The sequence below is a fragment of the Limnohabitans sp. genome, from assembly GCF_036804465.1.
Classification (GTDB): domain Bacteria; phylum Pseudomonadota; class Gammaproteobacteria; order Burkholderiales; family Burkholderiaceae_C; genus Limnohabitans.
Genome location: NZ_DAIRSK010000011.1, coordinates 1 through 54,174 on the forward strand (window position 1 = coordinate 1; position 54,174 = coordinate 54,174).

Annotated in this window: 58 protein-coding genes and 1 tRNA gene (1 of these 59 only partly in view); 42 read left to right on the forward strand and 17 right to left on the reverse strand. The window is 57.4% G+C overall.

Annotated features, from left to right (window positions below; all coding sequences use genetic code 11):
* The coding region (locus tag V7Q41_RS07250) for a DNA methyltransferase (RefSeq protein WP_333844822.1) at positions 1 to 2,760 on the reverse strand (2,760 nt) is incomplete at its 3' end.
* 86 nt (positions 2,761 to 2,846) lie between these two features.
* Between V7Q41_RS07250 and V7Q41_RS07255 the strand changes: the two genes are divergently transcribed.
* Positions 2,847 to 3,968 (forward strand): alpha/beta fold hydrolase, encoded by a 1,122-nt coding sequence (locus tag V7Q41_RS07255; protein ID WP_333844824.1) that lies wholly within the window; start codon positions 2,847 to 2,849, stop codon positions 3,966 to 3,968.
* Here V7Q41_RS07255 and V7Q41_RS07260 read toward each other — a convergent pair.
* Together V7Q41_RS07260 and V7Q41_RS07265 are read right to left on the reverse strand one after the other, a co-directional pair.
* Positions 3,934 to 5,070, reverse strand: a complete 1,137-nt coding sequence (locus V7Q41_RS07260; RefSeq protein ID WP_333844827.1) for a class I SAM-dependent methyltransferase — start codon at positions 5,068 to 5,070, stop codon at positions 3,934 to 3,936. The genes V7Q41_RS07255 and V7Q41_RS07260 overlap by 35 nt on opposite strands.
* A 38-nt stretch (positions 5,071 to 5,108) precedes the next feature.
* Positions 5,109 to 5,876 carry a hypothetical protein gene (locus V7Q41_RS07265; RefSeq protein ID WP_333844829.1) on the reverse strand — a complete coding sequence of 256 codons (768 nt, stop codon included), beginning with the start codon at positions 5,874 to 5,876 and terminating at the stop codon, positions 5,109 to 5,111.
* 59 nt (positions 5,877 to 5,935) lie between these two features.
* On the opposite strand from V7Q41_RS07265, the gene V7Q41_RS07270 reads away from it, so the two are divergent.
* Genes V7Q41_RS07270 through V7Q41_RS07290 form a run of 5 tightly spaced genes read left to right on the forward strand, consistent with a single transcriptional unit; the run spans position 5,936 to position 9,907 of the window.
* Positions 5,936 to 6,673: an endonuclease/exonuclease/phosphatase family protein gene (locus V7Q41_RS07270; RefSeq protein WP_333844830.1), complete on the forward strand. Its 738-nt coding sequence runs from the start codon at positions 5,936 to 5,938 to the stop codon at positions 6,671 to 6,673.
* A complete protein-coding gene (gene clsB / locus V7Q41_RS07275; protein ID WP_333844833.1) occupies positions 6,670 to 7,851 on the forward strand; it encodes a cardiolipin synthase ClsB in 1,182 nt (393 codons plus the stop codon). Before V7Q41_RS07270 ends, clsB begins: the two co-directional genes overlap by 4 nt.
* A gap of 42 nt (positions 7,852 to 7,893) precedes the next feature.
* Entirely contained in the window at positions 7,894 to 8,592 is a 699-nt protein-coding gene (gene folE, locus V7Q41_RS07280) for a GTP cyclohydrolase I (protein ID WP_333844835.1), read from the forward strand.
* 4 nt (positions 8,593 to 8,596) lie between these two features.
* Positions 8,597 to 9,022 carry a BLUF domain-containing protein gene (locus V7Q41_RS07285; RefSeq protein ID WP_333844837.1) on the forward strand — a complete coding sequence of 142 codons (426 nt, stop codon included), beginning with the start codon at positions 8,597 to 8,599 and terminating at the stop codon, positions 9,020 to 9,022.
* A gap of 27 nt (positions 9,023 to 9,049) precedes the next feature.
* Positions 9,050 to 9,907, forward strand: coding sequence for a DUF429 domain-containing protein (locus V7Q41_RS07290; RefSeq protein WP_333844840.1), 858 nt, complete (start codon positions 9,050 to 9,052; stop codon positions 9,905 to 9,907).
* Here the strand turns inward: V7Q41_RS07290 and V7Q41_RS07295 are convergent.
* Positions 9,904 to 11,556: a SulP family inorganic anion transporter gene (locus V7Q41_RS07295; protein ID WP_333844843.1), complete on the reverse strand. Its 1,653-nt coding sequence runs from the start codon at positions 11,554 to 11,556 to the stop codon at positions 9,904 to 9,906. The two genes, V7Q41_RS07290 and V7Q41_RS07295, sit on opposite strands and share 4 nt — an antisense overlap.
* 50 nt (positions 11,557 to 11,606) lie before the next feature.
* Between V7Q41_RS07295 and V7Q41_RS07300 the strand changes: the two genes are divergently transcribed.
* A complete protein-coding gene (locus V7Q41_RS07300; RefSeq protein ID WP_333844845.1) occupies positions 11,607 to 12,143 on the forward strand; it encodes a thermonuclease family protein in 537 nt (178 codons plus the stop codon).
* A gap of 37 nt (positions 12,144 to 12,180) precedes the next feature.
* Here the strand turns inward: V7Q41_RS07300 and V7Q41_RS07305 are convergent, their stop codons facing one another.
* From V7Q41_RS07305 to gpmA, 3 genes are all read right to left on the reverse strand, one after another.
* Positions 12,181 to 12,933 carry a HesA/MoeB/ThiF family protein gene (locus V7Q41_RS07305; RefSeq protein WP_333844848.1) on the reverse strand — a complete coding sequence of 251 codons (753 nt, stop codon included), beginning with the start codon at positions 12,931 to 12,933 and terminating at the stop codon, positions 12,181 to 12,183.
* Between the two features lie 18 nt (positions 12,934 to 12,951).
* Positions 12,952 to 14,415, reverse strand: coding sequence for a S41 family peptidase (locus V7Q41_RS07310; RefSeq protein ID WP_333844850.1), 1,464 nt, complete (start codon positions 14,413 to 14,415; stop codon positions 12,952 to 12,954).
* Positions 14,416 to 14,493: 78 nt separating this feature from the next.
* On the reverse strand, positions 14,494 to 15,237 hold the full coding sequence (gpmA, locus tag V7Q41_RS07315; protein ID WP_333844851.1) for a 2,3-diphosphoglycerate-dependent phosphoglycerate mutase: 744 nt from the start codon (positions 15,235 to 15,237) through the stop codon (positions 14,494 to 14,496).
* A 105-nt stretch (positions 15,238 to 15,342) separates the two neighbouring features.
* Here gpmA and V7Q41_RS07320 point away from each other — a divergent pair, with 105 nt between their 5' ends.
* From V7Q41_RS07320 to V7Q41_RS07340, 5 genes are all read left to right on the forward strand, one after another.
* Positions 15,343 to 15,750, forward strand: coding sequence for a rhodanese-like domain-containing protein (locus tag V7Q41_RS07320; RefSeq protein WP_333844853.1), 408 nt, complete (start codon positions 15,343 to 15,345; stop codon positions 15,748 to 15,750).
* A 19-nt stretch (positions 15,751 to 15,769) separates the two neighbouring features.
* Entirely contained in the window at positions 15,770 to 16,027 is a 258-nt protein-coding gene (gene grxC, locus V7Q41_RS07325) for a glutaredoxin 3 (RefSeq protein WP_333844855.1), read from the forward strand.
* An 81-nt stretch (positions 16,028 to 16,108) separates the two neighbouring features.
* Complete coding sequence (secB, locus tag V7Q41_RS07330; protein ID WP_333844858.1) at positions 16,109 to 16,558, forward strand: protein-export chaperone SecB; 450 nt, start codon at positions 16,109 to 16,111, stop codon at positions 16,556 to 16,558.
* 22 nt (positions 16,559 to 16,580) lie between these two features.
* Complete coding sequence (locus V7Q41_RS07335; RefSeq protein ID WP_333844860.1) at positions 16,581 to 17,609, forward strand: NAD(P)H-dependent glycerol-3-phosphate dehydrogenase; 1,029 nt, start codon at positions 16,581 to 16,583, stop codon at positions 17,607 to 17,609.
* A complete protein-coding gene (locus V7Q41_RS07340) occupies positions 17,599 to 18,381 on the forward strand; it encodes a hypothetical protein (RefSeq protein ID WP_333844863.1) in 783 nt (260 codons plus the stop codon). Before V7Q41_RS07335 ends, V7Q41_RS07340 begins: the two co-directional genes overlap by 11 nt.
* Before the next feature lie 71 nt (positions 18,382 to 18,452).
* Here V7Q41_RS07340 and panC read toward each other — a convergent pair whose 3' ends face one another.
* The 6 genes from panC to metG all read right to left on the reverse strand — a co-directional run bounded on the left by panC (position 18,453) and on the right by metG (position 25,173).
* Complete coding sequence (gene panC / locus V7Q41_RS07345) at positions 18,453 to 19,331, reverse strand: pantoate--beta-alanine ligase (RefSeq protein WP_333844865.1); 879 nt, start codon at positions 19,329 to 19,331, stop codon at positions 18,453 to 18,455.
* A gap of 28 nt (positions 19,332 to 19,359) precedes the next feature.
* Positions 19,360 to 20,232 carry a 3-methyl-2-oxobutanoate hydroxymethyltransferase gene (gene panB, locus V7Q41_RS07350; protein WP_333844867.1) on the reverse strand — a complete coding sequence of 291 codons (873 nt, stop codon included), beginning with the start codon at positions 20,230 to 20,232 and terminating at the stop codon, positions 19,360 to 19,362.
* A gap of 61 nt (positions 20,233 to 20,293) precedes the next feature.
* Positions 20,294 to 21,124, reverse strand: a complete 831-nt coding sequence (locus V7Q41_RS07355) for a segregation and condensation protein A (RefSeq protein WP_333844871.1) — start codon at positions 21,122 to 21,124, stop codon at positions 20,294 to 20,296.
* On the reverse strand, positions 21,117 to 21,320 hold the full coding sequence (locus V7Q41_RS07360; protein ID WP_333844874.1) for a DUF3460 family protein: 204 nt from the start codon (positions 21,318 to 21,320) through the stop codon (positions 21,117 to 21,119). The genes V7Q41_RS07355 and V7Q41_RS07360 overlap by 8 nt, the downstream gene beginning before the upstream one ends.
* Positions 21,321 to 21,359: 39 nt before the next feature.
* Positions 21,360 to 23,030, reverse strand: coding sequence for a SulP family inorganic anion transporter (locus tag V7Q41_RS07365; protein WP_333844877.1), 1,671 nt, complete (start codon positions 23,028 to 23,030; stop codon positions 21,360 to 21,362).
* A 34-nt stretch (positions 23,031 to 23,064) separates the two neighbouring features.
* On the reverse strand, positions 23,065 to 25,173 hold the full coding sequence (gene metG, locus V7Q41_RS07370; protein ID WP_333844879.1) for a methionine--tRNA ligase: 2,109 nt from the start codon (positions 25,171 to 25,173) through the stop codon (positions 23,065 to 23,067).
* 56 nt (positions 25,174 to 25,229) lie between these two features.
* On the opposite strand from metG, the gene V7Q41_RS07375 reads away from it, so the two are divergent.
* From V7Q41_RS07375 to V7Q41_RS07440, 14 genes are all read left to right on the forward strand, one after another.
* The gene (locus tag V7Q41_RS07375; protein WP_333844882.1) at positions 25,230 to 25,508 is read left to right on the forward strand and encodes a cupin domain-containing protein; all 279 of its coding nucleotides are present in this window, start codon (positions 25,230 to 25,232) and stop codon (positions 25,506 to 25,508) included.
* Between the two features lie 86 nt (positions 25,509 to 25,594).
* The gene (gene apbC, locus V7Q41_RS07380; RefSeq protein ID WP_333844885.1) at positions 25,595 to 26,686 is read left to right on the forward strand and encodes an iron-sulfur cluster carrier protein ApbC; all 1,092 of its coding nucleotides are present in this window, start codon (positions 25,595 to 25,597) and stop codon (positions 26,684 to 26,686) included.
* 7 nt (positions 26,687 to 26,693) lie between these two features.
* Complete coding sequence (locus V7Q41_RS07385; protein WP_333844888.1) at positions 26,694 to 27,284, forward strand: DUF3305 domain-containing protein; 591 nt, start codon at positions 26,694 to 26,696, stop codon at positions 27,282 to 27,284.
* Complete coding sequence (locus tag V7Q41_RS07390) at positions 27,274 to 27,939, forward strand: DUF3306 domain-containing protein (RefSeq protein WP_333844891.1); 666 nt, start codon at positions 27,274 to 27,276, stop codon at positions 27,937 to 27,939. Before V7Q41_RS07385 ends, V7Q41_RS07390 begins: the two co-directional genes overlap by 11 nt.
* Positions 27,866 to 29,965 carry a 4Fe-4S binding protein gene (locus V7Q41_RS07395; protein ID WP_333844894.1) on the forward strand — a complete coding sequence of 700 codons (2,100 nt, stop codon included), beginning with the start codon at positions 27,866 to 27,868 and terminating at the stop codon, positions 29,963 to 29,965. The genes V7Q41_RS07390 and V7Q41_RS07395 overlap by 74 nt, the downstream gene beginning before the upstream one ends.
* A gap of 8 nt (positions 29,966 to 29,973) precedes the next feature.
* Positions 29,974 to 30,591, forward strand: coding sequence for a TorD/DmsD family molecular chaperone (locus V7Q41_RS07400; RefSeq protein ID WP_333844897.1), 618 nt, complete (start codon positions 29,974 to 29,976; stop codon positions 30,589 to 30,591).
* Between the two features lie 182 nt (positions 30,592 to 30,773).
* Positions 30,774 to 31,004 (forward strand): formate dehydrogenase, encoded by a 231-nt coding sequence (locus V7Q41_RS07405; RefSeq protein ID WP_333844900.1) that lies wholly within the window; start codon positions 30,774 to 30,776, stop codon positions 31,002 to 31,004.
* An 11-nt stretch (positions 31,005 to 31,015) separates the two neighbouring features.
* Entirely contained in the window at positions 31,016 to 33,979 is a 2,964-nt protein-coding gene (locus tag V7Q41_RS07410) for a formate dehydrogenase subunit alpha (protein WP_333844904.1), read from the forward strand.
* Between the two features lie 10 nt (positions 33,980 to 33,989).
* Positions 33,990 to 34,622, forward strand: coding sequence for a formate dehydrogenase FDH3 subunit beta (gene fdh3B, locus V7Q41_RS07415; RefSeq protein WP_333844906.1), 633 nt, complete (start codon positions 33,990 to 33,992; stop codon positions 34,620 to 34,622).
* Positions 34,619 to 34,840, forward strand: coding sequence for a hypothetical protein (locus V7Q41_RS07420; protein WP_333844908.1), 222 nt, complete (start codon positions 34,619 to 34,621; stop codon positions 34,838 to 34,840). Before fdh3B ends, V7Q41_RS07420 begins: the two co-directional genes overlap by 4 nt.
* A gap of 11 nt (positions 34,841 to 34,851) precedes the next feature.
* A complete protein-coding gene (locus V7Q41_RS07425) occupies positions 34,852 to 35,988 on the forward strand; it encodes a formate dehydrogenase subunit gamma (RefSeq protein ID WP_333844910.1) in 1,137 nt (378 codons plus the stop codon).
* 24 nt (positions 35,989 to 36,012) lie between these two features.
* Complete coding sequence (locus V7Q41_RS07430; RefSeq protein ID WP_333844913.1) at positions 36,013 to 36,360, forward strand: hypothetical protein; 348 nt, start codon at positions 36,013 to 36,015, stop codon at positions 36,358 to 36,360.
* 72 nt (positions 36,361 to 36,432) lie between these two features.
* A complete protein-coding gene (locus V7Q41_RS07435; RefSeq protein ID WP_333844916.1) occupies positions 36,433 to 37,317 on the forward strand; it encodes a formate dehydrogenase accessory sulfurtransferase FdhD in 885 nt (294 codons plus the stop codon).
* Positions 37,314 to 39,938 carry an ABC transporter permease gene (locus V7Q41_RS07440; RefSeq protein ID WP_333844919.1) on the forward strand — a complete coding sequence of 875 codons (2,625 nt, stop codon included), beginning with the start codon at positions 37,314 to 37,316 and terminating at the stop codon, positions 39,936 to 39,938. Before V7Q41_RS07435 ends, V7Q41_RS07440 begins: the two co-directional genes overlap by 4 nt.
* A gap of 29 nt (positions 39,939 to 39,967) precedes the next feature.
* Here the strand turns inward: V7Q41_RS07440 and V7Q41_RS07445 are convergent, their stop codons facing one another.
* Together V7Q41_RS07445 and radC are read right to left on the reverse strand one after the other, a co-directional pair.
* Positions 39,968 to 40,609 (reverse strand): Smr/MutS family protein, encoded by a 642-nt coding sequence (locus tag V7Q41_RS07445; protein ID WP_442918820.1) that lies wholly within the window; start codon positions 40,607 to 40,609, stop codon positions 39,968 to 39,970.
* On the reverse strand, positions 40,606 to 41,283 hold the full coding sequence (radC, locus tag V7Q41_RS07450) for a RadC family protein (protein ID WP_333845117.1): 678 nt from the start codon (positions 41,281 to 41,283) through the stop codon (positions 40,606 to 40,608). The genes V7Q41_RS07445 and radC overlap by 4 nt, the downstream gene beginning before the upstream one ends.
* 64 nt (positions 41,284 to 41,347) lie before the next feature.
* On the opposite strand from radC, the gene V7Q41_RS07455 reads away from it, so the two are divergent.
* The 4 genes from V7Q41_RS07455 to V7Q41_RS07470 all read left to right on the forward strand — a co-directional run bounded on the left by V7Q41_RS07455 (position 41,348) and on the right by V7Q41_RS07470 (position 44,209).
* Complete coding sequence (locus tag V7Q41_RS07455; protein WP_333844921.1) at positions 41,348 to 41,806, forward strand: FKBP-type peptidyl-prolyl cis-trans isomerase; 459 nt, start codon at positions 41,348 to 41,350, stop codon at positions 41,804 to 41,806.
* Between the two features lie 5 nt (positions 41,807 to 41,811).
* On the forward strand, positions 41,812 to 42,747 hold the full coding sequence (ispH, locus tag V7Q41_RS07460; protein WP_333844924.1) for a 4-hydroxy-3-methylbut-2-enyl diphosphate reductase: 936 nt from the start codon (positions 41,812 to 41,814) through the stop codon (positions 42,745 to 42,747).
* 15 nt (positions 42,748 to 42,762) lie between these two features.
* Positions 42,763 to 44,085, forward strand: coding sequence for a serine--tRNA ligase (gene serS / locus V7Q41_RS07465; protein ID WP_333844927.1), 1,323 nt, complete (start codon positions 42,763 to 42,765; stop codon positions 44,083 to 44,085).
* A 34-nt stretch (positions 44,086 to 44,119) separates the two neighbouring features.
* Positions 44,120 to 44,209 (forward strand) — tRNA-Ser (locus tag V7Q41_RS07470).
* Positions 44,210 to 44,280: 71 nt separating this feature from the next.
* Here V7Q41_RS07470 and V7Q41_RS07475 read toward each other — a convergent pair.
* The gene (locus V7Q41_RS07475; RefSeq protein WP_333844932.1) at positions 44,281 to 44,613 is read right to left on the reverse strand and encodes a helix-turn-helix transcriptional regulator; all 333 of its coding nucleotides are present in this window, start codon (positions 44,611 to 44,613) and stop codon (positions 44,281 to 44,283) included.
* Between the two features lie 209 nt (positions 44,614 to 44,822).
* Here V7Q41_RS07475 and V7Q41_RS07480 point away from each other — a divergent pair, with 209 nt between their 5' ends.
* The 6 genes from V7Q41_RS07480 (at position 44,823) to V7Q41_RS07505 (ending at position 50,346) form a co-directional block, all read left to right on the forward strand.
* Positions 44,823 to 45,182, forward strand: a complete 360-nt coding sequence (locus V7Q41_RS07480) for a DUF2946 family protein (RefSeq protein ID WP_108420803.1) — start codon at positions 44,823 to 44,825, stop codon at positions 45,180 to 45,182.
* Between the two features lie 257 nt (positions 45,183 to 45,439).
* The gene (locus tag V7Q41_RS07485; RefSeq protein ID WP_333844939.1) at positions 45,440 to 47,431 is read left to right on the forward strand and encodes a TonB-dependent receptor; all 1,992 of its coding nucleotides are present in this window, start codon (positions 45,440 to 45,442) and stop codon (positions 47,429 to 47,431) included.
* A 16-nt stretch (positions 47,432 to 47,447) separates the two neighbouring features.
* The gene (locus V7Q41_RS07490; RefSeq protein WP_333844942.1) at positions 47,448 to 47,954 is read left to right on the forward strand and encodes a copper uptake system-associated protein; all 507 of its coding nucleotides are present in this window, start codon (positions 47,448 to 47,450) and stop codon (positions 47,952 to 47,954) included.
* Positions 47,955 to 48,287: 333 nt separating this feature from the next.
* Entirely contained in the window at positions 48,288 to 48,551 is a 264-nt protein-coding gene (locus V7Q41_RS07495; protein WP_333844945.1) for a hypothetical protein, read from the forward strand.
* A 105-nt stretch (positions 48,552 to 48,656) separates the two neighbouring features.
* Positions 48,657 to 49,901, forward strand: coding sequence for a voltage-gated chloride channel family protein (locus V7Q41_RS07500; protein WP_333844948.1), 1,245 nt, complete (start codon positions 48,657 to 48,659; stop codon positions 49,899 to 49,901).
* A 10-nt stretch (positions 49,902 to 49,911) separates the two neighbouring features.
* Positions 49,912 to 50,346, forward strand: coding sequence for a hypothetical protein (locus V7Q41_RS07505; RefSeq protein WP_333844950.1), 435 nt, complete (start codon positions 49,912 to 49,914; stop codon positions 50,344 to 50,346).
* Positions 50,347 to 50,374: 28 nt separating this feature from the next.
* Here the strand turns inward: V7Q41_RS07505 and V7Q41_RS07510 are convergent, their stop codons facing one another.
* Positions 50,375 to 50,572, reverse strand: a complete 198-nt coding sequence (locus V7Q41_RS07510) for a hypothetical protein (protein WP_333844952.1) — start codon at positions 50,570 to 50,572, stop codon at positions 50,375 to 50,377.
* 20 nt (positions 50,573 to 50,592) lie between these two features.
* Between V7Q41_RS07510 and V7Q41_RS07515 the strand changes: the two genes are divergently transcribed.
* The 6 genes in view from V7Q41_RS07515 to ccmE are tightly spaced (at most 3 nt apart) and all read left to right on the forward strand, a layout consistent with a single transcriptional unit that may run on beyond the window.
* Positions 50,593 to 51,516: a GNAT family N-acetyltransferase gene (locus V7Q41_RS07515; RefSeq protein ID WP_333844954.1), complete on the forward strand. Its 924-nt coding sequence runs from the start codon at positions 50,593 to 50,595 to the stop codon at positions 51,514 to 51,516.
* A gap of 3 nt (positions 51,517 to 51,519) precedes the next feature.
* Positions 51,520 to 52,158 (forward strand): cytochrome c biogenesis heme-transporting ATPase CcmA, encoded by a 639-nt coding sequence (ccmA, locus tag V7Q41_RS07520; protein WP_333844956.1) that lies wholly within the window; start codon positions 51,520 to 51,522, stop codon positions 52,156 to 52,158.
* Positions 52,155 to 52,826, forward strand: coding sequence for a heme exporter protein CcmB (gene ccmB / locus V7Q41_RS07525; protein WP_333844959.1), 672 nt, complete (start codon positions 52,155 to 52,157; stop codon positions 52,824 to 52,826). Before ccmA ends, ccmB begins: the two co-directional genes overlap by 4 nt.
* Positions 52,823 to 53,566 (forward strand): heme ABC transporter permease CcmC, encoded by a 744-nt coding sequence (gene ccmC / locus V7Q41_RS07530; RefSeq protein ID WP_333844962.1) that lies wholly within the window; start codon positions 52,823 to 52,825, stop codon positions 53,564 to 53,566. The genes ccmB and ccmC overlap by 4 nt, the downstream gene beginning before the upstream one ends.
* Positions 53,563 to 53,754 carry a heme exporter protein CcmD gene (ccmD, locus tag V7Q41_RS07535; protein WP_333844965.1) on the forward strand — a complete coding sequence of 64 codons (192 nt, stop codon included), beginning with the start codon at positions 53,563 to 53,565 and terminating at the stop codon, positions 53,752 to 53,754. Before ccmC ends, ccmD begins: the two co-directional genes overlap by 4 nt.
* A protein-coding gene (gene ccmE, locus V7Q41_RS07540; RefSeq protein ID WP_333844967.1) for a cytochrome c maturation protein CcmE crosses the window boundary here: on the forward strand, positions 53,754 to 54,174 show its 5' portion. It continues 47 nt past the right edge of the window; only the first 421 of its 468 coding nucleotides appear in the window; it begins with the start codon at positions 53,754 to 53,756; its stop codon lies off the right edge, out of view. The genes ccmD and ccmE overlap by 1 nt, the downstream gene beginning before the upstream one ends.

The window sequence follows — 54,174 nt, forward strand, 5'->3', positions numbered from 1 at the left end:
CTTTGCGGCTAGCGCAGGCAGCAAGCTGGTGATGCGTTGGTACAACTCAAACAAGAAGGCCACGCGTTCGGCGTCGGAGGCGTAGGACTTTTTGCCACCGCTGGGTTGGTAGGCGGCGTCTACGGCGGTGTCTAGTTTTTGGTGGGCCTTGAGCAGGGCCGGGGGCATGGTCAGTGGGTCGTAGAGGTCGGCCAGTGACGAGCTTGCAAATTGGGCTCGGGCGTCGAGCACGCATTGGGCGGCTTGTTCGATGGCGGTGTGGTGTTTGTCGCTGAGTGCTTCGCCTGCGAAGCCAGGCCAAGGGTAGTTGTTGTAGACGATGGTGTTGGAGTAGCGGAAATCACTTTTGATTCGACCGCAGGTGAACCGCATAAAGGCGTTGTGCATGGCGCTGGTCATGACGCCGAAGTGAAACAGCGTGGCGTCAGGGATCATTGAATTTGCATTTCCGCAAATGATTTCGGAATTACAGAAGCCCAAGGGGACATATTGCCGATTCTCCGAACTGTGAAGTGGAATCAGCAAGTAATTGCTAGAGGGTTGTCTGATCTTTTGAAACAGCGTTGGTGTCCCTGCATCAACTTGTGTTTGCTTATCCGAGCTCGTCATTCGCATTTCTTTGACGGCTTGTACACGTTTCATCACTTCGGGCATATGACGCAGTTCTTTTGGAGGACAATTTACCAACCACAAACACCAGCGCTGCTTGCTATTGATGAACTCCTCAGCGCCCAAGAACGGACGAATCCATTTAGCCGCTTGGGGGTCTATTGCGAGAAGTGCGTTCTTATCTGCATCGTCCATCAGCAAATGGCCCCCATCGGTAGGCTTGCTGCCATAGGTCATTTCAGGCACTTGGCAAATGGGCGTGCGGCGCTTGTTCAGCAACACATCCGGCGCATCCACCAAATACGCATTGATGCGCTTGACCGGCACCGCATGCGGCAGGCCTTTGATGTCTTCGTATTCGTAAATGGTTTTGACTGCTTGGTCTTCGGGGCCAAAGCCCACGATCACGCAATGCACAGCGGCTTTGCCGCTGGCCTCGTTGCTCCACTGGAAGGTGCGGTGCGCAAAGTGGATGTGCATGCCCAGGCGCTGCATCTCTCCCCACAGCACCGCCACTTGTTCACCTTGGGTGATGCTGTTGGTCGATACAAAGGCGGCTTGTGTGCCCGTGCTTTTCATGTATTGCGCGGCCAGCACATACCAGCCGCACACAAAGTCCAAATCGCCCGCGCCATGGATGCCGTGCATCACGGCGGCCAGGTCGGCTTTTTGTTCTTTGCTTTGGTAGGTCTTGCCCAAAAACGGCGGATTGCCCAACACATAACTACACCGCTCCGCAGGCAGCACCTCACTCCATTCCAGCCGCAGCGCATTGGCGTTTTGAATGTGCGGCGTGCTTTTAAGCGGGATGCGGGCAAAGTACAGGCCAAACTCCACGCTCACGCGCAGGTTCATTTGGTGGTCCACCAACCACAGGGCCACTTGGGCAATTTGCGCGGGGAACTCTTCGATTTCAATGCCAAAGAATTGGTCCACGTTCACGCCAATCAGGCCATGCACGTCCACCGTCATTTGGCCTTTGTGGGCGCTCAGTTCGTGGCTGGCGCGCAGCACTTTCAGTTCCAACTCGCGCAGTTCGCGGTAGCTGATAACAAGGAAGTTGCCACACCCGCAAGCTGGGTCAAAAAACGTCAGTTGCCGCAGCTTTTTGTGAAACTCAAACAGCTTGTTGCGGTTGCCTTTGACGCGCTCAAACTCGGCGTGCAGTTCGTCCAAAAACAAGGGCTTGATGAGCTTGAGGATGTTGGCCTCAGAGGTGTAGTGCGCGCCCAGGTTGCGGCGGGCCTTGTCGTCCATGATGCTTTGAAACAGGCTGCCAAAGATGGCTGGGCTGATGGCCGACCAGTCCAGCGCGCACGCATCTAACAGGGCTTCGCGCATGGCGGTGCTGAAGTCGGCCATGGGCAGGGTTTCTTCAAACAACTTGCCGTTGATGTAGGCAAACTTGCCCAGCTGTTCGTCGATGTGTTTGCTGCGTTGGCTCTCGGGCGTGTTGAGCGCTTGAAACAATTGCCCCAGGCGCGGCCCGAGGTCTGAGCCGTCGGGTGCGGTGCGTTCTTCCACAAAGTCGCGAAACGATTGCGCAGGCTGAAAGATGCCGGTGTCGTCGGCAAACAGGCAAAACAGCAGGCGCACCAGCAGCAATTCAAGGGCGTGGCCTTGGTAGCCGCTGGCTTTGAGGGCGTCGTGCAGGCGGCCCATGCGCTCGGCGGCCTTGATGTTGACGGGGTCTTCTGCCCGAATGTCTTGCACCTTGTAGCCTGCCAGCAGGCCAAACAGCTTGACGTGTTTGTGCAGGTGCCCAAGCTCAAACTCCACCGTCTCGCCCGTGGCCAAAATGCGCACCCGAAAGCGGGCAAAGTCGCACACCACCACGAGCTGCGGCAGGTCGCGCTCGGGCAGGTGGTGCAGGTAGCCCACGGCTTGGTCTATCGCTTGGTCGAGGTTTTTGCCGCGTGACTTGTGTTCTACCAACAGCACGCCGGGCCAAAACAAATCGACAAAGCCTTGCGCGCCGCCGAGCTTTTTGACATGCAGCTCAAAGGTGGCCACGCGTTTGTCGGTGATGCCAAAGATTTCAAAGAAGGCAATCCAAAAGGGTTTGGCTTCGCTGTCTTCGTTGCTGGCATCCGCCCAAGTTTTGCTAAAAAGCAATGCCCTAGATTTAATCTCGTTCCAGTTAAGACGCATAAAGTGCTCAATCAATGAGCTTGAATAGTACTAGAAAGTATTATTTTTAAAGATTAAACATCCATCAGCTAGGATGATTCGCACCTATGACCCTCTCCAAATTCCCCGCTCTCCAATTTCAGGTTCCCAAGGCCGACCGACACTTGGCCTTCAGCGCTGTGGGCGATGTGCTCAGCCCGCATGTGTTGCTGTGTTTGCCAGGGCTTTTAGAGACACGCGCCACGTTTGATTCGCTGCTGCAAGACGCCCAAGGGGTGCACGGCCTGCGCGTGGTGAGTGTGGATTTGTGCGGGCGCGGCGACTCTAGCCAACTGCCGGGTGACAAGGGCTACACCATGCAGGTGTATCTAGAGGACATGGAGCATTTCATTCGCGCCGAGTTGATGCCCGAAGGCCAGCCCGTGCCGCGCATTGAAGTGTTGGGTACCAGCATGGGGGGCATCTTGGCGATGTATTTGGCACACGATGCACGCAATTTCATCCATGGATTGACGCTCAATGACATTGGTTTGGATTTGCCTTGGATGGCGATTTACGGTTTGTATGACGGCATGAAAAAAGCGGGCCGCTTGCCCACACCCGAGGAGATGGCGGACAAGTTGCATGTCAGCATCGGCGTGGCTTTGGCGGTGCAGTCGCCCACGCACTTTGATTTGTCATACCGCAAAGACTGGAAAGGCATGAAGTTTGGCCACTTGCTGAGCGACTTCAAAGGCGCTGTGCGTTTGGTGCACGGCAGCGATTCAGGCGTGTGCACGGCCAAAGAGGTGAAAGACTTGCAGCGCGAATTTCCCGAAGCCCAAGTGCTGGAGGTGGCTGGCGCAGCGCACCCTGTGCCGTTCAATGCGGCAGTGAACAATTTTGTGTTGAAGTCCTTGGGTTTGCCTGCAGCGTTGGCCGCCAAAGTGCAGCCAACCACGGCCTTGACGCAGATGGACATCGCGCTAGACACGGGGCCTGTCTGGCAAGAGACCACCGTGGCCACCGATGCGCCTGTGGCGGTGTTGGCATCTTTGGAGGTGATGGCGCCACAGGCCCAGCCGACAGAGGCCGCCGCCGAGAAGCCAGTCGAGCCGGTTGTGCTACCAGTCGATCCCGTTGTGGTGGCGACGCCAGCGCCTCAGGGGGTGGCACAGCCTGCCCCTGTGCAGCCGACCAGCCTGTGGGCTTGGCTCAAGCAGCAGCTGCGAGGCACCACAAAGAAGTAACTTCTTTGGCACGTGCGTCGTGCAGCGGGTCGGTGTCGTCGCTTGCTTTGCCGTGCCGTGGTTTGATGTCTTGGCGGCCCGTGACTTGCAAGCCCGCTTCGCTGATCCAGCCCAGCAGCTCTTGGCGGCTGCGCAGCCCTAAGTGTTCTGCCAAGTCCGACAGGATGAGCCAGCCTTCACCTTGGGGCGCAAGGTGGGCACGCAAGCCGCCTAGAAACCCTCGCAGCATGCGGCTGCCTTCGTCGTACACCGCATGTTCGATGGGCGAGCTGGGGCGTGCTGGTACCCACGGTGGGTTGCACACAATCAGCGGGGCAAGGCCTTCGGGGAACAAATCGGTTTGCAGCAGCTCGACTTTGTCGATGCGTTGCAATCGTTTCAAGTTCTCACGTGCGCAGGCGAGGGCGCGTGGGTCTTGGTCGGTGGCCACAATGTGTTGCACCCCGCGCTTAGCTAACACGGCCGACAACACGCCTGTGCCCACGCCAATGTCAAAAGCCAGGGTTTTGTCTTTGATCGGCGCGTGGGCGACAAGGTCAACATACTCGCCGCGCACGGGCGAGAACACGCCGTAATGTGGGTGAATCCGGTTGTGGGGCGCGTCGCCCAAGGCGGTGATTTCGACCCCCTTTTTGCGCCACTCGTGCGCGCCCACCACACCCAGCAGTTCGCGCATGGACACCATGCAGGCTTGGCCATTGGCGGGGCCCCAGGCTTCGGTGCAGGCCAGCTTGAGGTCGGGTGCGCGGCGCAGGGGGATGGTGTAGTCGCCCTCCATGGGCACGATGACCATGGCCAAGATGCGGGCGCGTTGGCCCAGCGCTTGGCGGTGGGCATTGAATGCTTGCAAGGGCGCCACTTCAGGGGCTGGCTTGTTGTTTTTCTTGGGCTTGCGATCGGTGCGGCGAGCCAAGGCTTGCAGCAACTGACGTGCGTTGTGAAAGTCACCCTGCCACAACAGGCCCGTGCCCTCGCAGGCCAAGCGGTAGGCTGTGTCAGCCGACAGGGTGTCGTCAACGGCCACCACACGACGGGGGGCTACAGCGCCGCTTTCGCAGCGCCATGTGGGCAGGGTGGCTAAGAAGTCTGGGGGGGTGAGCATCCGGCATCATAGTGGGCGATGCCGCCTCAGCGCGGGGCTTAAGGTGCCGCAAATTCCCACACAACGCCAAGCTGCCAGCGCTGGCTTTGGGGTTCCATCCAAGACTTGCCGCCCATGGCGACGGAGTTGGAGTCGGCCAAAGAGGTGTAGCGCACAAAGGGCTTGAGCGCGTCGCCGTTGTTCAGTGTCACGTTCATGGCCACTTGTGCGTATTGGCCTTTGCGCTGCGTGTTGACCACGTCTTGGTATCGGGTGTTGACCTCGGACAGCATGGAGGTGTGTTGGCCATAAATGAGCCAGCCTGCATCCAGGGTCCACACATCGTCAATTTGCCAGCGCACGGGCAGCCAAAGTTGGGCAGCACTGCGTTGGTAGCCGCCATAGGTGACGCCTTGGAAGGTGGATGTACCGCGCAGGTCGTTCCACAGGGTATGCACGGCCAGGCCCGCATCTATGTTGGCGCGGTCGGTCGATTCGCCAAACAAGGGCAGCATGACTCGCCAGCGGGTTTCAAGGTTGGCGACACCACGCATGCTGCCTGAACTTTTGCTGGTGTAGATTTGTTGGCCTAGCAAGATATCGGCCTCAGCGTAGGCGTTTGGCAGCGCTGCCCATTGGCTCAGGCGTGCGTGTACACCCAGTTCAGGGCCTTTGAGTTGCATCAAGCCAGGCTCGCTGTATCGGTTGGCACCCGCGCTGATGCCCCATGTGATGTGAGGGGGCTGAACTTGTGGCTCAGGTGTTTGCGACCAACTTGGCCATGCCATGGCAGCAGCCACGAGAAAAAAGAGAAATTTGTGTTGCATGCTTTGTTTCTAGCAGATTTTCAAGACACCTCTTTGCTGAGGCACACTTATGCACGAACATGAAAACATTCAAAGTAGCCACCTACAACATCCACAAGGGCGTGCAAGGCCACGGTCCTGGGCGAAGATTAGAAATTCACAACCTGGGTCACGCGGTGGAGCAGTTTGATGCGGACGTGGTGTGCCTGCAAGAGGTGCGTGCATTCAACCGTCAGCAAGCCCGCCGTTTCAAGCGCTGGCCCGAGCAGGGGCAAGCAGACTTTTTGGCGCCCGAGGGCTACACGCCGGTGTACCGCACCAACGCCACCACCCAACATGGCGAGCATGGCAATGCACTGCTGTCTCGCTGGCCCGTGCTCGAGCATCGCCATGAAGACATGTCAGACCACCGACTTGAGCAGCGCGGTTTGCTGCATGTGACATTGCAAGTTCAAACGCAAGAGGTGCACGTGATCGTGAGCCATTTGGGTTTGTTGCCTAGCAGTCGACAGCGCCAAACCCAGCAGTTGCACGATTTCATTGCGCGTGAGGTGCCGCCCCATGCGCCGCTGCTGGTGGCTGGGGACTTCAATGACTGGGGCGGTTTGGTGACCCACATGATGGCCTCGGTGGGCTTGCACACCAACACAGGCAAAAAGTACCCCACTTTTCCTGCGCGCTTGCCTTTGGCGCAACTCGACCATGTGTATGCGCGAGGTTTGCGCCGCTTAGGCTCCCATGTGCCCCGAGGGCCGATTTGGCGACGTATGTCTGACCATCTGCCCTTGTTGGTCGAGTTTGAGTGGGATGCCCCATGAACACCCACCCCGCCGCACACGACACGCGTTTGTTGCGCAGCGGTGTGGCGCTGTTTGCCGCGCTCATCGACGCGTTTGACCAAGCCCAACATGAGGTGCTGTTAGAAACCTATATTTTTGACTTTGCAGGCGCTGGCGCTGAGGTGGCTCAGGCGCTGGTTCGCGCTGCCGAGCGCGGCGTGCGGGTGTGTGTGGTGGTCGACGGCGTGGGCACGGGTGAGCTGCCGCCTGAGTGGGCGCAACGCTTTGACCAAGCGGGCGTGCTGTGGCGCGTGTATTCGCCGCTGGTGGGCGTGGGTTTTTGGTTGCCTAGTCGCTGGAGGCGTTTGCATCGCAAGCTATGTGTGGTGGACCAATCGCTGGCGTTTTGTGGCGGCATCAACATCTTGGACGACTTCATCGACCCCAATGTAGCGGGTGGCTTGTTGCTGCCGCGCTTGGACTATGCCGTGAGCCTGCGCGGCACTTTGGTTGGGCAAGTGCATCAGGCCATGACGCAGTTGTGGTCGCGCATCGAAGCTGTGCGCGAGCTGCGCAGCCAAGACATTGCTGGTGCGCTCGAGGCTTTGCGCAGCGCCGATCAAGACTTGGCACTGCCCACACGCGCAAACATTCAATTGGTGTTGCGCGACAACGTGCGTCACCGTACCCAAATTGAGCAGGCCTATCGCAAAGCCATTGGCACAGCGCACCAAGAGGTGGTGGTGGCTTGCGCCTATTTTTTCCCGGGACTGCGTTTGCGACGCGCCTTGGTGCTGGCAGCGGGTCGAGGGGTGCGCGTGCGGTTGTTGCTGCAAGGGAAATACGAATACTTTGTGCCCTACCGTGCCTCACGCCAGCTCTACGGCCAACTGTTGGCAGCAGGTGTGGACATTTACGAATACCACGCCAGCGTGTTGCACGCCAAAGTGGCGGTGGTCGATGGGTTTTGGGCCACGGTGGGCTCGTCAAACTTAGACCCTTTCAGTTTGCTGCTGGCGCGCGAGGCCAATGTGGTGGTGCGCGACCGAGTCTTTGCCCAAGACCTGCAATCGAGCTTGAACGATGCCATGCACACTGGGGCCACACGGGTTGATCCGCACAGCTTTGCCCACCGCCCCGCATGGCAGCGCTTGATTGACTGGGGTGCTGCCTTGCTCTTGCGGTTTGGCGTGTTGTTGACTGGCAAGCCTTACTGAGGTGCGGCCATAAGGTTTTTGCATCGCTGATACCATCATCCCATGACAGCAAAAGACAACTTTGAAGGCACGCCAGTTTCTGTAAAGATTCGTGAGCGCATCACCGCTTCCCGCAAACGCTTCCATTCCAATGACAACATTGCTGAATTCATTCAGCCCGGTGAGTTAGAGGCTTTGCTTGACGAAGTCGAAGGCAAGATGCAAGGCGTGCTGGACAGTTTGGTGATTGACACCGAGCACGACCACAACACCGGCGACACGGCCCGCCGCGTGGCCAAAATGTATTTGCAAGAGGTCTTCAAAGGCCGCTATTTGCCCGCTCCGGCCATCACTGAATTTCCAAATGCCGAACACCTCAACGAGCTGATGATCGTTGGCCCCATCACCGTGCGCAGTGCGTGCAGCCACCACTTTTGCCCCGTGATCGGCAAGATTTGGATTGGCGTGCTGCCCAATGAGCGCACCAATGTGATTGGCTTGTCCAAGTACGCACGCTTGGCCGAGTGGGTCATGGGTCGGCCGCAAATTCAAGAAGAGGCGGTGGTGCAACTGGCCGACCTGATTCAATCCAAAACCCAGCCCGATGGCTTGGCCATCGTGATGGAAGCCAGTCACTTTTGCATGTCATGGCGCGGCGTGAAAGACATGGACAGCAAGATGCTCAACTCGGTCATGCGGGGTGCGTTTTTGAAAGACCCCAACTTGCGTCGCGAATTTTTGTCTCTCATTCCTAAAGGTTGATGCCATGCTCGTTCGTCTGTTGTATGTGAGCAGGTCCGTTCAACCCGAGACGGCCGAAGAAACTGAATCCATCTTGGCTAGCTCACGCGAGCACAACATCAGCAACGGCATCACAGGCGTGTTGTGTTTTGGGGGCGGCATTTACTTGCAAGCCATCGAAGGTGGCCGCAACCAAGTGAATGCGCTCTACACCCACATCGTCAAAGACCCGCGTCACAAAGACGTGGTGATACTGGCCTACCAAGAAATCTCCGAGCGCCGTTTTGGTGGCTGGACCATGGGTCATGTACGCCTAGACAAACTCAACCCGTCCATTGTGTTGAAGTACTCCGAAACCCCCGAGCTCGACCCCTACGGCGTGTCGGGCAATGTGTCGTTCGCACTTCTTGAAGAGCTGATGGCCACCGCCTCCATCGTGGGCCGCGCTTAATTGGGGTCAGATCCCAATTAATTTGGCATGACGCTCATTGGCTGCGACTTCAGCAGCAGCCCCTCCCAACGTAAACCCATCGTCGTGGCTGTCGGCCTGGCCAAAGACGGCCGTGTGCAGCTGCAAAGCTTGTTGCGATTTGGCAGTCTTGTTGCTTTTGGTGATTGGTTAAAACAGCCACAGCCGTGGGTGGGTGGTTTTGATTTGCCATTTGGCTTGCCGCGTGAGTTGGTGCAGACGCTGGGCTGGCCCACCGACTGGCTGGCCTGCATGCAGCACTTCACAGCACTCAGCCGCGCTGAGATACGCGAGACCTTCAAGGCCTTTTGCGATGCCCGCCCTGTGGGTGGCAAATTTGCCCACCGTGCCACCGACTCTCCCGCAGGCTCTAGCCCGTCGATGAAATGGGTCAACCCGCCTGTGGCTTACATGCTGCATGCGGGAGTGCCTTTGTTGATCGATGCTGGCGTCACCTTGCCCCGTTTGCATGCACCTGCCGTTTGTGTGAATGAGGCTGCGTCATCTGCTTCATCGCCCTCGTCCATGCGCATCGCTTTAGAGGCCTACCCCGGCTTGTTGGCGCGAGAGCTGATTGGCAACACCAGCTACAAAAGCGACGACAAAGCCAAACAAACTCCTGAGCGTTTGATTGCCCGCAAACAGTTGCTGCAAGTCCTTGAAGTGGGCCAAACCCGTTTGGGCCTGCGCCTCAAGCTCAGCCACGCGCAGCACGACACCTTGGTGGATGACGCCAGTGGCGACAGCCTGGACGCAGTGCTGTGCATGGTGCAAGCTGCGTGGGCGCAAAGCCAACACGAAGCAGGCGACCCGCACTATGGTCTGCCCGCATGCGACCCGTTGGAAGGCTGGATCGTGAGCGCTTAACTGTCGAGGCTTAGATGCGCAATTGCCTCTGTGTCCGTGCGATAAAGGTGCAGCCCCGCATGCGCTTGCAGACAGCCTGCACGGCGCAACACGGTTTCAACGGGTAGCTTCATGCCGCTGATGTGCAGGCTGATGCCGCGTTCGCGCAGCATGGCTTCGAGTTTGGAGAAGCTCTCTACGCCCGTGGCGTCGATGCGGTTAATAGGCATGGCAAACAGGCACAGATGGGTCACGTCCGGATGCTGGCCCAAGTGCTCCATCACGGCGCGCTCTAAGGTGCTTGCGGCCGCAAAATCTAGCTCGGCGTCCATGCGCATGGCGTAGAGGTGGGGCGCTAAGGGGGGCAGGTGCCACAGATGGCGGTCGCGCAGGCTGCCGTCGGGGTGCAGGCCCACTTCAATGATGCGTGGATGCAAACGCGTGTGCAAAAAGTGGCTCAGTCCCATGACCACACCGGCCAGCACCCCCCAATACAAACGCGGCGCCGAGAGCAGGGTGATGACAAACGTCAGCAACGCTGTGGCCGCCTCGACCCGGTTGATTTGATAAAGCTTCACAAAGGCATGCGGCTTGATGAGCCCCAGCACCGCCACCACCACGATGGCCGCCAACACTGACTGCGGCACAGGCTGCAACACGGCAGTGAAGAACAAGAGGATGACCAAAATCACCGCCACCGAAAACACAGTGGCCCATGCCGACTGAGCACCCGCGTACAGGTTGAGGGCCGAGCGGCTGAACGACGAGCTGGTAGGAAACGCGCCGCACAGACCCGAGGCCACTTTGGCCAAACCTTGGCCCACCAAGTCTTGGTCTTGGTCCCAGCGCTTGCCGCTTCGGTCGTTGTCGACTTTGGCACTCGACGCAGTTTCTAAAAAGCTCACCAGCGTGATCACCAAGGTGGGCAAAACCAATTGTTTGAATACATCCCACTCAATCATGCTGGGCACAAACAACGCAGGCAAGCCCTGCGGTAGCGCACCCACCACCGCCGTGCCAGCGGTCTCAAGCCCCAGCGCCCAGCTGACAGCCGCAGCGCCCATCACCACCACCAACACCGTGGGAAACGTGGGTCGCCAGCGCCGTGCCAACAAAAGCACCGTGAAGGTGACTAAGCCAAAGACCAGGCTGGCCCAGTCAATGCCACCGTGCGAGAGCACGTGAGACCAGCCTTGGGTCAACCCCAGCAAAGCGGGCAATTGGGACATGATGATGAGCACGCCCGCACCTTGGGTGAACGCCATCAACACCGGCGAGCTGACCAAGTTCAGCAACCAACCAAACCGCGCAAAGCCCAGCATCACCTGTAGCAAACCCGTCAGGAGCGAGAGCCATACCGTGAGGTTGACCCATTCGGCACTGCCAGGCGTGGCGATGCCGCCCAGCGAGGCCGACACCAAAATAGCCGTCAGGGCCGTTGGCCCCACCGACAAGCGCTGCGACGCGCTAAACAGCACGGCCACCAAGGCTGGCAACAACGACGCGTAAATACCCGTGACCAGCGGCATGCCTGCCAACGTGGCATAGGCCACCCCCTGCGGAATGACCATCAGTCCTACGCTTAAGCCCGCGAAGGCCTCGCTTTTGAGTAAATGTGGACTGGGCTTAGGCCAGCTCAGAAAGGGGAACCATTGCTTTGCAGATTGCATTCGACAATAGTAACGGGTGTGTTACCCCACGCAGGTGTTTAGTTTGGACAATGCAGCTTTCATTGAGGTGGCGCATGGGGCGTGTGTTTTGTCTGTGGTTGGCAGCTTGCGTGATGTGCGGGTGTACCGCTACGCCTGCGCACGCTTGGCCTGGCATCGTGACCTATGTGAGCGATGGCGACACAGTGTGGGTACAGCCGCTGCAAGGCGGCGAGGCATACAAAGTCAGGCTGCAGGGCATTGATGCGCCCGAGATTTGCCAGCCTTGGGGACCGCAGTCACGCGCCGCATTGCACGCTGCGCTGCAAGGCCAAGTGGTAGAAGTGACGGCCCGCACACACGACAGCTATGGCCGTTTGCTGGCGCTGCTTAGCCTACAAGGCAGTGATGTGGGTGCTTGGATGGTGGGGCAGGGCTTTGCATGGTCGTACAGCTACAAAAACAATGCAGGCCCCTACCAAGCCTTGCAGTGGCAAGCGCAAACGCAGCACCTCGGTTTGTTTTCAGAAGGGCGGGCCTTGCAGCCAAGGTGGTTTAGAAAGCGGTTTGGCTCGTGCCACTTGCCAACACCTGATGCGCCGCACTGAGTTGGCATGCGGCCAAAACCCGTGCTGTGAAGCTGGCTCAGTGCTTGCCGCCGCACACAGGGCAGCTCGCGTTGCGCTGCAAGCGCACTTCACTCCAAGCCATGCCGCGACCATCCAGCATTTGCAGGCGACCCGTCAGGCGCGACCCCATGCCTGTGATGAGCTTGACCGTCTCCATGGCTTGCATCGTGCCAATCACGCCCACCAGCGGAGCAAGCACGCCCATGGTGGCGCACTGCGCTTCTTCAGGCACATGGCCAGGCGGAAAGATGCAGGCGTAGCAGGGCGATTGCTCATCCCGCGCGTCATAGACCGCGAGTTGACCATCCATGCGAAGGGCTGCGCCTGAGACCAGTGGCACGGTGTGCTTCACACAAGCCGCGTTCACAGCTTGGCGGGTTTCAAAATTGTCAGAGCAGTCCACCACCACGGTGACCGTGGGCAAGAGGGCGTTGAGATGGGCGGCGTCTAGCCTGTGGGCAAGCGTTGTCACACGGACTTCAGGGTTGAGGGCCAGCATGGCTTGAGCGGCAGACTCGACCTTGAGTTGGCCCACGCGCGCGGTGGTGTGTGCTATTTGACGCTGCAAGTTGGTGAGGTCGACCTCGTCGTGGTCGGCAATCGTGATGTGGCCTACCCCGCTGGCGGCCAAGTAAAGCGCGACGGGAGAGCCCAAACCACCTGCGCCGACCACCAGCACATGGCTGTCAATCAGACGCTGCTGCCCTTCAATGCCCACATCGTCGAGCAGGATGTGGCGCGAGTAGCGCAGCAGATGGTCGTCGTTCACGGCAGCGTTACCCGTGACTTACTTGTCTTTCTTTTCAGCCAAAGGGCGTTCGCTTTGTGTCTTGCTGGCCAACACGGGCTGGCCTTTGAGGCGTTTGATGGCTTGCTCGAGTTGGAAATCTTTGTCGCTGCCAAACTCAGGGGGGCGACGCTCGCTGTTGGGCTTTTTGGACTCTTCTTCCAAACGCTTCATGGCTTCTTCGCGGGCCTTTTCTTTTTCTTTTTCCTTGGCTGCGTCTTTGGCATCTTTGCCTTGGCCGCTTTCTAAGTGTTTGTCGAGGTCGGCTTCACGCATGCGCAAAATGGCAAACGGGCTGCCTTCGGCGGTATCGTCAAGCAACACATCAGGCACGATGCCTTTGGCTTGAATGCTTCGTCCATTGGGCGTGTAGTAACGCGCAGTGGTGATCTTCAAAGCGGTATCGGGGCCTAACTGGCGCACGGTTTGTACCGAGCCTTTGCCAAAGGTTTGGCTGCCCATGATGGTGGCGCGTTTGTGGTCTTGCAAGGCACCGGCCACGATTTCGCTGGCCGAGGCGGAGCCTTCGTTCACCAACACGACCAAGGGCACGGTGCGGTAGATGCCTTTGGTGGCTTGGTGCAAGCGGGATACGGGGTCATTGCCGCTGTTGCGGCGGTAAAACTCGGGCGATGCTTTGTACACAAATTTGCTCTCAGCCAATTGCCCGTTGGTGGACACCACGGCGATGTTTTCAGGTAAGAACATGGCAGACACGGCTACGGCGGCGTCGAGCAAACCACCTGGGTCATTGCGCAGGTCTAGCACCAAGCCTTTGAGCTTGGGTTCTTGTTTGTAAATTTCTTCCAGCTTATTGGTGAAGTCATCCACCGAGCGATCTTGGAACTGGCTCAGACGAATCCAAGCGTAGCCAGACTCCATCACTTTGCCTTTGACGCTTTGGGTCTTGATTTCCTCACGCACGATGTTGACGGGGAATGTGCGGCTTTCGTCCTTGCGGAAAATGGTCAGCATCACCTTGGTGCCAGGCTCGCCACGCATGCGTTTGACCGCCTCGTTGAGCGACAGACCTTTGACCGCGGTGTCATCAATCCTTGTGATCAAGTCACCCGACTTCATGCCTGCACGAAAAGCAGGCGAGCCCTCGATGGGCGATACCACTTTGATGAGGCCTTCTTCTTGGGTGATTTCGATGCCCACGCCCACAAATCGGCCAGTGGTGCCTTCACGGAATTCCTTGAAAGACTTCTTGTCGTAGTACTGTGAGTGGGGGTCAAGGCTGGCCACCATGCCAGTGATGGCGTCGCTGATGAGTTTTTTCTCGTCCACGGGCTCGACGTAGTCGCTCTTGACCATGCTGAAAACGGCAGCCAGTTGCTGCAATTCTTCTAGCGGCAAGGGCGCCATGTTGGCGCGCGCGACGGTTTGTAGCGAAACGGTGGTCAGTGCACCGGTCAAAGCGCCGATGGCGATCCAACCTGCGATCTTGAGTTGTTGACGCATGTTGCCCTTGAATGTTGACGTGTCTCTAGAAGTACTCAATATACAACGCGTCCAGCAGCCGCGCTGTCGGTATCACCATTAAGCCTTGCCATGGGAGGCTAAAGCGGCGGCGGCTGTGGCGGCCGCTTGGGCGTCGCCCAAATAGTAGTGACGAATGGGCTTGAGGTTGTCGTCGAGCTCATACACCAGCGGAATGCCATTGGGGATGTTCAGGCCGACGATGTCTTGCTCGCTGATGCCGTCTAAATACTTGATGAGCGCACGGATCGAGTTGCCGTGAGCAGCCACCACGATGCGTTTGCCAGCCTTGATGGCTGGGGCCATGGACTCGTTCCAGAAGGGAACCACGCGGTCCACGGTATCTTTCAAGCACTCGGTCAGCGGCACTTGGGCTGGGTCGAGTTTGGCGTAGCGGGCGTCACCGCGTTCGCTACGGGGGTCGTGCGCTTGCAGCTCAGGTGGCGGGGTGTCATAGCTGCGACGCCAGATGAGCACTTGCTCGTCGCCGAACTGTTTGGCCATGTCTGCTTTGTTCAAGCCTTGCAGGTCGCCGTAATGGCGCTCGTTGAGGCGCCAGCTTTTCATCACAGGCAACCAGGTGCAATCCATCTCGTCCAAGGCGAGGTACAAGGTGCGAATGGCGCGCTTCAACACGCTGGTGTAGGCCACGTCAAACGCGTAGCCTTCGTCCTTGAGTAGCTTGCCTGCGTTTTTGGCTTGTTCCACGCCTTTAGGGGTCAGGTCAACGTCGGTCCAGCCAGTGAAGCGGTTTTCAAGGTTCCAAGTGGATTCGCCGTGGCGAATTAATACGAGCTTGTGCATGGTTTAAATCGGCAGTGTCAGTGAAAGAGTGACCATGATTTTAGAATGCTGGGCTGACGCGTTACTTTTGTTCTCCCTTTTTGCTTTTTTGGACTGGATTCTTCTGTGAAATTTATTCTCGACAACTGGATGTTGATCACCATCGCTTTGAGCACGGGCTTCTTTTTACTTTTGCCCGTGGTGCAAGGTGCTGCGGCCAGCGGCATTTCGCCCAATGAAGCGGTGCAATGCATCAACCGCGAAAAAGGTGTGGTGGTCGATGTGTGTGGCGCCGACGAGTTTGCCCAGAGCCATATCAAAGGCGCGGTGAACCTGCCTTTGGATGAGTTGGAAGCGCGATTGAGTAAAACAGTGAAAAACAAAAGCACGCCCGTCATCATGGTGTGTGCGGCTGGTGCGCGTTCTAAGCGTGCGCAAGCCATCGCGCAAAAACTGGGTTACGAAAAGGTGCATTCGCTGCACGGCGGGCTGAAAGCTTGGAAAGAAGCTAACCTTCCTATCGCTAAAGTTTAATTTCTCTGGAGAATATGCCATGCCCGACATCAAGATGTACACCACCGCTGTTTGCCCGTATTGCGTTCGTGCCAAGCAGCTGCTCAAAGCCAAAGGCGTGGCTCAGATTGAAGAAATCCGCATTGACACCGACCCTGTGGCCCGCGCTCACATGATGGAAGTCACTGGCCGTCGCACCGTGCCGCAAATCTTCATTGGTGACATGCATGTCGGTGGCTGTGACGATTTGGTGGCCTTGGATGCCAAAGGCGATTTGCTGCCTTTGTTGCAATCTTGAGCTGACATAATTCAGCCATCCCGATTGGCTGCCCGCTTCGGTACTGCCGATGCGGGCTTTTTTTTGTTTTAGGAAAAACTCATGTCAGAAGAACAAGCGAACCCCGTCTTTCAAATTCAACGTGTCTATTTGAAAGACCTGTCTTTGGAGCAACCCAACTCACCCGCCATCCTGACCAGCACCGAGCAGCCGTCGGTGGACATCCAATTGGCTGTGGCCGTTGAGCAAGTGACTGACGGTATCGTGGAAGTGACCGTGACCGCCACCGTGACCACCAAGATTCAAGACAGTGTGGTGTTTTTGGTGGAAGCCAAGCAAGCAGGCATTTTTGAAGTGCGCAACTTGCCAGAAGACCAAACAGGTCCCGTCATCGGCATTGCTTGCCCACAAATCATCTACCCCTACCTGCGCGGCAACGTGGCTGATGTGATTCAACGGGCTGGTTTTCCGCCTGTGCACTTGGCCGAAATCAACTTCCAAGCCATGTACGAGCAACAGCAGCAACAACAAGCTGCTGGTTCTGTTCAGTAAGCTTTGCCGCTAGGCCATCGATATGAAGGTCGCCGTTTTAGGTGCAGGCGCGTGGGGTACGGCCCTGGCGATCAATGCTGGTGCACACCATGCTGTGACCTTGTGGGCTCGCGATGTGCCTCAGGCCCAAGTCATGCAAGCCCAGCGCGTGAACACGCGCTACTTGCCTGAGCAGGCCTTCACCGACGGCGTACAAATGTCCTCGGCCCCTTTTGGCGCTTGGTTGGCCGAGCAAGATTTGGTGGTCATCGGCTCGCCCATGAGCGGGTTGCGCGGCATGCTGACGCAACTTGCCCCGATCTTGGGCAGCCACGTGCCTGTGGCATGGCTGTGCAAAGGCTTTGAAGCAGCGCAAGCTGACATTGTGCAAGGCGACGCCTCGCACAGCGGCATTGGTTTGATGGCCCATGAAGTGTGCGCCCAAGTGGCCCCCGCCCTGCTCGGCGGCGCTTTGAGTGGCCCCAGCTTTGCGCAAGAAGTGGCACGCGGCATGCCCACGGCCTTGGTGGCGGCCAGCAGCAGCGCTGTGGCGCGCGAGGCCATGGTGAAGGCTTTTCACAACCCCACTCTGCGCGTCTATGCCAATGAGGACATCGTGGGCGTGGAAGTGGGTGGCGCGGTCAAAAACGTGTTGGCCATCGCCACGGGTTTGTGTGATGGTTTGCAACTTGGCCTCAATGCCCGTGCCGCCCTCATCACACGCGGTTTGGCTGAAATGACGCGCTTGGGCTTAGCGCTTGGCGCAAAGGCCGAAACTTTCATGGGTCTGTCGGGCTTGGGCGACTTGGTGCTCACTGCCACGGGAGACCTCAGCCGCAACCGAAAAGTAGGCTTGGCCTTGGCCCAAGGCCTCACCCTGCAACAAGCGGTGGATTCACTTGGCCATGTGGCCGAAGGGGTGTATTGCGCCCGCACCGTGGTGCAACGCGCGCAGTATTTGGGGGTGGACATGCCCATCGCCCATGCGGTGGTGGCTTTGTTAGATGGCCAAATCACACCCGCGCAAGCGGTGGCTGTTTTGATGGGAAGAGGTGCTCGCGGTGAAAACTAAATTCTTTTTATCGGTGATCTTGCTGGTGGGCTTCGGGGGCGCGTCAGTCGCGCTTGCCAACCAAGACCGTGTCAACGCAGAGCCGAGCGCGCAGACATCAGCCGAAAAACCAATCGTGTGGAAGGCCACACTCGGCACCTACAAAGACTCGGTCACCCGAGACACCTCCACAGATGTCAACGTGCGTGGCAGCGCGGGCGACACCCGTTTTTGGGTGGGCTATTACCAAGAACCCACCGACTTCAAACAGTCGCGCTTTGGCATCGAGCAGGCCACGGGCTTGGCCAGCTATGGCAAGCTGATTTCATCGGTGCAAGTCGCCAGTGGTGGGTTTTTAGGCGGTAGCCTCACCTGGGATGGCAAGCAAGACAACGTCGATGGTTGGTCGCCCCTGCTCGGTTGGGGCCGCACCAACGCCAAGCCCTATGTCAATCTGAACTTCGACCCAAACGACTCGCTGCTGTGGGGCGGCACTTATTCGCAACGTCAAATGGGACAAATTTCGTTGTACCAAATCTTCGATGACCGCTTCAACACGGGCCAGCGCGTGACGCATCTGGTGTGGCGTGGTTCACTGCCCAATTCGGTGAGCTTGGTGGTGGATGCGTTTCATCGCTCTGGCGCCACTGAAGCGGGCGAGGCGAAGGTGAGCGGCAACGGGCTGGCCACCACCGTCGAGCTGCGTGACTATTTTGTGCGCTTTGCCTATGACCAAAAAGCCAACTACACGCAGGCCAACATCACGCGCTTGGCGGTGGGGTTTCGGTATTGAGGCCTTAGGTTGTTTGGATTTTTGGCTTATGCCCACGGCCTTGGCCGAGGAGAAACCTCAAACCTCAAACCTCAAACCTCCCAGTTGTCAATCAACCTGGTCTTGCCCAACTTAGCCGCCCCCAACACCACCAACGGTTCAGCGCTCGGGCCAGCCACAGGTGACAAGTCATGCTGGTGGCGCAAGGTGATGTAGTCAGGTTGCCAGCCACGCGCACGCAAGGCGTCCATTGCCGCAGCTTCGGCCGACGCGACATCCAGCACACCCGTCGCATGGCCCTCACGGGCCGCAGCAGCCAATCCCTTCAAAGCCATTGACAGTTGCACCGCTTCGGCGCGTTCTTCGGTGCTGAGATAACCGTTGCGTGAACTCAAAGCCAAGCCGTCTTCGGTGCGACGGGTCTCGCTACCGATGATCTCAATGGGCAAGGCCATTTGCTGCACCATGCGGCGAATCACCATGAGTTGTTGGTAGTCTTTTTTGCCAAACACGGCCAAGTTGGGTTGCACGATGTTGAAGAGTTTGTGCACCACGGTGCACACGCCCACAAAAAAGCCCGGGCGAAACGCGCCTTCCAAGATGTCGGCCAATTGCGCAGGAGGATGCACCTTGAACAGTTGGGGTTCGGGGTAGAGTTCTTTTTCAGACGGCGCAAACACCAGGTCGCAGCCGTTGGCCTTTAACAAGGCACAGTCGTTTTCTAGGGTGCGCGGGTAAGTGTCAAAGTCTTCGTTGGGGCCAAATTGCAGGCGGTTGACGAAGATGCTGGCCACCGTCATGCCGCTACCGCTGCGCTTGTCTTCAACCGCACGTTTGTCTATTGCGTGCCGTGCTGTTTGCATCAGCTCTAAGTGGCCTGGGTGCAAGCTGCCCATGGTGGGCACCAAGGCGCGATGGGCGGTGGGCTTCAAGGCGCGGCGCAGGTCCGCAAGCGTGTGAACGATGTGCATGCAAAGAAAAGGTGGACGGGTCGCTCGTTCAGGTCCAAGCGTGTTTGGCGTTGTCGGGGAAGTTGCCGTTTTTCACGGCGGAAACATAGGCGCTCATGGCTGCCAAAACGCTGTCGGCCTCGCTCATGAAGTTATGCACGAACTTGGGGTTTTTGCCCAAGTTGACACCCAACATGTCGTGCATGACCAGTACTTGGCCCGCTGTGCCGTTGCCCGCACCAATGCCAATGGTGTGGCAAGTGGGGAGCTCTTGGGTCAAGGCGGTGGATAAGGGCTCGGGCACCATTTCTAGCACCAGCATGCTGGCGCCTGCGTCTTGCAGTGCCAAGGCTTCTTGACGCAGCTGGGTGGCCGAGTCGCCGCGGCCTTGCACGCGGTAGCCGCCTAAGGCATGAACGGTTTGGGGGGTGAGGCCCAAGTGGGCGCACACTGGGATGCCGCGCTCAACCAAGAAATGCACGATGTCTGTGGTCCAACCGCCACCTTCGAGTTTGATCATGTGCGCACCTGCCTGCATCAACTGGACGGCGCTACGCAGGGCTTGTTCTTTGGATTCTTGGAAGCTGCCAAAGGGCATGTCGCCAATGATCCAAGCTGTGCCTTGCACGCGACGGATGCCGCGGGCCACGCTCTCCACGTGGTAGCGCATGGTGTCAAGCGTGACGCCCACGGTGCTGGTGAGGCCTTGGCAGACCATGCCCAGCGAGTCACCCACCAAGATGCATTCCACGCCCGCCGCATCGGCCACGGCGGCAAAGGTGGCGTCATAGGCGGTGAGCATGGTGATTTTTTCGCCTCGAGCGCGCAGCTCGTTCAACCTTGGCAGGCTGATCGGCTTGCGGGCTGCCACGGGCGAAGCAGGGGGCAAAGTGCCGTAGGGCGAGGCGTGGGTGTTGCTCATAGAGAGGTATGGCGCAAAGCCAGTCCTGTGTTGCGAAGAGATTGGAGTTTACGTGGGTCTTTTATGTGGGGCTATAGGCCAGGCGCACATAAATGGGTGCAAAAGCCTCAGCCTGCGTGATTTCAATCAGGGTTTCTTTGGCCAGCTCCAGCAGTGCGATGAAAGTCACCACCAACACAGGAGCACCTTTGTTGGCGTCAAAGAGTTTTTCAAACTCCACAAAACGTTGGCCTTGGAGGCGGCGCAGCACAATGCTCATGTGCTCGCGCACCGACAGTTCTTCGCGGCTGATTTTGTGATGTTGAACCAGTTTGGCGCGCTTCAAAATGTCGGCCCACGCCTGCTGCAACTCCACCACATGCACATCAGGAAAGCGGGGCTGAAGCGACTGCTCGATGTAGACCTGTGCGCGCAAAAAATCGCGGCCAAATTGCGGTACTTCATTGAGCTTGGCTGCGGCCAGCTTCATTTGCTCGTATTCGAGTAAGCGGCGCACCAACTCGGCGCGGGGATCTTCGGGTTCTTGGCCTTCAGCCACCTTCTTGGGTGGCAGCAACATGCGTGATTTGATTTCAATCAGCATCGCCGCCATCAGCAGGTATTCGGCGGCCAGCTCGAGGTTTCGGTTGCGAATTTCGTCCACATAGCTCAGGTACTGGCGCGTGAGCGAGGCCATGGGGATGTCGAGGATGTTGAAGTTTTGCTTGCGAATGAGGTACAGCAACAAGTCCAAGGGGCCTTGGAATGCCTCTAGGAAAACTTCGAGCGCATCGGGCGGAATGTACAAATCCTGCGGCATGGCAAACAGCGGCTCGCCATACAGACGGGCCACGGCCACGTTGTCGATCACCTCGGGCATGACCGAGGTGATGTCTGCCTCGTCGTTAGGCATTTGTTTGGTAGACGTAGGGCTTTTGCGCCACGCGCCCAGCTGCGTTGTCTTGCTGGATTTCGGTGTTCACTTGCTTGTCCCACAACAAAGCACGGCCGTCGCGCTGTTCTTTTTCGAGCGTGGGTTTGTTGGCCTTGAGCGACTCGATGAACTGAGTGACTTCGGAGGTGTAGCTGTCACGTTGAAAAATTGACATGGAGGGTTTCCTAAAGGCTGTCTTGAGATGGGGTGAATTTTAACGACCGAGGGCCAAGGCCAAACCGTGGCTCAAATCGGGCACGCGGTCGGTGTCAGGCACGGCTTGCAACAAACCGCTGCGCTTGGCCATGTCCAGTGGCTGGTGGTCCAAGCCAGACAGGATGAGGCGCACCTTCTTTTTCTTGCAGGTGCGCACCAAGGCCAGCAGCGCGTCAGCACCAGAGGAGTCGACATAGATGAGATTTTTCAAGTCCAACACCAGGGCTTGCGACGGCATCGTTTGCTCAATCGCCTCCACCAATGGGACAGCCCCAAAGAACAAAGCGCCGTAAAGACGGTGGGCATGCACAGCCGCTTCTTGGCCCAACAACTCAGGGAAGGCTTGGGCTGGCACTTGCTCGGCTCGGCTCAGGCTGGAGATGCGGTAGATGAAGGTGAGGCAAGCCGCCATCAGGCCGACTTCGACGGCCACTGTCAAGTCAAGAATCACGGTGAGCAAAAACACCGACAACAGCGTGACGCGGTAAGGCAAGCGGAACTGGCGCAAGTGCACAAACTCGCGCCATTCGCCCATGTTCCAAGCCACAAAGATCAGAATGGCCGACAGCGCCGCCAGCGGCACATCACCTGCCAGTGGCGCGGCCACCAGCATCACCAGCAGCAAGGTGGCTGCATGCACCATGCCTGAGACGGGGCTGTTGCCACCGTTTTTGACATTGGTCACGGTGCGTGCAATCGTGCCCGTGGCGGGCATGCCGCCAAAAAAGGGCGTGATGATGTTGGCAATGCCTTGGGCCATCAGCTCTTGGTTGGCATCGTGGCGGTCACCGTAGGGACCGTCTGCCATCATTTGGTCGGCAATGCGGGCGCACAAGAGCGACTCGATGGCGCCCAACAAAGCCAGCGTGGTGGCGGGGATGATCAAAAACTTGGCGGTGTCCCAGCTGAAGGCAGGCCATGCAAAAGCGGGCAGTTGGCTAGGAATGCTGCCAAAGCGCGAGGCGATGGTGTCGACCTCAAGCCCCACCGTGTTGGCGGCGACAGTGGCCCCCACCAGCACCACGATGGAGCCAGGGATGGTGGCAAAGCTTTTGGTGCTGGGCAAGCTGCCGACCAGGCGCGGCAAAGCCAGTTGCCAAAACGCCAACACCGCCACACACACCAAGCCCAAGCCCAAGGCTTCGCCGTTGTAGCTGCTGAGGTTGGCGTTGAGCGTGTGCAAGATGCCAAAGAAGTCTGCTGGCATGCTGGCGATGGGCAGGCCCAAAAAGTCTTTGAGCTGCGACACCAGGATGAGCACCGCAATGCCGTTGGTAAACCCAATCACCACCGCCACGGGAATAAAGCGAATCAGCGTGCCCAAACGCAGCAAGCCCATGACCAACAAAATCACGCCCGACATGGCGGTGGCGATGATGAGGTTGGCCAGTCCATAGCGTTCCAAAATACCGTAGACGATGACAATGAATGCCCCCGCGGGCCCGCCAATTTGCACGCGGCTGCCACCGAACGCCGAGATCAAAAAGCCCGCAATGATGGCAGTGAACAAACCCGCCTCAGGCTTGAGCCCCGACGCAATGGCAAACGCCATGGCCAGCGGCAAGGCCACCACCCCCACGGTGATGCCCGCCGCCACGTCTTGGTAAAGACGCTGACGGGTGTAGCCCTTCAGCGAATCAACAACGTTGGGGCGAAAAAAATGAAACATCAATGGGGGTCAGTTAATTGGGGTCAGAACCCAATTAATGAATCCGCATGCCAGGTTTTGCACCTGGCCAGGGGTGCAACACATAAATGCCGGGCTCGGCTTTTTCATCCGCATGGCTCGCGGCCAGCACCATGCCTTCACTCACCCCAAACTTCATCTTGCGCGGGGCCAAGTTGGCCACCATGACGGTGAGCTTGCCTTGGAGGTCTTCTGGTTTGTAAGCGCTGGCGATCCCGCTGAACACGTTGCGCGTGATGGGGCGACCTTGCGGGTCGGTGCCTTCGCCCACATCGAGCGTGAGGCGCAGCAGTTTGGTGGAGCCTTCCACCGCTTCGCAGTTGACGATTTCGGCAATGCGCAAATCCACCTTCGCAAAGTCGTCGATGCTGATGGTGGAAGCAATTTCTTCACCGCCTGGGGTGACTTTTTCTTCCACCACGGCTGGGGGCTCAAACAGAGCTTCGAGTTGTTCGGGGGTGACGCGTTGCATGAGGTGTTGGTAAGGTTGTATGTGGGTCACTGGGCCTGATGCATTCCAGCCTTGCATGGAGGTACCCGTGAAGGCTTCGACCGCTTTCGCCAATGACGGCAATACAGGTGCCAAGTAACGGCTCAGCTCAGCGAACGCGTTGATGAGCAACGAGCACACTTGGTGGAGCGCCTCGTTGTTGGTGGCGTCTTTGGCCAAGTCCCACGGTTTGTGCTGATCCACGTAAGAATTGACCTTGTCGGCCAGCAACATGATTTCACGGGCCGCCTTGCCGTATTCGCGCGCGTCATAGGCTTGCGCGATGCTGTCTTTGGCGGCGTGAATGTCGCTCAGCAACGCTGTGCCTTGTGCGCCAAAGCTGTGGGTGAGCTTGCCGTCAAAGCGCTTGGTCAAAAAGCCCGCCGCACGCGACGCGATGTTGACGAACTTGCCAATCAAATCGCTGTTGACGCGCAGCATGAAGTCTTCGGCGTTGAAGTCGATGTCTTCGTTTTTGTTGCTCAGTTTGGTGGCCAAGTAGTAGCGCAGCCATTCAGGGTTCATGCCCAAGCTCAGGTACTTGAGTGGGTCTAGGCCTGTGCCACGGCTCTTGCTCATTTTTTCACCGTTGTTGACGGTGAGAAAGCCGTGCACAAACACGTTGTTGGGTGTTTTGCGGCCACTGAAGTGCAGCATGGCGGGCCAAAACAAGGTGTGGAAGGTGACGATGTCTTTGCCGATGAAGTGGTATTGCTCCAACTGGTCGTTGGCCATGTAGGCGTCGTAGTTTTCGCCACGCTTGTCGAGCAGATTTTTGAGCGAGGCCAAGTAGCCCACAGGCGCATCGAGCCAGACATAAAAGTATTTGGCAGGCGCCCCATTGATAGCCGTATCAGGAATTTCGATGCCAAAGTAAGGCGCGTCACGCGATATATCCCAATCGCCCAAGCCTTCGCTGGTGGTGCCATCGGGGTTGGTGCGCACGCTGAACCACTCTTTGACTTTGTTGGCCACTTCGGGCTGCAACTTGCCGTCTTGCGTCCACTTCTCAAGGAAGGCCACGCAACGTGGGTCAGACAGTTTGAAGAAAAAATGCTCTGAGCTTTTCAGTTCAGGCTTGGCGCCCGACAGGGCTGAAAACGGGTTGATCAGGTCGGTGGGGGCGTAGACCGCTCCGCACACCTCGCAGTTGTCGCCGTATTGGTCAAGGGCGTGGCACTTGGGGCACTCGCCTTTGATGAAGCGGTCGGGCAAAAACATGTTCTTTTGGGCATCAAAGAACTGGTCAATCGTGCGCCGCTCAATCAGCGAGCCGCCTTGTGACTCAGGGATGTCGCGCAAGTCTCGGTAAATCTGTTGGGCCAGCGCATGGTTTTCAGGCGCGTCGGTGCTGTGCCAGTTGTCAAACTGGATGTGAAAACCGTCCAAATAAGGCTGGCGGCCAGCGGCGATGCCCGCCACAAACTGCTGCGGTGTGAGGCCCGCCTTTTCGGCGGCAATCATGATGGGTGCGCCGTGGGTGTCATCCGCGCCAACGAAATCGACGCTGTGGCCCTGCATGCGCTGGAAACGCACCCAGATGTCGGCTTGGATGTACTCCATGATGTGGCCGATATGAAAGTTGCCGTTGGCGTAGGGCAGGGCGGTGGTGACGAAGAGCTGGCGCTGAGACATTTGTGGGCAAGACCTTAGGGCGAAGGGGTCGATTTTAGTTCCTGCAAAATCTATGCATGAATCTGCCCAACTTTGACGAATTCCAACAACAGGCACTGGCTGCTGGTTTTGATGAGGTGATTGCGCGTGAATGGGCGCCCCACACCGTACTTGAGACCCATACCCACCCGTTTGGTGTGCACGCCCTGCTCACGCGCGGCGAGATGTGGCTGACCATGAACGGCCACACCCAGCACTTGGTGCCAGGCGCTGTTTTTGAGCTGGAGCCCAACGTGCCGCATGACGAGCGCTATGGGGCTGAGGGGGCTGTTTACTGGGTGGCCCGCAGAAACTAAGCTACTTTGTGGCTGGGCTTGTCCAACCAGCGGTCTAGCCCGCGCTAGACTTGCGCGCACTCCCTATTTCAAGAACAAAGATATTTATGGCCCCGAACGAACAAGCCCTGACCGCCGCCCTGCAGACGGTCGTTGACCCCAACACGGGCAAAGACTTTGTCACCACCAAAGCGCTGAAAAACCTGCAAATCAATGGCGGTGATGTGTCGTTTGATGTGGTGCTGGGCTACCCCGCCAAAAGCCAAATTGCGGGTTTTCGCAAAGATTTGATCGCTGCGGCCAAGAGCGTCGCGGGCGTGAGCAACGTGTCAGCCAACATCACCATGAACATCGTGGCGCATGCTGCGCAGCGCGGTGTGGCTTTGTTGCCGCAAGTCAAAAACATCATTGCCGTGGCCTCGGGCAAAGGCGGCGTGGGCAAAAGCACCACCGCGGCCAATTTGGCCTTGGCCTTGGCCGCCGAGGGTGCAAGCGTGGGTCTGCTGGACGCTGACATTTATGGCCCCAGTCAGCCCATGATGATGGGCATAGAAGGCCGCCCCGAGAGCAGCGACGGCCAAACCATGGACCCGATGGAGAACTACGGCGTGCAAGTCATGTCCATTGGCTTCTTGGTGGACCAAGACGAAGCCATGATTTGGCGTGGCCCCATGGCCACCCAAGCCTTGGAGCAGTTGCTGCGCCAAACCAATTGGAAAGCGCTGGACTATTTGATTGTGGACATGCCGCCTGGAACCGGTGATATTCAGCTGACGCTGAGCCAACGCGTGCCCATGACGGGTGCGGTGATCGTCACCACGCCGCAAGACATTGCGCTGCTGGACGCCAAAAAAGGCATCAAGATGTTTGAGAAGGTCGGCGTGCCCATCCTCGGTTTGGTTGAAAACATGGCGGTCCACGTCTGCACCAACTGCGGCCACATCGAGCACATTTTTGGCGCTGACGGCGGCAAAAAATTAGCCGCCAAAGACGGCATGGACTACCTAGGCGCGTTGCCACTCAATATGCAAATTCGACTGCAAGCCGACAGCGGCAAGCCCACCGTGGTGGCCGATCCCGATGGCGAAGTGGCTGGCATCTACAAAGCGGTCGCTCGTCAAGTGGCGGTCAAGATTGCGGCCAAGGCCAAAGACTTCTCCAGCAAGTTCCCGAGCATCAAAATTTCCAAAGAGACTTGAGCCCCACATGACGCAACGCCCCAGCTTGCAAGTTGCCGTGGTCATGCGCCGAGAGCGCGTGCCGGGTGACATGAGCCGTTGGCAGCCTTGGCGCTGGGTGCTGCACGATGTGACGGGGCACGACGTGCTGCTGCATGCTGAGCACTTTGGCAGCAAGCCGCGCTGCCTGCGCCAAACCGATGACGAACAAATTTGGCTCCACCCTGGCTTCACGGTGGAGTTGTTCAAAGACGATGCCGAGGGCTACTACCTCAATGCCTCGTCGCCTGCGCCGTGCTGGTTTGTTTTGTGGCGCATGGAAGAAGAGCCCAGCCTCGCAGACGACGTGATGGCGGTGCCCACCATGGTCAGCTTGAGCTACCACGATGCGGGCCGCTGGCTGGACGCTCAAGAAAACGTAGACCAAGTGCCCGCGCCCACTGAAGTGGTGGCTTGGATGAGCGCGTTCATCGACGAGCACCAGGTGGTCGAAGCCAAACGCCGCCGTCGTCCCGACAGCTTTCGAACCTTGCAAGACCGCTTTGGCAACCCTGCTTCGGTGAGTACCGAAAAAATTCGCGGTGGCGGCCCGCACAACGGAGGCGGTCATGGCCAATGACGATGACAGCCCCGCTGGCTTTCTCAGCCGCTGGTCGCGCCGCAAGGTGGACGAACGCGCGGGCCGGCCTTTGGATGAGCCCCAGCCTGCGCCGCCTATGGCGCACGGCGATTCACGGCCAACCAAGCCAGTGCCTTTGGCCAGCGCCGTCGCAACGCCTGCAGCGAGCGCCACCACCTCAGGCGCAGGAGCGCCAGTGCACCCGGGGGGTCAAACTGAAAAGCCCACACCCACACTGGCGGATGTCCAGCAACTCACGCCCGAGTCCGACTTCACGGGCTTCATGGCCCGAGGCGTCGCGCCCGACGTGAAAAACGCTGCCATGAAAAAGCTATTTGCCGACCCGCACTTCAATGTGATGGACCGGCTTGACATCTACATCGACGACTACGGCTTGCCCGACCCCCTGCCTCTGGAGATGTTGCGTCAAATGACCAGTGCCAAGACCCTGAACTTGTTTGACGATGAACCGCAAGACCTCGTCCAAACCCGCTTGGGCGACAAGGCTGCGACAGAAGACACCAAAGTCATGGCACAGTCTGTCCCTGCTGAAAACAAACCCAACCCCGAGCCCACTACGCATGACAACGCTGATTTGCGACTGCAACCAGACCCAACCCCTGGACCCGAAGGCGCTGAGCCAAAGCCTGTCTGAACCGCTCACGCTGCACACCGCCTTGTGCCGCCGTGAAGCGGGCGCTTTCATCCAGGCCGTGCAAGGCACGGACGACGTGGTGGTGGCCTGTACCCAAGAACAACGCCTGTTTGGCGATTTGGCAGTGGAGGCGCAAGCCAAAACATCGGTCATCAAATTCGTCAACATCCGCGAGACCGGCGGCTGGAGCGCGGACGCCAAAAACGCCTCTCCAAAAATAGCCGCGCTCTTAGCCGCGGCACATTTGCCCGAGCCTGAGCCTGTGCCCACCGTCACGTTCAAGAGTGCAGGGCGCTTGCTGATCCTAGGCCGCATCGACGAAGCCGAGCAAGCTGCCGCCTTGCTGGCCGACACCTTGAATGTGACCATCTTCACCCAAGGTGCAGGCGAGGCGGGCGGTGCGCAAAGCCGTCGCTATCCTGTGTTGGGTGGACAAGTGCTGCGCGTGGAAGGCTGGCTGGGCGCGTTCAAGCTGACTTGGCAAAACAACAACCCCATCGACCTCGACCTGTGCACACGCTGCAACGCCTGTGTGGCGGCTTGCCCCGAGCAAGCCATTGGGCTGGACTACCAAATTGACCTGAACAAGTGCAGCGCGCACCGAGATTGCGTGAAGGCATGCGGCGCGGTGGGGGCCATCAACTTTCAACGCTTGGCCACAGAAGAAACCGCTGAGTTTGACCTGGTGCTCGACTTGCGCGAGCACGCTGCCTTTACCCGCCACGCCCTGCCGCAAGGCTATTTCCGTGGCGCAAGCGCTGCCAATTTGTTGCGCTTGCGCGAACTGGTGGGCGAGTTTGAAAAGCCCAAATTTTTTGACTACAAACAAAAACTCTGCGCGCACAGCCGCAACGAACAAGTGGGCTGCCACGCCTGCATCGACATTTGCTCCGCCCAAGCGGTGAGCTCAGACAAGTCGCGCCAACAAATCAAGGTCAACCCCAACCTGTGCGTGGGCTGCGGTGCGTGCACCACGGTGTGCCCCACTGGTGCTTTGTCTTACGCCTATCCGCGTGCCAGCGAGCAAGGCGTCAAGCTCAAGACCTTGTTGACCACCTACCAAAAAGCGGGCGGCCAAAACGCCGTCATCTTGCTGCACAGCCAAGACGCGGGCCAAGTGTTGGTAAATGAGCTGGGCCGTGCTGCGCAACTCAACGTGGCCAAAGGTTTGCCAGCGCATGTGATTCCTGTCTCGCTGTGGCACACCGCCAGCCTGGGGCTGGAGGTGTGGCTCACAGCCTTGGCCTATGGCGCAGCCCAAGTGTTGGTGCTGCACACTGCCGAGGAAGCGCCCCAATACGCCGACGGTTTGCAAGCGCAAATGGCGCAAGCCCAAGCCATGTTGGAAGGCTTGGGCTATGCCAAGCCAGGCCACATGCCTGTGCAGCTGGTGCACGCCACACAAGCCATGGTGCTCGACACCGAGCTGCAACGCCTCACCACAGGCCAACAACGCCTGAGCAGCACTGTGCCCGCCGCCACCTTTGCCGTGATGGCTGACAAACGCAGCACCCTCAGCATGGTGATGGACCACTTGCTTGAGCACGCACCGGTTTTGAAAACCCCCTCAGCCCCTGAAGCCTTGGCACTGCCCAAAGACGGCTCGCCCTTTGGCACGGTCGAAGTCAACAAAGACAGCTGCACCTTGTGCATGAGCTGCGTCAGCGCCTGCCCCGCCAACGCGCTGCAAGACAACCAACAAGCGCCGCAGTTGCGCTTCTTTGAAAAGAACTGCGTGCAGTGCGGCTTGTGCGTCAGCACTTGCCCCGAAAATGCGCTCAGCCTGGTGCCGCGCTTGTTGCTCACGCCCCAGCGCAAAGAAGTGCGTGTGCTCAACGAAACCCAGCCTTACGGCTGCGTGCGCTGCCACAAGCCCTTTGGCACGCTCAAAGGCATCGAAGCCATGATTGGCAAGCTGGCCGGCCACTCGATGTTCCAAGGCGAGGCATTGCAGCGCCTCAAGATGTGTAGCGACTGCCGCGTGATCGACATTTACTCTGCTGGCGATGAGCAGAAAATCGTTTAACTATTTGTATGACCGAACCTCATTTGTCCTCCGCCCTTGACGAAGAAACCGCACGCGCCGAGTTGTACGGCTTGCTTTCAGAGTTGTTCTACGCGCCCGCGCGCGCCGAGCTTTTGGCTCAGTTGCGTGTGGCTGCCACCGAAGCGCCCACGGCCGGTGGTTTTTTGGAAGAGCCTTGGCGTCAGCTGGTAGGCCTGGCCCGCGAGATGGATGACCAGAGCATTCAAAACGAGCACCACGCCCTGTTTGGTGGTGTCGGCAAGCCTGAGGTGTATGTGTTTGCCTCGCATTTCTTGACCGGCTTTTTGAACGAAAAACCTTTGGCTCAGTTGCGCACCGATTTGGCGGCGCTGGGTTTGGGGCGTGACGACACCACCATGTCTGAGACCGAAGATCATGTGTCTTATGTGTTCGAGGTCATGCGTTTTTTGGTAGCAGGTGAGGATGTGGCGGTGTCTAACCTCACGCAACAAGCCAAGTTTTTTGCTGCCCATGTGCAAACTTGGTTGCCGGCCTTTTGCGACGCGCTGCAAGCCTCACCGCGTGCACGTTTTTACGCTGCTGTGGCTGAGCTGACGCGCGCGTTTGTGAGTGTGGAGGCGCAGGGCTTTGACATGCTGACTTGAGGTGTGTGATTCAGCTCATTTTTCGAGGCGCAGGTCTGACGCATGTGTGACAGATCAGATATTTTTTTTTACCAATTCGTATCAATTTTCGCGTTCTTGGCGTTTCTACGTACAAGGTCAACCCACAACTTGTATACATTATGCAAAGTCGTGCATACCCACGGCATCATGAGGAGCTCAAAATGAAAACAGAACAAACCAAAGACCAAGCCAACAGTGCAGCGACAGCGTCGCGTCGCGGCTTTTTCATGGGCGCTGCTGCCGCAGGTGCAGCCGCTGCAGCCGTCACAGCGATGCCCGGCCTCAGCATCCCAGCCGCTGAGCTCAACACACTTCCCCCCGCGCCAGAAAACGGCGGCGGCTACAGCTTGAGCGAACACGTCAAGCGTTACTACCAAACCGCCCGCGTCTGAAGGAGCACACCATGTTGTTGACCCGTAAAACTGACGCTGCTGCCCAAACGTCCAGCAGCTCTGCATTTGTTGGCCGCTTGCAACGCGGCCTGTCGCAAGCCTTGCCTACCCTTGACCGTCGTGGCTTTTTGCGTCGCTCTGGTTTGGGCATTGGCGTGGGCCTGGCTGCCACGCAACTGAGCTTGGTGAAAAAAGCCAACGCTTCTGGTGCTTTTTCCAGCGCTGGCGCAAGCAAGATTGAAGTCAAGCGCACCGTGTGTACCCACTGTTCCGTGGGCTGTGCGGTGGACGCGGTGGTTGAAAACGGCGTCTGGGTTCGCCAAGAAGCCGTGTTTGATTCGCCGATCAACCTAGGCGCCCATTGCGCCAAAGGTGCGGCTCTGCGTGAACACGGCCACGGCGAGTTCCGCCTGCGCTACCCCATGAAGCTGGTCAACGGCAAGTACGAGCGCATCAGCTGGGACACAGCCTTGGACGAAATCAGCGCCAAGCTGCTTGAGCTGCGCAAAACATCAGGTCCAGACAGCGTGTACTGGATTGGCTCTTCCAAGCACAACAACGAGCAAGCCTATTTGTTGCGCAAGTTTGTGAGCTACTTTGGTAGCAACAACTGCGACCACCAAGCCCGTATTTGTCACTCCACCACTGTGGCTGGTGTGGCCAACACCTGGGGTTATGGCGCGATGACCAACTCGTACAACGACATGCAAAACAGCAAGGTCGCCATGTACATCGGCTCCAATGCGGCTGAAGCCCACCCTGTGTCCATGTTGCACATGCTGCATGCCAAAGAAAACGGCTGCAAGATGATCGTGGTCGATCCTCGCTTCACCCGCACAGCGGCCAGGGCTGATGAGTACGTGCGGATTCGTTCTGGCTCAGACATCGCCTTCATCTTTGGTCTGTTGCACGTCATCTTCAAAAATGGCTGGGAAGACAAAAAATACCTCAACGACCGCGTGTTCGGCATGGACAAGGTCAAAGAAGAAGTCATGGCCAAGTGGACCCTCGACAAAGTCGAAGAAGTCTGCGGCGTGTCGCCTGAACAAGTGACCTCGGTCGCCAAGATGCTGCACGAGAACAACCCTGGCACTATTGTGTGGTGTATGGGCCAGACCCAGCACACCACGGGCAACGCCATCGTGCGTGCCTCTTGTATCTTGCAGTTGGCCTTGGGCAACGTGGGCAAGATGGGTGGCGGTACCAACATTTTCCGTGGCCACGACAACGTGCAAGGCGCAACCGACGTGGGCCCGAACCCCGATTCATTGCCTGGCTACTACGGCTTGGTGGAGGGCTCATGGAAACACTTCGCCAAGGCGTGGGGGGTGGAATTCGACTGGATCAAAGGCCGCTTTGCCAACCCCGGCATGATGAGCAAGCCTGGCATCACCTTGTCACGCTGGATCGACGGCGTGATGGAGAAGAACGAACTCATTGACCAAGACAGCAACTTGAAGGCCGTGTTCTATTGGGGCCATGCCCCCAACTCTCAAACCCGTGGTTTGGAGATGAAGCGCGCCATGGACAAGCTGGACTTGTTGGTGGTGGTCGACCCCTATCCATCGGCCACAGCCGCCATGGCAGCCATGCCAGGCAAAGCCGAAGACCTCAACCCTAACCGCGCGGTGTACCTGTTGCCCGCTGCCACGCAGTTTGAAACCAGTGGCTCTTGCACCGCATCGAACCGCTCGTTGCAGTGGCGCGAAAAGGTCATTGAGCCTTTGTGGGAAAGCCGCTCTGACCACATGATCATGTATCAGTTCGCGCAAAAGCTGGGCTTTGGCCCTGAGCTGGTCAAGAACTACAAGATGCAAAAAGTCAAAGGCATGGATGAACCCATGGTCGAAGACATCTTGCGTGAAATCAACAAATCGGTCTGGACCATTGGCTACACCGGCCAAAGCCCTGAGCGCCTGAAGGCCCACATGAAGAACATGCACTTGTTCGACGTGAAGACCCTCAAGTCCAAAGGTGGCAAAGACAAAGAAACCGGTTACGACTTTGGTGGTGACTACTTCGGCCTGCCTTGGCCTTGCTACGGCACACCCGAACTCAAGCACCCAGGCTCACCCAATCTGTACGACACCTCCAAGCACGTCATGGATGGCGGCGGTAACTTCCGCGCCAACTTCGGTGTGGAAAAAGACGGCAAAAACTTGTTGGCCGAAGACGGTTCGCACTCCAAAGGCGCTGACATCACCACGGGCTACCCTGAACTCGACCACGTCTTGCTGAAGAAACTCGGCTGGTGGGATGAGCTCACGGATGCTGAAAAAGCATTGGCTGAAGGCAAGAACTGGAAAACCGACAATTCGGGCGGCATGATCCGTGTGTTCATGCAAAACCATGGTTGCCATCCTTTTGGTAATGCCAAAGCGCGTGCCGTGGTGTGGAACTTCCCAGATCCGATTCCCCAGCACCGTGAGCCTTTGTATGGCACCCGTCCTGACCTGATGGAAAAGTACCCCACGCACGCTGACAGAAAAGCGTTTTGGCGTCTGCCCACCTTGTTCAAAACAGTTCAAGACAAAAACTTGGCCGACAAAGTGCACGAGAAATTCCCGCTCATCCTCACCTCAGGCCGTTTGGTCGAGTACGAAGGTGGCGGCGAAGAAACCCGTTCCAACCCTTGGTTGGCCGAGTTGCAACAAGAAGCCTATGTTGAAATCAACCCCAAGACCGCCGCTGACCGTGGCATTCGCAACGGTGAGCGCGTGTGGTTGAAGAGCCCAACGGGCGCACGTTTGAATGTGCAGGCCTTGGTGACCGAGCGCGTGGATTCAGGCACCGTTTGGATGCCTTTCCACTTCTCTGGCCGCTGGCAAGGCGAAGACATGCTCAAGTACTACCCCAAGGGCGCAGCGCCCGTGGTGCGTGGTGAAGCAGTCAACACCGCCACCACGTATGGATATGACAGCGTCACCATGATGCAAGAGTCCAAGACCACTGTTTGCGACATCGAACGCGCCTAAGGAGAATTAAATGGCACGCATGAAATTTATTTGCGACGCAGAGCGTTGTATCGAGTGCAACGGTTGCGTCACCGCTTGTAAAAATGAACACGAAGTCCCATGGGGCGTGAACCGCCGCCGTGTGGTCACGTTGAACGACGGCGTCCCTGGCGAGAGGTCTATCTCTGTGGCGTGTATGCATTGTTCTGACGCGCCTTGTATGGCGGTTTGCCCAGTGAACTGCTTCTACAAGACCGACGAAGGCGTGGTCTTGCACGACAAAGACATCTGTATTGGCTGTGGCTATTGTTCCTACGCTTGTCCATTTGGTGCGCCTCAGTTCCCAAGCCAAGGCACCTTTGGTGTGCGCGGCAAAATGGACAAATGCACCTTCTGCGCGGGTGGCCCAGAAGCCAACGGCAGCCAAGCCGAGTTTGAAAAATACGGTCGCAACCGTTTGGCCGAGGGCAAGTTGCCTGCTTGTGCCGAAATGTGTTCCACCAAAGCCTTGCTTGCTGGCGACGGCGACATGGTGGCTGATATCTTCCGCAACCGCGTGCTCAAGCGCAACAAGGGCGCTGAGGTGTGGGGCTGGGGTACGGCTTATGGCTCCAAGCAAGCGGGCCAAGCACCCGCCAAGGCTGAAGGAGTGAAAAAATCATGAAACACATCTCACTCATTGTGCTGAGCGTGGCCGCACTCACTGCTTGCGGTGAAAACGCCCAAACCCTCGGCACCAAAAACGATGCCACCGCTTACAGCGGTGCTGCCAACAGTTATGTCGAAGCAGGTTGGACCGCTGGCGACAAAACAAGCTGGGAACAACAGTTGCGTGCACGCGGCCAATATGGCCAAGACGACCACAGTCGCGCACCGAAATAAAGGGGCACATCATGTACCGCTCTTTTCAATCGGTCTTGTGTGCAGCGTTGACGGTGTTCGCACTGTCCGCTGTGGCACAAGACAAAGCGCCTGCCGCGGCCTTGGCCGTGCAAAGCGTCAACATCCAAGACGTCAAGCCTGATGCCAGCGACGCGCCTGGCTACGCCGAGCAAAACAACGCACAACGCGGCCAAGTTCAGCCTGGCAACAACGCACCCATGTGGCGCGCTGTGGGTGCTGGGGCAGACGGCTACACCAGTCTGCCTAAATCAGAGGCCCCTGAAGCCGGCGTGCTGATTCAACCCTTTGTGCAGTACCCTGGCTCACGCCTGACCACAGCTGGCGAAGCGTGGCGGCAAGTGCGCAACAACTGGATCATTCCTTACGGTGGTGCCTTGATATTGATTGCTTTGGGCGCGGTTGGCATTTTCTACTGGCGCAAGGGCATGATCATGTTGCATGGCAAGCCCACCGGTGTCGAGATTGAGCGCTTCACCCCTTTTGAGCGCTCAGCCCATTGGAGCAATGCCATCACGTTTGTGATCTTGGCTATTTCTGGCATTGTCATGGCCTTTGGCAAGTACTTCATGCAACCCATCATTGGCGACACGCTGTTTGGTTGGATCACGTATTTGCTCAAAAACGCGCACAACTTTGCGGGCCCCGTGTTTGCGGTGTCGTTGACGGTGGTGTTTTTCACTTTCCTCAAAGACAACTGGCCAAGCAAAGAAGACTGGACTTGGATCATCAAAGCCGGTGGCTTGTTTGGTGGCGCAGAAGTGCCGTCGCACCGCTTCAACGCAGGTGAAAAAGTGGTGTTCTGGGGCGGCGTCTTTGGCCTGGGCTTGGTGGTGGTGGCGTCTGGCTTTGTGCTGGACAAAATCGTTCCCTTCTTGGTGTATGAGCGCGGCACCATGCAAATTGCACACATGATCCATGCTGTGGCCACCTTGTTGATGATGGCTATGTTCATTGGCCACATCTACATGGGCACGGTCGGCATGCAAGGCGCTTACAAAGCCATGCGTACAGGCTATGTGGACGAAACTTGGGCCAAAGAACACCATGAACTGTGGCATGACGACATCAAGGCTGGCAAGATTCCTGCCCATCGCACCGAAAGTTCGGGCAACCCAGCGCGCGCCTGAGCGAGCTGACACTGGAGAACAACTATGAACAAAGCTCTGATTGCATTGATCTTGACCGCAGCCAGCGCTGCTGCGTTTGCCAAACTGCCACCGCTCAACGACGAGGCCAAAGCCAAGGCAGAAGAAGCCAAAGCCAAAACCGCGCACACAGGCAAGGTCGACGCTTATCTGCTGTGCAAGTCGCAAGACAAAGTGGCGGCCCATGTGCAAAAGACCAACAAAGCCCAAGCGGGCAAGCCCGTGGCCACCCCACCTTGTGCTGACCCAGGTAAGTTTGTTTACACACCGCCAGAAGCAGCGCCTGCTGCTGCGGCCGCTCCTGCCGCTGCACCCGCTGCACCTGCAGTGGCTGCAGCGCCGGCAAAAAAGTAATCCACACAGCCTCGCTGTCGATTGGGCCGCACTGAGAGGTGCTGGCCCTTTTTGCTGTAGCCTACTCAGCTTATGCCTTTGGTCTCTTCATCTCCCTTGCTGCCCCACCTCACCCAAGTCCACGCCGAGCTGACGCGCCAAATTGAGGTGGTCAACGAACACGGCTTGTTCGAGCAAGTGGCCATCCCTGCTGAGCGCGCACTCACTGTGTATGTCGACAAGCGCGAAATCGTCACCCTCATGACCTTGGGCGCACACCCAGAGCTGTTGGTATTGGGCTACTTGCGCAACCAGCGCTTGGTGTCCGATGTGAGCGAAGTCGAATCCATCACGCTCGATTGGGACGCTGGCGAAGACGGCGCTGGCGTAGCGGCTGTCAAAACCCGCCAAGGCATTGCTGACATAGCGGCTCGCACAGAAAAGCGCGTGGTCACCACGGGCTGCGGGCAGGGCAGCGTGTTTGGTGACTTGATGGGCGAGATTGACACCCTCGTGCTGCCCGATGCATGCATCACGCAAGCGCGTTTGTATGCGCTGCTCCATGCCATTCGCCTGCAAGAAAGCACCTACAAATCAGCGGGTTCAGTGCATGGCTGCGCCTTGTTCAGCGGCGAGCACATGCAAATCTTTGTAGAAGATGTGGGCCGCCACAACGCCATCGATACCATTGCCGGCTGGATGTGGATGAACGGCGTGGCAGCCGATGCGGATTCAATTTTTTACACCACTGGCCGCTTGACCAGCGAAATGGTGATGAAGTCTGCCCAAATGGGTGTGGCTGTGGTGGTGTCGCGCAGCGGCATCACGCAAATGGGCTATGACGTGGCCGCACGGTTGCAGTTGTGCACCATTGGCCGCGCGACCAACAAACACTTTCTTTGCTACACCGCGCGTGAGCGCTTGCAGCTCAACCCCGCCTTGGCGCAAGGCGGTGTGCACAAGGTGAGCCCAGCATGAGCCAACACGCGCCAGCAAGGTCTGAGCACGGCACGGCCAGTGGCGTCACTTGGTGGGCTTTGGCATGGCGCACGCTGTGGCGTGATGCGCGTGCGGGTGAGCTGCGCTTGTTGGTGGTGGCGGTGGCTTTGGGCGTGGCTGCACTGAGCTCGGTCAGCTTTTTGGCCGACCGTTTGAACGGCGGCTTGCAGCGTGATGCCCGTCAGCTTTTAGGCGGCGATGTGGTGGTGGTGAGCGACCACCCCACGCCCGATGACATTGCTCAGCGTGCTGCGCAGGCGGGCTTGAAGGGTGTGACCAGCTTGACATTTCCAACCATGGTGCGTGGTGTGCTCGCCGCGGGTGGAGATGGCAACAGCAAATTGGTAGCGCTCAAAGCAGTGGAAGCAGGCTACCCCCTACGAGGAGAGCTGCGTGTGGCACAAGACCTCATGCAAGCCCAAGCTTCTTTGACGCCTGAAGGCGCTCAGGCGGCTCGCAAAACCAAGCAAGTGCCCGAGCGTGGCCAAGCTTGGGTCGATGCGGGCGGCTTAGAAGCGCTGGGGTTGGATGTGGGTGATGCATTGGTCTTGGGCAACATCCGTGTGCGCATCAGCCAGGTGTTGGTGACCGAGCCCGACCGCGGTGCGGGCTTTATGAACTTTGCGCCCCGTGTGATGATCAACGCTGCCGACATCGACGCCACGGGTTTGATCCAACCCGCCAGCCGCATCAGCTACCGGCTTGCCTTGGTAGGCGAGCCTGCGGCGGTGGCTGATTTTTCTGACTGGGTTCAGACCCACAGCAAAAAGCCCGACGTGCGCGGCGTGCGTGTGGAATCGCTGGATGCAGGTCGGCCCGAGATGCGCCAAACCTTGGACCGTGCGGGCAAGTTCTTGAACTTGGTGGCTTTGCTGGCGGCTTTGCTCAGCGCTGTGGCGGTGGCACTGGCGGCACGCGCATTTGCTGCCCGCCACTTGGACGACTGTGCCATGCTGCGTGTGTTGGGCCTGAGTCAACGCCACATCACGCTGGCTTATTCCGCTGAATTTGTGTGGGTGGGCCTGTTTGCCAGCGGTTTGGGTTTGGCCTTGGGCTATGGGGTGCATTGGGTGTTCGTGGCCTTGCTCAAGGGCTTGGTTCAAACCGCTTTGCCTGCACCCAGCGTGTGGCCCTTGGTGTACGGCTTAGGCACGGGACTGACCTTGTTACTTGCGTTTGGCTTGCCGCCCGTGTTGCAACTGGCCAGCGTGCCTGCGTTGCGGGTGATGCGCCGCGATGTGGGCGAACTCAAAGCCACCACGCTGAGCGTGTGGGCCTTGGGGTTGACGGGTTTTGCGGTGTTGTTGGTCGCCGTGAGCCGTGATGTCAAGCTGGGCCTCATGGTGGTAGGTGGGTTTGCGGGGGCCGTGTTGGTCTTTGCTGGCATGGCGTGGCTGGCCGTTTGGTTGTTGCGTCGCAGCGTGGTTGAGGGCGCCGCACCCCCGTGGTTGATGTTGGCCACGCGGCAAATCAGCGCCCGACCTGTCTATGCCATGGTGCAGGTGAGCGCCTTGGCGGTGGGCTTGCTGGCTTTGGCGTTGCTGGTGCTGCTGCGCACCGACCTCATCAGCAGTTGGCGCAATGCCACGCCAGCAGACGCGCCCAACCGATTTATTTTGAATATCCAGCCCTCGCAGTCCGAACCGTTTTTGCAAAATTTGCGCGATGCGGGGGTGAACAAACTCGACTGGTATCCCATGGTGCGTGCGCGCTTGGTAGCGGTCAACGACGTCAGCGTCACGCCCGACAGTTACAACGATGAGCGCGCCAAGCGCTTGATGGACCGTGAGTTCAATGTGTCCTACAGCAACCAGTCGCCCGAACACAACCAAGTGGTGCGCGGCTCTTGGCAAGCCGAAGATCCCAAGGGTTTGAGCATCGAAGACGGTATTGCCAAAACTTTGAATCTCAAACTCGGCGACAGCCTGCGTTTTGATATCGCGGGCATGTCACGCGAAGCGCGCATCACCTCGGTCAGGCGTGTGGACTGGACATCTATGCGAGCCAACTTCTTTGTCCTGTATCCCGTCAACCAGCTGTTGACAGATGACGGCTTTGAAGTCCCCAGCACCTACATTGCCGCATTTCGTGCGCCACCGCGTGCGTCGGGGCAGAGCTTTGACAACCAACTCACGCGCCAATTTCCCAACATCACCAACGTGGACATGGGCGCTACTTTGAATCAAGTACAAAGCGTGCTCAGCCAAGTGGTCAGTGCAGTGGAGTTTTTATTCTTGTTCACCTTGGCAGCGGGTTTGGTGGTGTTGTTCGCCGCGGTGACCGCCACACGCGAGGAGCGAGCGCGTGAATACGCAGTCTTGCGTGCACTGGGTGCGTCCAACCAATTGTTGGCCCGTGTGCAGCGTACCGAGCTCGCAGGGGTGGGTGCTCTGGCTGGCTTGTTGGCCACCAGTGTGGCCATGGTCATGGGCTGGGGCTTGGCCCGCTATGCGTTTGAATTTGAGTGGACGGCCAGTCCGTGGGTGCCTTTGCTGGGCGCTGCTGTGGGTGCTTTGCTGGCCTTGGCCGCAGGCTGGTGGGGTTTGCGCGATGTGCTGCGCCGCCCTGTGGTGCAGACGCTCAGGCAAGCCAGCCAATGACGGCCACGAACGGATACACACCGAACTGCTCAAAGCTTGCTCGGCCCCAACAGAACCACCAAAGCGCCGCCGCCCCCATCTGAAGGCTTGGCTTGCACAAAAGCCAGCACCTCGTTCTTTTGCACCAACCAGCGCTGCACTTTGCTCTTGAGCACCGGCTCTTTGCCGGGTGAGCCCAAACCTTTGCCGTGTACCACGCGCACACAGCGCCAGCCCATGCGTTTGGCGTCGCGCACAAATTGGCCAAGCGCTTCGCGGGCCTCGTCGCTGCGAAAGCCGTGCAGGTCGAGCTGGCCTTGCATGGCCCATTCGCCTTTGCGCAGTTTGTGTGTCACATCTGTGCCAATGCCAGGGCGACGAAAGCTGAGTTGGTCGTCCACATCTAGCAGGGTGCTCACATCAAACTCGTCGCTCATGCTCTCGCTCAGTGCGGCTTGGTCGTCTAGGTCTTGCTGCAGAGGGCGTGCTGCCGGGCGAGGCGGGCTGATGTGCACACGGTCTTTGGCGGCGATGGGTTTGACCTTGCCAATCGCTTGGGTAAATAAATTGCGCTCTGCTTCGGCAAGGCGTGCCGCTTCTCGGCGTGCTGCTTCTGCGGCAGCAGCGGCCAGCGCCGCGTCGTTCACCTGCTTGCGGATGGCGCCTAGGTCTTGCAGTGATTTGGCTTTCACAGCAGCCCCTCTTCGGCCATTGACAAATACTTACCCTGCGCCACGATGATGTGGTCGCGCACCGTCACGTCTATCAAGGCCAGTGCTTCTTGCAGGGTACGGGTCAGCTTCATATCGGCTTGCGAAGGTTTGACGGTGCCGCCCGGGTGGTTGTGCGCCAGCACCACGCCGTCTGCCCCCAAGGCCAGGGCAGTCTTGGCCACTTCGCGGGGGTAGACCATGGTTTGCGACAGCGAGCCACGAAACATGGGCTGGTAAGACAGCAGTCGGTTGTGGGCATCAAGAAACAAAACTGCAAATACCTCGTGTTTGAGTTGCGCTAATTCAAGTTGTAAGTATTGTTTCACCGCATTGGGTGAATTCATCACAGTGGTTTCAGTTAATTGTTGGGTCAGGGCGCGTCGCGCCATCTCCAACACGGCCACCAGTTGCGAGCGTTTGGCGTCGCCGCCCATGCCTTTGAAGGTTTTGAGCTCAGCCGCGCTGGCATGAATCAGACCGGCAAAACCTTTGAAGCGGTCCAACAGCTCTTGGGCCATCACAAACACACCTTTGCCCTTGATGCCAGTGCGCAAAAACAAGGCCAGCAGCTCGGTGTCGGTCAGCGCGGACGCACCGTGCTTGAGCAGTTTTTCACGTGGGCGCATCTCGGCGGGTAGCTGGGCAATGGTCATGGGTTCGGGCATTCGGTCCATAGCGAGAGCTTTCTACAATAGAGGGTCTAACAATGAGAGTCCTATGACTGCATCCAACGCTCACCCTACCATCGGGCCCGCTTCTTTTTTGACGCTGCACTATCGGCTTTCGGGACCGCAAGGCGACGTTATCAATACCTTCAACGACAAACCCGCCACCCTTTCGCTGGGCGCGGGTGAGTTGTCGCCCGCGCTAGAGCAGCGTTTGATGGGGCTTGAAGAAGGTGCGCACACCACGTTTGAGCTGGCCGCTGGCGAGGCCTTCGGTGAGCGCAACCCCGAGATGCAGCAGTGGGTAAGCAAGAGCCTGCTCAAAGAATTTGGCGATCCCGACGAGCAATACACTGCGGGTGATGTGGTCCAGTTCCCCGCGCCCACGGGTCAAGGCTCTTTTGCTGGCGCGGTTCAAAAGGTGGACGGCGACCAAGTTTTGTTTGACTTCAACCACCCATTGGCCAACCAGCCTGTGACGTTTGAAGTCAAAGTCATTGGAATTTTATAAACACCATGAACCATAGCCTCAAAGAAATTGTGCTCGCCGAGCCGCGTGGGTTTTGCGCTGGCGTAGACCGTGCCATCGACATCGTCGACCGTGCCTTAGAGAAGTTTGGCTCGCCTGTGTATGTGCGCCACGAAATCGTGCACAACACCTATGTGGTGGAAGACCTCAAGCAACGGGGTGCCATCTTCATTGAAGACTTGGCCGATGTGCCCGAAGGCGCCACCTTGGTGTTCAGTGCTCATGGCGTGCCCAAGTCGGTGGAAGAAGAGGCCACGCGACGTGGCTTTACTGTGTTTGACGCCACTTGTCCGCTCGTGACCAAGGTGCATGTGGAAGTGGCCAAGCTACACAAGGAAGGCTTTGAGTTCATCATGATTGGCCACAAAGGTCACCCTGAGGTCGAAGGCACCATGGGTCAGTTGCTAGACGGCATCTATTTGGTAGAAGACGTGGAGGATGTGGCCAAAGTGTCGCCCAAGCAAACCCTGCGCTTGGCCGTGGTCACACAAACCACCCTCAGCGTGGATGATGCAGCCATGATTTCCGATGCAGTGGTGGCGCGTTTCCCAAACATTCGTAAGCCCAAGATGCAAGACATTTGCTACGCCACCCAAAATCGACAAGATGCGGTCAAGGTGTTGAGCAACGAGGTCGATTTGGTCATCGTGGTGGGCAGTCCCACGAGCTCCAACAGCAACCGCTTACGCGATGTGGCGCAACGCTCGGGCGCACCCAGCTACATGGTCGACAGCGCCGAGGAGCTGAAAGAAGAATGGTTTGCAGGCGTGACCCGTGTGGGCCTGACCGCCGGCGCCTCGGCTCCCGACATCTTGGTGCAGCAAGTCATTGCCCGTATGCGCGCCTTGGGCGCCTTGTCTGTGCGAACCCTCGATGGTGTGGAAGAAACCATCAAATTCCCGCTGCCCAAAGGGCTGAAGTAACAGGACTGAAATTCCATGCTCGACATCAACCAACTGCGCCGCGACCTGCCCAGCGTCATTGCCAAGCTCGAAACGCGCAAAAGCCCACAAACGTTTTTGAATGTGGCGGCTTACCAGGCGCTAGAGGCTGAGCGCAAAACCTTGCAGACCCGCACCGAAGAGTTGCAAGCCAGCCGCAACGCGCTGTCAAAGCAAATCGGCATGCTCAAAGCCAAAGGCGAGAGCGCTGACGGTGTGATGGCACAAGTGGCCGACCTCAAAACCGAACTCGACGCCTCGGCTGTGCGCTTGGATGCGCTGCAGCCAGAGCTGCAGTCCCTCTTGCTGGCCGTGCCCAATTTGCCGCACGACAGCGTGCCCGTGGGCGAAGACGAACACGGCAACGTGGTGCTGCGCAGCTGGAGCCCCACAGGCACCGAGCCTGCACCTTTGGGCTTCCAGCCCAAAGACCATGTGGACTTGGGCGAGCCTTTGGGCCTTGACTTTGAAATGGGCGTGAAGCTCTCGGGTTCGCGCTTCACGGTCATGAAGGGCCAGATTGCCCGCATGCACCGCGCACTTGCGCAGTTCATGCTGGACGTGCAAACCCAAGAACATGGCTACACCGAGTGCTACACGCCGTACATCGTGAATGCTGACAGCCTCAGAGGCACAGGCCAGTTGCCCAAGTTTGAAGAAGACTTGTTTGCCGCCAAAAAAGGCGGCCAAGAAGGCGAAGCGGCCAGCGAAAGCGCCGCGTTGTATCTGATCCCCACCAGTGAAGTGCCTTTGACCAACTTCGTGCGCGACGTGGTGTTGGCTGAAAACGAGTTGCCCATCAAGCTGACGGCCCACACCCCCTGCTTTCGGTCCGAAGCGGGTAGCGCAGGCCGTGACACACGCGGCCTGATTCGCCAGCACCAGTTTGACAAAGTCGAGATGGTGCAAATCGTGCATCCCGACACGAGCGACGAGACCTTGGAAGAAATGACAGGCCACGCCGAAGCCGTGCTGCAAAAGCTGGGCTTGCCCTACCGCGTGATGTTGCTGTGTACCGGTGACATGGGCTTTGGTGCCACCAAGACCCACGACCTTGAAGTCTGGTTGCCCGCGCAAAACACCTACCGCGAAATCAGCTCGGTGTCCAACTGCGAAGCCTTCCAAGCGCGCCGTTTGCAAGCCCGCTACAAAAACGCCCAAGGCAAAAACGAACTGGTGCACACCTTGAACGGTTCTGGCCTCGCCGTGGGCCGCACCTTGGTGGCGGTGCTGGAGAACTACCAGCAAGCCGATGGCAGTGTGCGCGTACCCGATGCGCTGCGCCCCTACATGGGCGGCATGGTCGAGTTACGCGGCTGATAGAATGGCGCCTTCGACAAACGACACCGAATCAGGAGAAGTGGCAGAGTGGTCGAATGTACTTGACTCGAAATCAAGCGTAGGGGCGACCCTACCGAGGGTTCGAATCCCTCCTTCTCCGCCAAGACTATTTCGAACTGATTCCAAGTCGTTCGAACAATTTACAACCCGTTCGGGGCCTCCTTGGGTGCGCTCCTAGAACACTTTCCGGATCAGACAGGCTTCTTCATAGGCCTCAATGTCTTTGAGCCGGTACAAAACTTTCCCCACGATTTTCAAGTACTGCGGGCCCTCGCCGACGGTGCGCCAGCGCTGAAGGCGTGCGACTGAACACACCCAACGATCGGCGAGCATCTTTTCTGTCAGTAGCTGGCGTCTAGGTTCGGCCGGGACCTCTTTAGCAAGGTGTTGGGGCTCGAACTTGGGTTCGTTGGCTGCTGATTTGGCGATGCCACTTGACAGGACGTCCAGCACGTCACCCATTTTTTCAGTCCGTGGGTTCGAAGACGAGGTGTAGCTAGTAGCCATGGGCTTGCTCCTTGATGCCTATATGCAGTGGTTTCATATAGGTTCATACCGGTTGGCTGGGTTTTTTTCTCAGCAGGGGGTGGTGCATGCCCCGCGAGGTTTTATTTCGACCATTAAAAACGGTGTGTTGTGGGCCTGTCAAAAGCAGTCGCACCTAACAATTTCGCGATTTTGACTTGGACCACGTTGACTTTTGTCATAATCATGCGATGCATACCCTGCGCAACTCAAAACTCATCGCCAAACTGGTGTTGGTGTGGTTTGCGCTGTTTTTGGGTTCTGCCATCGCCGCCACAGTCATCAAGCCAGATAGCTTGCAAATGGTCTGTACGGCGAGCGGCGGCATGAAAATGGTGGACATAACTGGGGATGACGGGGAGCTCAAAGCCTCGGCTAGCATGGACTGCCCACTGTGTGCTTCAGTAACGGCTCCGCCCCCACCGTTGACCGTTCAATTCGAAAAATTCTCCCCCTTGGCGCATGCCCTGCACCCAATTGCAGCGGCCCACATTGCGTCTGTCACTGCGCCGCCGCTTCCTTCGCGCGGACCTCCGAACTCCTCTCTTTGATCTCCAAGCGGGCATAGCACATTAGGTGCTGCCCCTTTTTAGTTGGCGACCTGCTTCTTGCAGGAACTCGCCTGCGATCTTTGAAGGAAAAATCTGTGATTAATTATTTCTCTCCTCGCGGAGCAATGCGCGGCATCGTTTTGGCTGCAGCTACAGCTTTGTTATGGGCCTGCTGGGCCATTGGCTACGTACAAGGCTTTTCTGGGGTCAGTGCCCCTGAGGTCATTTGGATATTAAATTAATTAAGAAAGAATCAAATGAAAAAATTTAACTTAACCCCCATCGCAGCTGTCACGTTGATGTTCAGTGTCAGTGCCTTTGCGCAAGTTTCAATGCAAACGCTTCCCGCAGTCATCGTTACCGCAAGCCCAATTATTGAGTCCAATAACGTAGATGGTTTTTCAGGTTTTTCGACAAAAGTTACCGATGCTCAGATCAAAGACTTGGGTGCTTTGGATCTGGCTGCAGCTTTGCGAATGACGCCTGGAGTGCAGATTTCTCGCTACAACGAAGTTGGCTCGTACAGCGGTGATCAAGGCGGTAATGTCTACATTCGCGGCATTGGTGCAAGTCGTCCAGGCAGTGAGATCAAAACCTATTTAGATGGTGTTCCAGTCTACATGGGTATATGGAACCACCCGTTGATGGATTTATTGCCATTGAGCGGCATCGGCTCCGTAGAAATCTACAAAGGACCGCAGAACCTTTCTAGTGGGAATAATTTTGCGTCTATCAACCTTCACACGAAGCGAGCGAAACAGGACGGCGTGCAAGGCGATGTGAATGCTTCGGTCGGTTCTTTTTCAACCAAAGTGATACAGGCCAATTTGCTTGGTCGCAAAGATGATGTTGATTTTTCTCTTGCCTTTGGTAGTGTTGACTCCAATGGCGCAAGGCCAAACTCTGATGGCACTTTGCGTAATGCCATGGGGCGGATCAGCAAAAAGATCGATAGTTCATGGAGCGTGGGCGCAAGCTTTCTATCGGTCGATAACAAAGTTGGCGATCCCGGTGACAACCGATTTGCCGTATCCAATGCAGCGATTGGGCCCTACAGTTTTTCTAATGGTATTGGCAAAAACGATTCGACGACAAATATGTTGACTGCGTTCGTGTCGCATCAGCACGGTGACTGGAAAGGAGAGTTCAAGGTCTACGACAACCAAGGCCATAACAATTTGACCAACGATGCCAACTGGGGAACCTTCAACAGCTCTTACAGGATGACCGGTTTCCGTTGGAAGGAGGAGTTCTCTCCGTGGCAAGGCGGTCAAGTGGTTGCTGGTGTTGATCAGGAAATTGTTTCTGGAGCCATTAGCGGCCCTCACGTTGGTTCTGCCGTAGGCACACCGTTTGCGTTTGGTACAGCTGGTTCAGCTGATGTGCCTTCATTCAAAGTTGTCTCAACATTTGCTGGCGTTAATCACAAAATTGACTTGGCCAATGGATGGGTCATGCAACCATCAGTGGGTATGCGGTTTTATAACAGCAACTTTTATGAATCAAAAGCAGCGCCCAATGCTGGTGTTTCTTTGATTTCCGAGGCAGTGGTTATTTATGCCAATTATTCAGAAGCTTTGCTGTATCCAGGTGCGGAGACCTACACCCTGACCCGTGCCATCCCAATGGCGTTTGCTGCAAATAACGGATGGGACCGTTTGTCACCATCGAAAGATAAGCACACTGAAATTGGTCTGAAGTGGGATGTCAGCGCCAAAACGCATGTTGACTTCAGCGTTTTCCAAGATGAAATCAGCAAACGTTATGTTTGGACAGGTTTTTATGGTGGTGCGATTGCAAATCCTGCCTCCGGGACTTGGTCAAATAACTTCCCTTCCTACAAGGTCAATGGTGCCGAGTTGTCTGTCAAGCATGAAATTAACAGCCAATGGATGATGTTTGGCGGTGTAACGGTGCTCGACTCATCGTTGAGTAACCTCCCATACGCCCCTAAGACAGCCGTCTCTGCTGGCGTGACAGGCACGGTTAGCGGGTACCGCGTAGCCTTCGACGCGCAACATCAAACCAGCATGTATTCTTTGACTCAGGATCGCGGCACTTTCTCACCCAATGAAGTTGCGTCATTGACTGTTGCAAATGCACGAATTGCTTACCCGATGGCTAGCCTTGGCAAAAAAGGTGAGATATATGCAGCAGTCAATAATCTTTTTGATGCCAACTATCAATACAACGCGGGCTACCCTATGCCCGGTCGTAATTTCCGAGTTGGCGTAATAGCAAGCTTCTAATTGAAAGTCGACCCTTATGAAAAAGAATGCACTCTCAACTGTGTTGCTGGTTCTAATGTTTACACTTCCTTATGTGCAATTGTTTGCACAAGAAGTTAAATCTGCGAATCACTCGGCAACTCATGCTATGACGGATGCTCAATCCATTGAGCATGTGATGAAGGCATTGTTTGAAAAGCCTGATGCACCGTTGAAGGTTTCACCAATTTCAATTGAAGGTGACTATGCCGTTGCAGGCTGGATTCAGGATCAACGGGGTGGTCGCGCTTTGTTAAAAAGAGAGAAAAATAAGTGGTCAATCCAAGTGTGTGGAGGAGATGGGTTGACACAGGCCAACACACTTACCATGACTGGTATGTCAAGCGCTTCAGCAAAGCGCTTGGCAGCCAAAATATCGACTGCAGAAAAAAACATACCAACTGAGCAAGTTAAAAAATTTGCGCTATTCGAAGGAATGGTGAAGGTTGATGGCGGGAAGCATGATCCACATGCGAGCCATGGTTCTAATGCGCATTCGAAATGACACAGTGAAAACTCTCGGTACAAAAAGATGTCTCAACATTTAGAATGATGAACCGGACCCCAAGAGCTTGATCGGCTTGCCCTTGGGGGATTTAGGCGGTTTGCGATCTGGTATCTTCTAGCCCGCCAAGCAGATAAACCCTTGTAAGTCATTGATTTACAGGGGTTTTTTTCTTATCCCGTGACCTTGTCAATGGCACGCGCTGACCGCCCCCTTACGACCCCAGCCAGACTTGGATGTGGCAACTTGCCTGTGAGGGGTTATTTGGTCAAGGGTGAGCATTCAGATATATTGAGTCAGTATTGATCACAGACACGTAACTAGGACGGAGCCATGATGAAAAAACTGTTGGTGACTTACCAAGTCAAAGATGCTGACTGGTGGCTTTTGAACAATAAATTAGATGAAACCGTTGGGCACTTGGGTTTTCGCTTTCAGTTGTTCAGAAAGAAAAATACCAATCTGGTTGCTTATGTTGTCGAAATACCCAATGAAGAAGATTTGAAAGATTTATTGCTCAATACATCACTCATCACGACAAGATTAAAAGAGCACGGTGTTCTCTTGGAAACGATAGAAGTCCTAGAGGCGGCTTAAGATGAGTAATGTTGTGTCCTGCCAAGCCTAACCAGTACTTTCATCAGCCGTTCGACAGCGAACGGCTTTTTTCATGTCTAGGCTGCCAATCTGAATGTGCAATAGATGCCGCACTTTGAGCCATCTTTCAAGCTAGGCCTGCTTCGTGAGCTGGCAAAGTGGCTGGCTTTGGCGGCACTGGTGGCTGCACTGGCTGGCTCAGCCTCCGCCTTGTTTTTGTTGGCCCTCGACTGGGCTACCCGCACCCGTGAAGCCAACCGGTGGTTGATGTGGGGCTTGCCCGTGGCAGGCTTTTGCGTGGGCTGGCTGTATCTGAAGTTTGGCCAGCATGTGCAAGCGGGCAGCGATTTGTTGATTGACGAAATTCACGATCCCAAAAAAGTAGTGCCTCTGCGCATGGCGCCGTTTGTGTTGGGTGGCACAGTGATTTCGCATTTGTTTGGCGCGTCGGTGGGCCGCGAAGGCACGGCGGTGCAAATGGGGGGAGCGTTGGCCGATCAGCTGACCCATCTTTTCAAACTCAACGCGCTAGACCGACGCATGGTGTTGATGGCAGGCATCAGCGCTGGCTTTGCCTCGGTGTTTGGCACACCCTTGGCGGGGGCTGTGTTTGCGCTGGAAGTGCTGGCCCTGGGTCGCATGCGTCTAGATGCGTTGCTGCCTTGTTTGGCGGCTGCTGTGATGGCTGACCAAGTAGGCTTGTGGTGGGGTGTGCAACACACGCATTACATGGCGGGGGCGATGCCTGACATCACAGCTTGGCTTTTGGTCGCCATGGTGTTGGCGGGGGTGGTGTTTGGGTTGACTGGCAAGTTGTTTGCCGAGTGCACACACGCGTTGATTGCTTGGATGGCGCAGCGCATAACTTACGCACCCTTGCGCCCCTTGTTGGGCGGCGCAGTGATTGCGACTGTGGTGATGTGGGGCAACTGTGACCGCTACATCGGCCTGGGTATTGCGGTGATGGTGGAAGCATTTGCCCAACCACTCGCACCCACTGACTTTTTGGGCAAGATGATCTTCACCATCGCTTCGCTGGGTTCTGGCTTCAAAGGGGGTGAGGTCACGCCTTTGTTCTACATTGGCGCGACCTTGGGCAATGCCTTGGCGCCGCTGTTGGATGTGCCATTTCCTTTGCTGGCTGCTGTGGGGTTTGTGGCGGTGTTTGCAGGGGCCGCCAACACGCCCATCGCTTCCACCCTGATGGCCATGGAGTTGTTTGGCGCCCAGATTGGGGTGTTTGCCGCGCTGGCGTGTGTGACAAGCTACATCTGTTCGGGCCACTCAGGCATTTACCGCGCTCAACGCGGGGTGCACCGAAAGACCGATGCGAGGTCTGAGTCTTCATAGAATGGGGGCTATGTCCATGAACTTCCCTCGTTTGCTGCAAGCCGTGCTGTTGTGCCTGGCTGTGTTTGCGTCATCCGCATTTGCCCAAACTTTTAAAATGCCTTGCGAGGTGGAGGGCGTCATTCCTGCCATGGACGACCTCAAGCTGAAACCGCAAAAAGTGGTGATTGAAATTCAATCCTTGGGCAACAACATGTTCTTCAAGATGAATGGGCCCGAGCCTTATGTGTTGATCACCAACAGCTTGACCACTGAAGAGTTCAATGGCAAAAACTTGACCACGGCCAAAGAAATGGGGGCGTTTCGCAAGCACAAGGTGACGGGTGCAGAGTCTGAGATTCGCATTGCGCAAGCCACCGTGGTCGTGACCGCCTTCACCGACACCACCTACCTGGGCAAAAAGGTGCGCATCAACATCACCGGGCCTTGCAGCGCCCCCCGCTAGGGCCGCGCAAACCACAATGGCTCAGCGCTTAAAACCAGCACCAAAAACCGGTGCAATTGCCCGTGATTTGCTGAATCAGCACGTCCACCAAACTGCTGACGACCAGCAGGGGCAAGCCCAGGTACACAAACACCCACAGCACCAACACCAGCGTGAAGCGGGGTTCTTCCAAGCGGTGGCCCATCACGGTCTGAGCTTGGCGGCGAAGGCGAAGTTTGTTCAACATGGTGCGAGGATTTTAGGCGCATGAAAGTCAGCTGGGACACCCTGAGCTATCCCGAGTGGGACGCACACCATGCCGCCGCCGCTGCGCCCTTGCAGCAAGACTGGGCCTACGGCGCATGCATGAAAACCTTGGGCGTAGGCGTGTTGCGTGCCTTTGTGGCGCAAGACGGCGTGCCTGTGGCTTTGGCCCAATTCATCGTGCGACGGTTTGCGGGGGGCTTGGCCAACATGGCTTTGTGCTCCCTAGGCCCCGTGTGGTTGCAACCGTTGTCGGGGGCAGAAAAAGCGCGTGTTTACAAAGCGTTGAAGCACACCATGCCCTTGAAAAACTTGCGTGTGGTGGCCGTCACGCCCCATGAGGCGCAAAGCCCAGCGCTGGGGCTGTCGCGTTGGCGTCGCGTGATGACGGGCCACAGCACCGTGGTGCTTGACCTCTCGCCTGAGTTAGAGGTGTTGCGCGCCCAGCTCGACGGACGCTGGCGCTACAGCTTGGCGCGCGCCGAGGCGTCTGCTTTGACCATTCATCGCGTGGGTACGAATGCAGGGCAGTACCGCTGGCTACTCGATGCCGAAATGCAGCAACGCGAGCAGCGCGGTTTGCACGGCTTGCCCTTGCACTTTTTTGATTTGTATGTGCCTTCGCGCCAGCATCCCACCAAAACCATGTTGACAGTGCGTGCCGATCTGGGCCGCGACCGTGTGGCGGGCATGATGTTTTTGATCCATGGCGAGGCAGCCACCTACCAAGTGGGTTGGAGCGGCGATGTAGGCCGTGAGCAAAACGCACACAACCTCATCCTGTGGCGCGCCATGCAAGAGTTGCGCGAGCGCGGTGTGCGCACACTGGATCTTGGCGGCGTCAACACCACGCGCAGCGCGGGCATTGCGCGTTTCAAAATTGGCACAGGCGGCCAAGTGCTGACTTGCGCTGGCACCTTCATCTAAACCATGCTGCGCGTCTCCCAACTTTCTTGCAGCAGAGGTAACAAGCCATTGTTTGCTGACGTCAGCTTTGCGCTGCAAGCAGGGCAAGCCTTGCATCTTGAAGGTGACAACGGGGTGGGTAAAACCAGTTTGTTGCGCATTGTGTGTGGCTTGTCGCCTGCCGACGCGGGCGAGGTGCGTTGGCACGACCAAACCATCCAACACAACGCTGCGGTGTTTCGCGCGGCCTTGTTTTATTTGGGCCACGGCTTGTCGCTCAAAGAAGAACTCACGGCTCTAGAAAACCTCATGTCGGATGCCGCCGTGTCAGGCCGAGCACTCAGCGAGGCGCAAGCCTTGGCGGCCTTGGCCCGCATGGGCCTGCGTGGACGCGAGCATTTGCCGCTGCGTGTCATGTCGCAAGGCCAAAAGCGTCGCACCGCGTTGGCCCGATTGTTGGCCAGCCAAGTCCCGCTTTGGGTGTTGGACGAGCCCTTTGTGGCCTTGGATGCCAAAGCCGTCGACGGCCTGCGTGGGCTGTTGGCCGAGCATGTGGACAAGGGCGGCATGGTGTTGTTCACCAGCCACCAGCCCGTGACGCTGACCACGGCCAACGGCACGTTTGTGGACGTGCAAACTTACCGATTAAGAGGCTTGGCATGAGTGCAGGCGCCTTCATGGCCGTGTTGCGGCGCGATTTGCTCTTGGCCATGCGCCGCAAGAGCGAGGTGCTGACAGCGGTGTTTTTCTTTGTCGTGGTGGCGGCGCTGTTTCCGCTGGGGATTGGCCCCGAACTCAACACTTTGCGTCTGGTGGCCCCCGGTGTGTTGTGGGTGGGGGCGCTGTTGTCGAGCATGCTGGCGTTGCAGCGTTTGTTTGAGGCCGATTACCGCGACGGCACGCTGGAGCAAATGGCTTTGTCACCCACGCCTATGCCCTTACTGATCAGTGCCAAACTCTTGGCGCATTGGCTGGTGTCTGGGGTGCCGTTGGTATTATTGGCGCCAGTTTTAGGCCTGCAATTTGACCTTTCGACGGATGCCTTGACGACCCTCACTTTAGCGCTTTTGTTGGGTACGCCGGTGTTGTCGTTGGTGGGCGGCATTGGTGCTGCGTTGACCTTGGGTGTGCGCGGCGGCGGGGTGTTGTTGTCGCTGTTGGTGTTGCCTTTGTTCATCCCGGTGCTGGTGTTTGGTGCGGGTGCCGTGGAGGCGCAAACCAGCGGTTTGGGGGCACAGGCGCATTTGTCGATTTTGATGGCCATGCTGTTGCCTGCGGCATTTTTCAGCCCGTTTGCCTGTGCAGCGGCTTTAAGGATCGCGTTGGAATGAAAAGTATCAATTGGTTTCACTACGCAGCACCGCAGACTTTTTATGGTTTTGCAGGGCGCGCGTGGCCATGGTTTGCTGTGTTGGCCACTGCGCTCATGCTGGCGGGCTTGTGGCTGGGTTTTGCCGTGGCGCCCGCTGACTTTCAGCAAGGCGAGGGCTACCGCATCATCTTTGTGCATGTGCCTGTCAGTTGGATGTCGATGGTGATTTATTTGGCCATGGCATTTTGGAGTGTGTTGGGCCTGACCTTTAACACCCGCTTGTCGGGCATGATGACACGCGCTTTGGCCCCCACCGGTGCCATGTTTGCATTTTTGTCGCTGTGGACGGGGGCACTTTGGGGCAAGCCCATGTGGGGCACATGGTGGGTGTGGGATGCGCGCCTGACCTCTGAGTTGATTTTGTTTTTCCTCTACCTCGGCTACATCGCTTTGACGTCTGCCATTGATGACACGCGTCGCAGCGACCGCGCAGGTGCGCTCATTGCCATCGTGGGTGCTGTCAACGTGCCCATCATTTATTTCTCGGTGAAGTGGTGGAACACCTTGCACCAAGGTGCTTCGGTGTCGCTCACCAAAGGCTCGAGCATGGCCGAGGTCATGTTGTGGGGCATGTTGCTGATGGCCTTGGCGTTTTGGTTTTACACCGTGGCGCTGGTGTTGTACCGCGTGCGCACCCTGATCTTGCAGCGCGAGAGCCACGCCACTTGGGTGCACGAACTCGACGAGGTGAAGTCATGAGGTGGGAAAGCTGGAGCCAGTTTTGGGCCATGGGCGGCTATGCCGTGTATGTGTGGGGCAGCGTGGGCGTGACGGCCTTGCTGATGGCGCTAGAAGTGTGGCAAGCCCGTTGGGCGCACCGCGCGCTGTTGAATCAATTGAAAGCCGAGCGGGCTGTGGCGCAATTACCTGTTGAAGAATTGATGTGATGAAACCAAGAACCAAACGATTTGCACTGATTGCCGCTGGCATTGTGGTGTTGTGCGCGGCAGCCGCGTTTGTGCTGAATGCTTTCCAAAGTAATTTGGTGTTTTTCTTCACGCCCACGCAGGTGAGCAATGGCGAAGCGCCCAAGGGACGCACCTTTCGCGCAGGAGGCATGGTGAAAGAAGCCAGCTTGGTGCGCGATGGCAACACCGTGCGCTTTGTCATCACCGACACCATCAACGAAATGCCCGTCACTTATGTGGGCCTGCTGCCCGATTTGTTCAAAGAAGGCAAAGGCGTGGTGGCGCAAGGCAAGTTGGGCGTCGACGGCTTGTTTGTGGCCAGCGAAGTGTTGGCCAAGCACGATGAAAATTACATGCCGCCTGAGGCCCAGCATGCGATGGACCAAGCCGCAGCGGCCA

What these genes read in the sequence shown, in the direction of transcription:
- V7Q41_RS07500 (WP_333844948.1), top strand. Translation starts at nt 48,657, where the DNA reads ATGCCGCACTTTGAGCCATCTTTCAAGCTAGGCCTGCTTCGTGAGCTG.
- V7Q41_RS07375 (WP_333844882.1), top strand. Translation starts at nt 25,230, where the DNA reads ATGAATCTGCCCAACTTTGACGAATTCCAACAACAGGCACTGGCTGCT.
- V7Q41_RS07265 (WP_333844829.1), bottom strand. Translation starts at nt 5,876, where the DNA reads ATGCAACACAAATTTCTCTTTTTTCTCGTGGCTGCTGCCATGGCATGG.
- V7Q41_RS07355 (WP_333844871.1), bottom strand. Translation starts at nt 21,124, where the DNA reads ATGCCTAACGACGAGGCAGACATCACCTCGGTCATGCCCGAGGTGATC.
- V7Q41_RS07255 (WP_333844824.1), top strand. Translation starts at nt 2,847, where the DNA reads ATGACCCTCTCCAAATTCCCCGCTCTCCAATTTCAGGTTCCCAAGGCC.
- V7Q41_RS07430 (WP_333844913.1), top strand. Translation starts at nt 36,013, where the DNA reads ATGAACAAAGCTCTGATTGCATTGATCTTGACCGCAGCCAGCGCTGCT.
- grxC (WP_333844855.1), top strand. Translation starts at nt 15,770, where the DNA reads ATGCCCGACATCAAGATGTACACCACCGCTGTTTGCCCGTATTGCGTT.
- ccmA (WP_333844956.1), top strand. Translation starts at nt 51,520, where the DNA reads ATGCTGCGCGTCTCCCAACTTTCTTGCAGCAGAGGTAACAAGCCATTG.
- V7Q41_RS07365 (WP_333844877.1), bottom strand. Translation starts at nt 23,030, where the DNA reads ATGTTTCATTTTTTTCGCCCCAACGTTGTTGATTCGCTGAAGGGCTAC.
- panB (WP_333844867.1), bottom strand. Translation starts at nt 20,232, where the DNA reads ATGAGCAACACCCACGCCTCGCCCTACGGCACTTTGCCCCCTGCTTCG.
- V7Q41_RS07495 (WP_333844945.1), top strand. Translation starts at nt 48,288, where the DNA reads ATGATGAAAAAACTGTTGGTGACTTACCAAGTCAAAGATGCTGACTGG.
- V7Q41_RS07400 (WP_333844897.1), top strand. Translation starts at nt 29,974, where the DNA reads ATGACCGAACCTCATTTGTCCTCCGCCCTTGACGAAGAAACCGCACGC.
- serS (WP_333844927.1), top strand. Translation starts at nt 42,763, where the DNA reads ATGCTCGACATCAACCAACTGCGCCGCGACCTGCCCAGCGTCATTGCC.
- V7Q41_RS07480 (WP_108420803.1), top strand. Translation starts at nt 44,823, where the DNA reads ATGCATACCCTGCGCAACTCAAAACTCATCGCCAAACTGGTGTTGGTG.
- ccmB (WP_333844959.1), top strand. Translation starts at nt 52,155, where the DNA reads ATGAGTGCAGGCGCCTTCATGGCCGTGTTGCGGCGCGATTTGCTCTTG.
- V7Q41_RS07300 (WP_333844845.1), top strand. Translation starts at nt 11,607, where the DNA reads ATGCAGCTTTCATTGAGGTGGCGCATGGGGCGTGTGTTTTGTCTGTGG.
- V7Q41_RS07475 (WP_333844932.1), bottom strand. Translation starts at nt 44,613, where the DNA reads ATGGCTACTAGCTACACCTCGTCTTCGAACCCACGGACTGAAAAAATG.
- V7Q41_RS07335 (WP_333844860.1), top strand. Translation starts at nt 16,581, where the DNA reads ATGAAGGTCGCCGTTTTAGGTGCAGGCGCGTGGGGTACGGCCCTGGCG.
- radC (WP_333845117.1), bottom strand. Translation starts at nt 41,283, where the DNA reads ATGACCATTGCCCAGCTACCCGCCGAGATGCGCCCACGTGAAAAACTG.
- V7Q41_RS07435 (WP_333844916.1), top strand. Translation starts at nt 36,433, where the DNA reads ATGCCTTTGGTCTCTTCATCTCCCTTGCTGCCCCACCTCACCCAAGTC.
- V7Q41_RS07515 (WP_333844954.1), top strand. Translation starts at nt 50,593, where the DNA reads ATGAAAGTCAGCTGGGACACCCTGAGCTATCCCGAGTGGGACGCACAC.
- V7Q41_RS07260 (WP_333844827.1), bottom strand. Translation starts at nt 5,070, where the DNA reads ATGCTCACCCCCCCAGACTTCTTAGCCACCCTGCCCACATGGCGCTGC.
- V7Q41_RS07405 (WP_333844900.1), top strand. Translation starts at nt 30,774, where the DNA reads ATGAAAACAGAACAAACCAAAGACCAAGCCAACAGTGCAGCGACAGCG.
- clsB (WP_333844833.1), top strand. Translation starts at nt 6,670, where the DNA reads ATGAACACCCACCCCGCCGCACACGACACGCGTTTGTTGCGCAGCGGT.
- V7Q41_RS07505 (WP_333844950.1), top strand. Translation starts at nt 49,912, where the DNA reads ATGTCCATGAACTTCCCTCGTTTGCTGCAAGCCGTGCTGTTGTGCCTG.
- panC (WP_333844865.1), bottom strand. Translation starts at nt 19,331, where the DNA reads ATGCACATCGTTCACACGCTTGCGGACCTGCGCCGCGCCTTGAAGCCC.
- gpmA (WP_333844851.1), bottom strand. Translation starts at nt 15,237, where the DNA reads ATGCACAAGCTCGTATTAATTCGCCACGGCGAATCCACTTGGAACCTT.
- V7Q41_RS07395 (WP_333844894.1), top strand. Translation starts at nt 27,866, where the DNA reads ATGACAACGCTGATTTGCGACTGCAACCAGACCCAACCCCTGGACCCG.
- V7Q41_RS07410 (WP_333844904.1), top strand. Translation starts at nt 31,016, where the DNA reads ATGTTGTTGACCCGTAAAACTGACGCTGCTGCCCAAACGTCCAGCAGC.
- secB (WP_333844858.1), top strand. Translation starts at nt 16,109, where the DNA reads ATGTCAGAAGAACAAGCGAACCCCGTCTTTCAAATTCAACGTGTCTAT.
- V7Q41_RS07310 (WP_333844850.1), bottom strand. Translation starts at nt 14,415, where the DNA reads ATGCGTCAACAACTCAAGATCGCAGGTTGGATCGCCATCGGCGCTTTG.
- ispH (WP_333844924.1), top strand. Translation starts at nt 41,812, where the DNA reads ATGAACCATAGCCTCAAAGAAATTGTGCTCGCCGAGCCGCGTGGGTTT.
- ccmD (WP_333844965.1), top strand. Translation starts at nt 53,563, where the DNA reads ATGAGGTGGGAAAGCTGGAGCCAGTTTTGGGCCATGGGCGGCTATGCC.
- V7Q41_RS07270 (WP_333844830.1), top strand. Translation starts at nt 5,936, where the DNA reads ATGAAAACATTCAAAGTAGCCACCTACAACATCCACAAGGGCGTGCAA.
- V7Q41_RS07455 (WP_333844921.1), top strand. Translation starts at nt 41,348, where the DNA reads ATGACTGCATCCAACGCTCACCCTACCATCGGGCCCGCTTCTTTTTTG.
- V7Q41_RS07440 (WP_333844919.1), top strand. Translation starts at nt 37,314, where the DNA reads ATGAGCCAACACGCGCCAGCAAGGTCTGAGCACGGCACGGCCAGTGGC.
- V7Q41_RS07385 (WP_333844888.1), top strand. Translation starts at nt 26,694, where the DNA reads ATGACGCAACGCCCCAGCTTGCAAGTTGCCGTGGTCATGCGCCGAGAG.
- V7Q41_RS07295 (WP_333844843.1), bottom strand. Translation starts at nt 11,556, where the DNA reads ATGCAATCTGCAAAGCAATGGTTCCCCTTTCTGAGCTGGCCTAAGCCC.
- metG (WP_333844879.1), bottom strand. Translation starts at nt 25,173, where the DNA reads ATGTCTCAGCGCCAGCTCTTCGTCACCACCGCCCTGCCCTACGCCAAC.
- V7Q41_RS07485 (WP_333844939.1), top strand. Translation starts at nt 45,440, where the DNA reads ATGAAAAAATTTAACTTAACCCCCATCGCAGCTGTCACGTTGATGTTC.
- V7Q41_RS07420 (WP_333844908.1), top strand. Translation starts at nt 34,619, where the DNA reads ATGAAACACATCTCACTCATTGTGCTGAGCGTGGCCGCACTCACTGCT.
- ccmC (WP_333844962.1), top strand. Translation starts at nt 52,823, where the DNA reads ATGAAAAGTATCAATTGGTTTCACTACGCAGCACCGCAGACTTTTTAT.
- V7Q41_RS07290 (WP_333844840.1), top strand. Translation starts at nt 9,050, where the DNA reads ATGACGCTCATTGGCTGCGACTTCAGCAGCAGCCCCTCCCAACGTAAA.
- V7Q41_RS07510 (WP_333844952.1), bottom strand. Translation starts at nt 50,572, where the DNA reads ATGTTGAACAAACTTCGCCTTCGCCGCCAAGCTCAGACCGTGATGGGC.
- V7Q41_RS07390 (WP_333844891.1), top strand. Translation starts at nt 27,274, where the DNA reads ATGGCCAATGACGATGACAGCCCCGCTGGCTTTCTCAGCCGCTGGTCG.
- apbC (WP_333844885.1), top strand. Translation starts at nt 25,595, where the DNA reads ATGGCCCCGAACGAACAAGCCCTGACCGCCGCCCTGCAGACGGTCGTT.
- V7Q41_RS07490 (WP_333844942.1), top strand. Translation starts at nt 47,448, where the DNA reads ATGAAAAAGAATGCACTCTCAACTGTGTTGCTGGTTCTAATGTTTACA.
- V7Q41_RS07285 (WP_333844837.1), top strand. Translation starts at nt 8,597, where the DNA reads ATGCTCGTTCGTCTGTTGTATGTGAGCAGGTCCGTTCAACCCGAGACG.
- V7Q41_RS07360 (WP_333844874.1), bottom strand. Translation starts at nt 21,320, where the DNA reads ATGTCAATTTTTCAACGTGACAGCTACACCTCCGAAGTCACTCAGTTC.
- fdh3B (WP_333844906.1), top strand. Translation starts at nt 33,990, where the DNA reads ATGGCACGCATGAAATTTATTTGCGACGCAGAGCGTTGTATCGAGTGC.
- V7Q41_RS07425 (WP_333844910.1), top strand. Translation starts at nt 34,852, where the DNA reads ATGTACCGCTCTTTTCAATCGGTCTTGTGTGCAGCGTTGACGGTGTTC.
- folE (WP_333844835.1), top strand. Translation starts at nt 7,894, where the DNA reads ATGACAGCAAAAGACAACTTTGAAGGCACGCCAGTTTCTGTAAAGATT.